The sequence below is a fragment of the uncultured Christiangramia sp. genome, from assembly GCF_913046405.1.
In the GTDB taxonomy this organism is placed as follows: domain Bacteria; phylum Bacteroidota; class Bacteroidia; order Flavobacteriales; family Flavobacteriaceae; genus Christiangramia; species Christiangramia marina.
This window is the reverse complement of the sequence record NZ_CAJWRQ010000011.1, coordinates 1-45236: the sequence shown is the minus strand read 5'-3', so window position 1 is coordinate 45236 and position 45236 is coordinate 1. Positions and strand designations below refer to the sequence as shown.

General features: G+C 38.6%; 48 protein-coding genes and 1 pseudogene. 36 read left to right on the top strand and 13 right to left on the bottom strand.

Annotation, left to right across the window (positions count from 1 at the left end):
- A pseudogene (locus tag QZ620_RS02885) lies at positions 1-1123 on the top strand (Na+:solute symporter); the annotation flags it as partial.
- Between the two features lie 45 nt (positions 1124-1168).
- Here QZ620_RS02885 and QZ620_RS02880 read toward each other — a convergent pair.
- Both QZ620_RS02880 and QZ620_RS02875 read right to left on the bottom strand, forming a co-directional pair.
- Positions 1169-1852 (bottom strand): hypothetical protein, encoded by a 684-nt coding sequence (locus QZ620_RS02880; RefSeq protein ID WP_295178912.1) that lies wholly within the window; start codon positions 1850-1852, stop codon positions 1169-1171.
- A gap of 157 nt (positions 1853-2009) precedes the next feature.
- Complete coding sequence (locus tag QZ620_RS02875; RefSeq protein WP_295178910.1) at positions 2010-2324, bottom strand: rhodanese-like domain-containing protein; 315 nt, start codon at positions 2322-2324, stop codon at positions 2010-2012.
- Between the two features lie 138 nt (positions 2325-2462).
- Here QZ620_RS02875 and QZ620_RS02870 point away from each other — a divergent pair, with 138 nt between their 5' ends.
- The 12 genes from QZ620_RS02870 to QZ620_RS02815 all read left to right on the top strand — a co-directional run bounded on the left by QZ620_RS02870 (position 2463) and on the right by QZ620_RS02815 (position 11184).
- Entirely contained in the window at positions 2463-2921 is a 459-nt protein-coding gene (locus tag QZ620_RS02870; RefSeq protein WP_295178908.1) for a MarR family transcriptional regulator, read from the top strand.
- Positions 2899-3552, top strand: a complete 654-nt coding sequence (locus tag QZ620_RS02865; RefSeq protein WP_295178906.1) for an NAD(P)H-dependent oxidoreductase — start codon at positions 2899-2901, stop codon at positions 3550-3552. The genes QZ620_RS02870 and QZ620_RS02865 overlap by 23 nt, the downstream gene beginning before the upstream one ends.
- Positions 3553-3568: 16 nt before the next feature.
- Positions 3569-4138, top strand: coding sequence for a YceI family protein (locus tag QZ620_RS02860; protein WP_295178904.1), 570 nt, complete (start codon positions 3569-3571; stop codon positions 4136-4138).
- 216 nt (positions 4139-4354) lie between these two features.
- Positions 4355-5749, top strand: coding sequence for an anthranilate synthase component I family protein (locus QZ620_RS02855; RefSeq protein WP_295178902.1), 1395 nt, complete (start codon positions 4355-4357; stop codon positions 5747-5749).
- Between the two features lie 10 nt (positions 5750-5759).
- Positions 5760-6377 (top strand): aminodeoxychorismate/anthranilate synthase component II, encoded by a 618-nt coding sequence (locus QZ620_RS02850; protein WP_295178917.1) that lies wholly within the window; start codon positions 5760-5762, stop codon positions 6375-6377.
- Positions 6374-7366: an anthranilate phosphoribosyltransferase gene (gene trpD, locus QZ620_RS02845; protein ID WP_295178900.1), complete on the top strand. Its 993-nt coding sequence runs from the start codon at positions 6374-6376 to the stop codon at positions 7364-7366. The genes QZ620_RS02850 and trpD overlap by 4 nt, the downstream gene beginning before the upstream one ends.
- 12 nt (positions 7367-7378) lie before the next feature.
- Positions 7379-8170, top strand: coding sequence for an indole-3-glycerol phosphate synthase TrpC (trpC, locus tag QZ620_RS02840; protein ID WP_295178897.1), 792 nt, complete (start codon positions 7379-7381; stop codon positions 8168-8170).
- A gap of 8 nt (positions 8171-8178) precedes the next feature.
- The gene (locus QZ620_RS02835) at positions 8179-8877 is read left to right on the top strand and encodes a phosphoribosylanthranilate isomerase (protein WP_295178895.1); all 699 of its coding nucleotides are present in this window, start codon (positions 8179-8181) and stop codon (positions 8875-8877) included.
- 1 nt (position 8878) lies between these two features.
- On the top strand, positions 8879-10060 hold the full coding sequence (gene trpB / locus QZ620_RS02830) for a tryptophan synthase subunit beta (RefSeq protein WP_295178893.1): 1182 nt from the start codon (positions 8879-8881) through the stop codon (positions 10058-10060).
- A gap of 3 nt (positions 10061-10063) precedes the next feature.
- Positions 10064-10828, top strand: a complete 765-nt coding sequence (gene trpA, locus QZ620_RS02825; RefSeq protein WP_295178891.1) for a tryptophan synthase subunit alpha — start codon at positions 10064-10066, stop codon at positions 10826-10828.
- A gap of 77 nt (positions 10829-10905) precedes the next feature.
- Positions 10906-11049 (top strand): hypothetical protein, encoded by a 144-nt coding sequence (locus tag QZ620_RS02820; protein ID WP_295178889.1) that lies wholly within the window; start codon positions 10906-10908, stop codon positions 11047-11049.
- Positions 11050-11184 carry a 30S ribosomal protein THX gene (locus QZ620_RS02815; RefSeq protein WP_141876970.1) on the top strand — a complete coding sequence of 45 codons (135 nt, stop codon included), beginning with the start codon at positions 11050-11052 and terminating at the stop codon, positions 11182-11184.
- A 1-nt stretch (position 11185) separates the two neighbouring features.
- On the opposite strand, the gene QZ620_RS02810 is transcribed toward QZ620_RS02815, so the two are convergent.
- The 4 genes from QZ620_RS02810 to QZ620_RS02795 all read right to left on the bottom strand — a co-directional run bounded on the left by QZ620_RS02810 (position 11186) and on the right by QZ620_RS02795 (position 14380).
- Positions 11186-11851, bottom strand: coding sequence for a uracil-DNA glycosylase family protein (locus QZ620_RS02810; protein WP_295178916.1), 666 nt, complete (start codon positions 11849-11851; stop codon positions 11186-11188).
- A 4-nt stretch (positions 11852-11855) separates the two neighbouring features.
- On the bottom strand, positions 11856-12617 hold the full coding sequence (gene yaaA, locus QZ620_RS02805; protein ID WP_295178886.1) for a peroxide stress protein YaaA: 762 nt from the start codon (positions 12615-12617) through the stop codon (positions 11856-11858).
- Between the two features lie 91 nt (positions 12618-12708).
- A complete protein-coding gene (locus tag QZ620_RS02800; protein ID WP_295178884.1) occupies positions 12709-13767 on the bottom strand; it encodes an RluA family pseudouridine synthase in 1059 nt (352 codons plus the stop codon).
- Entirely contained in the window at positions 13757-14380 is a 624-nt protein-coding gene (locus tag QZ620_RS02795; protein ID WP_295178882.1) for a PASTA domain-containing protein, read from the bottom strand. Before QZ620_RS02795 ends, QZ620_RS02800 begins: the two co-directional genes overlap by 11 nt.
- Positions 14381-14481: 101 nt before the next feature.
- On the opposite strand from QZ620_RS02795, the gene QZ620_RS02790 reads away from it, so the two are divergent.
- Both QZ620_RS02790 and coaD read left to right on the top strand, forming a co-directional pair.
- The gene (locus tag QZ620_RS02790) at positions 14482-15459 is read left to right on the top strand and encodes a D-alanine--D-alanine ligase (RefSeq protein WP_295178880.1); all 978 of its coding nucleotides are present in this window, start codon (positions 14482-14484) and stop codon (positions 15457-15459) included.
- A gap of 17 nt (positions 15460-15476) precedes the next feature.
- Positions 15477-15938: a pantetheine-phosphate adenylyltransferase gene (coaD, locus tag QZ620_RS02785; protein ID WP_295178878.1), complete on the top strand. Its 462-nt coding sequence runs from the start codon at positions 15477-15479 to the stop codon at positions 15936-15938.
- On the opposite strand, the gene QZ620_RS02780 is transcribed toward coaD, so the two are convergent.
- On the bottom strand, positions 15935-18226 hold the full coding sequence (locus tag QZ620_RS02780) for a TonB-dependent receptor (protein WP_295178876.1): 2292 nt from the start codon (positions 18224-18226) through the stop codon (positions 15935-15937). The two genes, coaD and QZ620_RS02780, sit on opposite strands and share 4 nt — an antisense overlap.
- Before the next feature lie 9 nt (positions 18227-18235).
- Positions 18236-19471: a sorbosone dehydrogenase family protein gene (locus QZ620_RS02775; RefSeq protein ID WP_295178914.1), complete on the bottom strand. Its 1236-nt coding sequence runs from the start codon at positions 19469-19471 to the stop codon at positions 18236-18238.
- A gap of 221 nt (positions 19472-19692) precedes the next feature.
- Here QZ620_RS02775 and QZ620_RS02770 point away from each other — a divergent pair, with 221 nt between their 5' ends.
- A complete protein-coding gene (locus QZ620_RS02770; protein ID WP_295178874.1) occupies positions 19693-21444 on the top strand; it encodes a M14 family metallopeptidase in 1752 nt (583 codons plus the stop codon).
- Here QZ620_RS02770 and QZ620_RS02765 read toward each other — a convergent pair.
- Positions 21412-22035, bottom strand: a complete 624-nt coding sequence (locus QZ620_RS02765; protein ID WP_295178872.1) for an NUDIX domain-containing protein — start codon at positions 22033-22035, stop codon at positions 21412-21414. The two genes, QZ620_RS02770 and QZ620_RS02765, sit on opposite strands and share 33 nt — an antisense overlap.
- Before the next feature lie 8 nt (positions 22036-22043).
- Here QZ620_RS02765 and pyrE point away from each other — a divergent pair, with 8 nt between their 5' ends.
- Positions 22044-22685 (top strand): orotate phosphoribosyltransferase, encoded by a 642-nt coding sequence (pyrE, locus tag QZ620_RS02760; protein ID WP_295178870.1) that lies wholly within the window; start codon positions 22044-22046, stop codon positions 22683-22685.
- Between the two features lies 1 nt (position 22686).
- Positions 22687-23079: an SRPBCC family protein gene (locus QZ620_RS02755; protein WP_295178868.1), complete on the top strand. Its 393-nt coding sequence runs from the start codon at positions 22687-22689 to the stop codon at positions 23077-23079.
- Positions 23080-23112: 33 nt separating this feature from the next.
- On the opposite strand, the gene QZ620_RS02750 is transcribed toward QZ620_RS02755, so the two are convergent.
- Complete coding sequence (locus QZ620_RS02750; RefSeq protein WP_295178866.1) at positions 23113-23841, bottom strand: biotin--[acetyl-CoA-carboxylase] ligase; 729 nt, start codon at positions 23839-23841, stop codon at positions 23113-23115.
- A 92-nt stretch (positions 23842-23933) separates the two neighbouring features.
- Here QZ620_RS02750 and rsfS point away from each other — a divergent pair, with 92 nt between their 5' ends.
- The 6 genes from rsfS (at position 23934) to QZ620_RS02720 (ending at position 28854) form a co-directional block, all read left to right on the top strand.
- Positions 23934-24305, top strand: a complete 372-nt coding sequence (rsfS, locus tag QZ620_RS02745) for a ribosome silencing factor (RefSeq protein ID WP_141876957.1) — start codon at positions 23934-23936, stop codon at positions 24303-24305.
- A gap of 22 nt (positions 24306-24327) precedes the next feature.
- Positions 24328-26385 (top strand): ATP-dependent zinc metalloprotease FtsH, encoded by a 2058-nt coding sequence (gene ftsH / locus QZ620_RS02740; protein WP_295178862.1) that lies wholly within the window; start codon positions 24328-24330, stop codon positions 26383-26385.
- A 94-nt stretch (positions 26386-26479) separates the two neighbouring features.
- Positions 26480-27091 (top strand): LUD domain-containing protein, encoded by a 612-nt coding sequence (locus QZ620_RS02735; protein WP_295178860.1) that lies wholly within the window; start codon positions 26480-26482, stop codon positions 27089-27091.
- A gap of 3 nt (positions 27092-27094) precedes the next feature.
- Positions 27095-27931, top strand: coding sequence for a phosphatidate cytidylyltransferase (locus QZ620_RS02730; protein ID WP_141876954.1), 837 nt, complete (start codon positions 27095-27097; stop codon positions 27929-27931).
- A complete protein-coding gene (locus QZ620_RS02725) occupies positions 27921-28574 on the top strand; it encodes a phosphatidylserine decarboxylase family protein (protein WP_295178857.1) in 654 nt (217 codons plus the stop codon). Before QZ620_RS02730 ends, QZ620_RS02725 begins: the two co-directional genes overlap by 11 nt.
- Positions 28575-28584: 10 nt before the next feature.
- On the top strand, positions 28585-28854 hold the full coding sequence (locus QZ620_RS02720; RefSeq protein WP_295178855.1) for an acyl-CoA-binding protein: 270 nt from the start codon (positions 28585-28587) through the stop codon (positions 28852-28854).
- Positions 28855-28913: 59 nt separating this feature from the next.
- Here QZ620_RS02720 and QZ620_RS02715 read toward each other — a convergent pair whose 3' ends face one another.
- Positions 28914-31544 carry a valine--tRNA ligase gene (locus QZ620_RS02715; protein ID WP_295178852.1) on the bottom strand — a complete coding sequence of 877 codons (2631 nt, stop codon included), beginning with the start codon at positions 31542-31544 and terminating at the stop codon, positions 28914-28916.
- 134 nt (positions 31545-31678) lie between these two features.
- On the opposite strand from QZ620_RS02715, the gene QZ620_RS02710 reads away from it, so the two are divergent.
- The 3 genes from QZ620_RS02710 (at position 31679) to murB (ending at position 34427) form a co-directional block, all read left to right on the top strand.
- Complete coding sequence (locus QZ620_RS02710) at positions 31679-32065, top strand: DUF1573 domain-containing protein (protein WP_295178850.1); 387 nt, start codon at positions 31679-31681, stop codon at positions 32063-32065.
- Positions 32066-32214: 149 nt separating this feature from the next.
- On the top strand, positions 32215-33411 hold the full coding sequence (locus QZ620_RS02705) for a pyridoxal phosphate-dependent aminotransferase (RefSeq protein WP_295178847.1): 1197 nt from the start codon (positions 32215-32217) through the stop codon (positions 33409-33411).
- A complete protein-coding gene (gene murB, locus QZ620_RS02700; protein WP_295178846.1) occupies positions 33411-34427 on the top strand; it encodes a UDP-N-acetylmuramate dehydrogenase in 1017 nt (338 codons plus the stop codon). The genes QZ620_RS02705 and murB overlap by 1 nt, the downstream gene beginning before the upstream one ends.
- Positions 34428-34476: 49 nt before the next feature.
- Here murB and QZ620_RS02695 read toward each other — a convergent pair whose 3' ends face one another.
- On the bottom strand, positions 34477-35097 hold the full coding sequence (locus tag QZ620_RS02695) for a fasciclin domain-containing protein (RefSeq protein ID WP_295178843.1): 621 nt from the start codon (positions 35095-35097) through the stop codon (positions 34477-34479).
- A gap of 165 nt (positions 35098-35262) precedes the next feature.
- Between QZ620_RS02695 and QZ620_RS02690 the strand changes: the two genes are divergently transcribed.
- The 6 genes from QZ620_RS02690 to QZ620_RS02665 all read left to right on the top strand — a co-directional run bounded on the left by QZ620_RS02690 (position 35263) and on the right by QZ620_RS02665 (position 41384).
- A complete protein-coding gene (locus QZ620_RS02690; protein WP_141876946.1) occupies positions 35263-35469 on the top strand; it encodes a membrane or secreted protein in 207 nt (68 codons plus the stop codon).
- A gap of 5 nt (positions 35470-35474) precedes the next feature.
- Entirely contained in the window at positions 35475-36575 is a 1101-nt protein-coding gene (locus QZ620_RS02685) for a glycosyltransferase (RefSeq protein WP_295178841.1), read from the top strand.
- A complete protein-coding gene (locus QZ620_RS02680; RefSeq protein WP_295178839.1) occupies positions 36566-37135 on the top strand; it encodes a sigma-70 family RNA polymerase sigma factor in 570 nt (189 codons plus the stop codon). The genes QZ620_RS02685 and QZ620_RS02680 overlap by 10 nt, the downstream gene beginning before the upstream one ends.
- 78 nt (positions 37136-37213) lie before the next feature.
- Positions 37214-38095 carry a lipoyl synthase gene (gene lipA, locus QZ620_RS02675; protein WP_141876943.1) on the top strand — a complete coding sequence of 294 codons (882 nt, stop codon included), beginning with the start codon at positions 37214-37216 and terminating at the stop codon, positions 38093-38095.
- A gap of 9 nt (positions 38096-38104) precedes the next feature.
- A complete protein-coding gene (gene gap / locus QZ620_RS02670; RefSeq protein WP_295178837.1) occupies positions 38105-39112 on the top strand; it encodes a type I glyceraldehyde-3-phosphate dehydrogenase in 1008 nt (335 codons plus the stop codon).
- A 43-nt stretch (positions 39113-39155) separates the two neighbouring features.
- The gene (locus tag QZ620_RS02665) at positions 39156-41384 is read left to right on the top strand and encodes a response regulator (RefSeq protein ID WP_295178835.1); all 2229 of its coding nucleotides are present in this window, start codon (positions 39156-39158) and stop codon (positions 41382-41384) included.
- A gap of 104 nt (positions 41385-41488) precedes the next feature.
- Here the strand turns inward: QZ620_RS02665 and lpxK are convergent, their stop codons facing one another.
- Positions 41489-42493 (bottom strand): tetraacyldisaccharide 4'-kinase, encoded by a 1005-nt coding sequence (gene lpxK / locus QZ620_RS02660; RefSeq protein WP_295178834.1) that lies wholly within the window; start codon positions 42491-42493, stop codon positions 41489-41491.
- Between the two features lie 88 nt (positions 42494-42581).
- On the opposite strand from lpxK, the gene QZ620_RS02655 reads away from it, so the two are divergent.
- The 3 genes from QZ620_RS02655 (at position 42582) to QZ620_RS02645 (ending at position 45226) form a co-directional block, all read left to right on the top strand.
- On the top strand, positions 42582-43676 hold the full coding sequence (locus tag QZ620_RS02655) for a Nif3-like dinuclear metal center hexameric protein (protein ID WP_295178832.1): 1095 nt from the start codon (positions 42582-42584) through the stop codon (positions 43674-43676).
- 1 nt (position 43677) lies between these two features.
- The gene (locus tag QZ620_RS02650; protein WP_295178830.1) at positions 43678-44457 is read left to right on the top strand and encodes a C4-type zinc ribbon domain-containing protein; all 780 of its coding nucleotides are present in this window, start codon (positions 43678-43680) and stop codon (positions 44455-44457) included.
- 181 nt (positions 44458-44638) lie between these two features.
- Complete coding sequence (locus QZ620_RS02645) at positions 44639-45226, top strand: hypothetical protein (protein WP_295178828.1); 588 nt, start codon at positions 44639-44641, stop codon at positions 45224-45226.
- Positions 45227-45236: the final 10 nt, after the last annotated feature.

Below are 45236 nucleotides of genomic sequence, written 5' to 3'. Positions count from 1 at the left end.
CACTGAAGCACTGATCACTTTATTAATTATTCCACTGGCAGTTCAATGGTGGAGCGCCTGGTATCCTGGTGCAGAACCTGGAGGTGGTGGTTACGTAGCCCAGAGAATGCTGGCTGCGAAGAATGAAAATCATGCAATTGGTGCTACCTTCTTTTTCAACGTGCTTCATTACGCTTTAAGACCATGGCCATGGATTCTCGTGGCTCTCGCTTCTCTGATCGTTTATCCTGATCTAGATAGCATTCAGTTAGCCTTTCCTAATGTAAGTGAAGATAAGCTTGGACAGGATCTGGCATATTCTGCAATGCTAACTAAATTACCAGCCGGGCTATTGGGAGTGGTTATTGCTTCTTTAGTTGCTGCATACATGTCTACTATCTCAACACATCTAAATTGGGGATCTTCCTATATTGTGAATGACTTTTACTCAAGATATATCAAAAAAACTGCTTCAGAAAACGAACTTGTAAACGTTGGAAGAATAAGTACCGTAGTACTCATGCTTATTAGTGCAGTTCTGGCTCTGGTATTGCAGAATGCACTTCAACTATTCAATATCATACTGATGTTTGGCGCAGGAACCGGTCTTATTTTCTTACTCCGCTGGTTCTGGTGGCGAATTAATGCCTGGAGTGAAATTACAGCCATGTTGGTTTCAGGAGTTATTTCGGTAGTTTTTAATTTTACCGGTGTTGGGATTTATATGTTTGGAGGTTTAGATAATGCCACAAACACTAAAATAGCAGGTTTACTTCCTGGCTGGGCAACATATCCTATTGTGGTTGGCATCACTACCTTATCCTGGTTATTGGTTACCTTCCTTACAAGACCTGAGAAAAAAGAAGTACTCATCAACTTTTACAAACGCACACAACCCGGCGGACCGGGATGGAAAGCAATCGGTATGGATGGTTTTGTAGATAGCAAGAATAATTCCTGGAATGTTCCTTCCGGAATATTAGCTACTATACTTGGTTGCTTTGCAGTATACAGCGCACTTTTCAGCACCGGGTACTGGATCTACGGTGAATATTTCAAAGCAAGTATTACTACGGGTATTGTTCTAATTCTGGCATTTGTTTTAAGAAGGCTTTGGTTCAAGATCCGGACTCAGGTACTATAAAAAAGGCTCCAATGGAGCCCTTTATAATTTTTATGTTTTATCAAATTAAAAGTAACATCCACCTTTTCTTCTTCCAGGATTAGCTGAACTATCGAAGATTTTAAAACCAATACTTAGCATGATCTGGTTTAATCTCGTATCATTAAAAGTGGCTCGATTAATTCCATAATCGGCATTTACTATATCAATTCCCTGGTTCTCTTCTGAAGATAAAGAACGATCGTAGCGCAGGTCCAGTTCAAACCTTCCAAAAGACCCCTTGATTCCTATCTGTCCACTAAGCGGAGTATTTTGCGCAACTATTTCCAGGTCTGGTGGTTCAGTTCCTTCGAGTGAAGCATCTAAAATATTCTGATAAGCTGGGCCTGCATAAATATCAATTGGTCCCCAAACATTATATCCTATTAATAATGGTACATTAATTTTATCAACTGCGTAGATTGAAGGTGCTGTTGGAAAAGGAAATTCCGTTTCCATTGTGCTGTAAATAAATTCTGGTCTAAGTAGGAATTTTCCGAATCTTACTTCGAAAAAGGCACCGGCATGAAAAGTTATCTCAGATTCCGCTTCCACTACACCGTCAAAATATAATCCATTGGAACTTATTCCGGTAATAGTACCACCTGAGGAGTAACTAGGTCCTCCCTTTATTCCGAAGCTAAAATCCTGGGCAGTTAGACTCGTAGCGAACAATAGCGCTGTAATTATAAAAAATAAAGATTTATTCATGATGCTTTAATTCGAGGTCAATCGGGGTTAAATATATCAATTAAATAGACTAATCAAATAATCCGCTTTAAGTTTTTAACGCATAAACAAGTGTTTCAGTATTACTGAAAATGAAAAAGCACCAACAAGTGGTGCTTTCAATCTAATTTTGAATATATTAATTTGTCTCTTTCTCGCCTTCCCATTCAGAGAAACCGCCAGCAAGATTATAAGTTTCTGCGAAGCCCATTTGATCTAGTAAGGTACAGGCCTGAGAACTTCTTTTTCCGGAACGACAATATATATAGTAATGTTTGTCACGATCAAGTTTGTCTACTTCATCAACAAATTCCTGACCCTTATAGATATCTATATTTTTAGAATTCGGAATATATCCCTCATCAACTTCTTCCTCTGTTCTCACATCCAGGAGTACTGCCTTATCGTCGCTTTTGGCCTTCTTTTGCCACTCATACTGTGATAATTCTTTCATGTTAATCAAGTTTTTGGTTGCCGTAAAGATAGGATTGCTGAAAAAACCGTAAAGTCTTCAATTCTACTTTTAACAATATTTTATTATCAGTCAAGACTAAACTCATTAAATTTGTATGTACAAATGTTGTAACAACAAATGAAAATAGAGGATCTTTTAAAAACTTCCGGTAAGATTTCTGAAACCAAAAGATTGGTTCTTAATCTTATTGTAACTGCAAATTTTTTAAGCGAAGAAATGCAGGAAGTTTTAAAACCATACGGCATCAGTTCTCAGCAGTTCAACGTCCTAAGAATTTTAAGAGGTCAAAAAGGTAAACCTGCGAACTTAGGCACCATTCAGGAAAGAATGGTGAGTAAGATGAGTAACACCACAAGACTGGTTGACAAACTGATCGAAAAAGGATTCTGCCAGAGAATCACCTGTCCTTCCAATAGAAGAAAAGTTGAAATTACTATTACCGAAGCTGGACAGGAACTTTTAAAAGAGATTGATCCATTGGTAGAATCAATGGAGAATAGATTTTCAGAAAAATTAACAACAAAAGAATTAACAGATTTAAATAATAAATTAAATGAGCTTAGAAACACAAACTAAAACTAGATTTAACGAAGACCTGAATTGGAGATATGCTACAAAGAAATTTGATAGCGAGAAAAAGATCAATCGCGAAGACCTTGATCAATTACTGGAAAGCGTTCAGCTTACCGCTTCCTCTTATGGGTTACAGCCTTATGAGGTGATCGTGGTTGAAAATCCTGAAATAAGGGAGAAACTTAAAGCTGAAGCCTGGAATCAAACCCAGATCACTGAAGCATCTCATCTTGTAATTTTTGCGAATCTTACTAAGGTGACTGAAAATTATGTTAATACTTATTTAAACAATATTGCGGCAACACGCGACATGTCTCGGGAAGATCTGAAAGGAATGGAGGACATGATCAAGAATACAACACTTCAATTGCCTCAGGAAAAACAGAACTTATGGGCTGCGAAACAAGCTTACATAGCATTAGGTAACTTATTAGCTGCAGCTGCTCATATGAAGATAGACGCCTGTCCAATGGAAGGTTTCAATGCTGGCAAGTTTGATGAAATTCTTCAGCTTGAAAATAAAGATCTAACTACCGCAGTAATCGCTCCTATTGGATATCGTAGCGCTGAAGATCAGTATCAGCACCTTGCAAAGGTTAGAAAATCAACTTCAGATTTAATTCATTTTATATAATATAATAACTCACATCATGAAAAGTAAATTAATTAATTCCGCAGTAATTATGCTGGTAGTTTTGACTACCGTAGCATTTACCAATTCGAAAAAAGAAGTAAATACCTCTGAAAGTACTATTAAATGGACCGGAGAAAAAGTGACCGGATCTCATGAAGGAACTATCCAGCTGGAAAGCGGATACCTATTGATGGAAGATGATAAGATCACTGGCGGAGAGTTTGTAATGGATATGAGTACTATTACAGTGACCGACCTTTCTGGTGACAGTAAAGAAAAACTTGAAGGTCATTTAAAGTCTGATGACTTCTTTGGAACGAGTGATCACCCTAAAGCAAAGCTTGTAATTACCAGTGCAGCTTCTAAAGGCAATGGGAAATACGGAATCGTTGGAGACCTTACTATAAAGGAACAAACACACCCCTTAACGTTTGATCTTACCATGAACGGTGATACGGCCACTACACAGGTAACTATTGATAGAACTAAATATGATGTTCGTTACGGGTCGGGTAGTTTCTTTGACAATCTGGGAGACAAGACGATCTACGACAATTTTGATCTTGACATCACTTTGAAATTCTAAATTGACTCCCTAGGTAAATCTTGGGATTCTTTTTAAAATTTAGTTTGATAAGAAATAATTGATTTCTATCTTTGAAGCTATGTTTATAACGAATACACATAACTGGTGGTGGAGCAACTTACGCAATAAATCGTGAGCTGATACGCCATTTCATATATAGATATATAAGGCTTGTCTCACGACAAGCCTTTTTTTATTCAAAAAAATTAAGATTCAATGTTCGAATTAAAGACAACTTCAAAAAAGATCCTTGCAGATACAATTACTCCGGTAAGTATCTATTTGAAGCTTCGCGACCGTTATCCAAATAGTCTTTTGCTGGAAAGTAGTGATTATCATGCAAGTGATAATAGCTTTTCATATATCTGCTGCAATCCTATAGCCTCATTTAAAGTAGAAAATGATGTTATTACTGAAAGTCTACCAGACGGTACGGTTCAAACAACTAAGATCGATAGAACTGCTTCAGTCCCTGCTGCGATACAGAAGTTCTCAAAGCGCTTTAAAGCTGATGCTTCAGATTTTAAGTTTATCAATAATGGCATATTTGGTTATATAGGCTACGATGCCGTTCGGTATTTTGAAAATGTAGAGATCAAACGTAAAGAAAAGGATTTAAAAATCCCGGATGTTTATTATGCAGTATATCAAAACATTATCGCGATCAACCACTTCAAGAACGAGGCTTATATCTTCGACCATAGTTATGAATCTGAATCCAAACTAGAGGAAATTGAACAACTATTGAAGGTTAAGAATTTTGCTTCCTATAATTTTTCCAGAATCAAGCAGCCATACTCGAACCTGAATGATGATCAATATCGTGATGTTGTAGAGGCGGCCAAGGAACACTGCCAGCGTGGTGATGTTTTCCAACTGGTGCTTTCAAGACGTTTCTCTCAGAAATTTAAGGGAGATGAATTTAATGTTTATCGGGCGCTAAGGAATGTAAACCCTTCCCCCTATCTCTTTTATTTTGACTACGGAAATTTTAAAATCTTCGGAAGTTCACCTGAAGCACAGTTAATAGTAAACGAGGGTCGAGCTGAAATTCATCCAATTGCCGGAACTTTCAAGCGTACCGGAAATGATGAAAAAGATGCAGAGCTCGCCAAGGAACTCGCTGCAGATCGCAAGGAAAATTCGGAACATGTGATGCTTGTTGATCTGGCCCGTAATGATCTAAGCCGAAATGGAAGTGATGTTGTGGTTGAAAATTACCGCGAAATTCAATTCTTTTCTCATGTTATTCATCTAGTTAGCAAAGTCACCGGAAAGATTGCCGCCAATGTGCCAACACCACAGATCGTTGCAGACACTTTTCCTGCTGGAACATTAAGCGGTGCTCCAAAACCAATGGCATTACGACTTATTGAAAAATTCGAAAATGTGAATCGTTCAGCTTATGGAGGCGCGATTGGTTTTATGGATTTTGAAGGCAATTTTAATCATGCGATCATCATTAGATCTTTTGTAAGTAAAAATCACGAATTGCATTACCAGGCAGGTGCTGGAGTCGTATCAGAATCCAAGCCTGAGAATGAGTTACAGGAAGTATATAATAAACTGGGAGCACTTACCAAAGCTCTGGAAATAGCTGAAGAAATTTAGAATGGAAAAGATGAAAAAGATCCTTGTAATAGACAATTACGATTCTTTCGTATATAATCTTGTTCATTATCTTGAAGAACTGAATTGTGAGGTGACCGTAAAGAGAAATGACCAGCTTGATCTGGAAGATGTGGCTGATTATGATAAAATATTGCTTTCCCCGGGTCCGGGTATTCCAAATGAGGCAGGACTTTTAAAGCAAATCATCTTAGAATATGGCGCTACCAAAAGTATTTTGGGGGTTTGTCTCGGCATGCAGGCGATAGGTGAAGTTTATGGAGGCAAATTATTGAACCTAAAAGAGGTTTATCATGGCGTCGCTACCAATATTGAGGTTTTCGTCGAAGATGAATATTTATACTCAGGACTGGAAAAAGAACTGGAAGTTGGACGATACCACAGTTGGGTAGTTGCCAAAGAACTTCCTCCACAGCTACAGGCTACCAGTTATGATATAAAAGGTGAGGTCATGTCGTTGAGACATAAAGAATATGATGTTCGGGGAGTTCAGTTTCACCCGGAATCTGTGTTGACACCAGATGGTAAAAAGATGATAAAAAACTGGGTAGAACATGAATCTTCAACAGAAACACTTCAGAATAAGGAAAACGAGAAAACAACTTCATGAAAGATCTCTTAAACAGGCTTATTAGTCACGAAACTATAACAACCAGCGAGGCAAAACAGGCTATTTTTAATATTTCTGAAGGGAGATATTCAGAAACACAGATCGCAGCATTTCTTACGGTTTATATGATGAGAAGTATTACCATCCAGGAACTGGAAGGTTTTAGAGATGCATTGCTCGAACTATGTGTAAAGGTAGATCTCAAGGATTATAACACCGTGGATCTCTGTGGAACCGGCGGTGATGGAAAAGATACTTTCAATATCTCGACAACCGCCTCATTTGTAACCGCAGGCGCCGGAATTAAGGTGTCCAAGCATGGTAATTATGGTGTATCTTCAATAAGTGGAAGTTCCAATGTCCTGGAATATCTTGGGATAAAGTTTAGCAGTGACCAGGGTTTTCTTCAGAAAACTCTGGAAGAAGCCAATATCTGCATTCTCCATGCACCACTTTTTCACCCCGCGATGAAAAACGTTGCACCGGTTAGAAAAAGTCTAGCTGTAAAAACATTCTTTAATATGCTTGGTCCTATGGTAAATCCTGCATTTCCCAAGAATCAACTCGTAGGCGTTTTCAGTTTGGAGCTGGCACGTATGTATGCGTATCTTTATCAAAATACCGATAAGAATTATACGATACTTCATGCTCTCGATGGTTACGATGAAATTTCGTTAACCTGTGAGACCAAAAGCATTCGGAACGATTCTGAAAGTATGTTGAAACCAGAGGATTTTGGAGTTTCAGAATTGCAACAATCACAAATTGCCGGAGGTGGATCGATTGAATCTTCCGCAGAAATCTTAACCGGTATTCTGAAAGGCAATGGAACACAGGCACAGGAAAATGTCGTATGCGCAAATGCCGGTATGGCCATCGCAACTGTCGAAAATCTAAGTGCCCAGGATGGTTTCGCCCGCGCTAAGGAATCTATCGCATCTGGTAATGCATTTAAATGTTTCAAGAAATTACAGGACCTAAGTAAATAATTAGCTGAGATTATGAATATTCTAGATAAAATTGTTGCTGATAAACGTCGGGAAGTAAACCTGAAAAAATCGATTTTCCCGGTAGAACAGCTCGAAAATTCGATCTTATTTCAAAGAAATCCGGTTTCACTGGCAGACAAACTAAGAAATTCAAGCAGCGGTATCATCGCGGAACATAAAAGAAGATCACCGTCTAAGCAGGTCATTAACCACGATCTTAATGTACAGGATGTGGCGAGTGGTTATCGGGATGCCGGAGTCTGCGGTATGTCTGTCCTTACCGATGGTAAATATTTTGGAGGTTCTCTGGAAGATCTTTTATACTCCAGGGCTGTAGTAGAAATGCCGGTCTTGCGTAAGGATTTTATGGTAGATGACTACCAGATTCTTGAAGCCAAAGCTTTTGGAGCAGATGTAGTTTTGCTGATTGCGGCGGTATTACCGACTGAAGAATTGAAGCGTCTGGCGACTTTTGCGAGAAATCTTGGGATGGATGTTTTACTGGAAGTACACGATCTTGAGGAACTTGAGAATTCAATTGAAGCGAATGTGGACATGATCGGGGTAAATAATAGGAATCTCAAAACATTTGAAGTTAGTATCCAAAACTCCAAAGATCTATCCAGGCATATACCAGACGAATTCGTGAAAGTATCAGAAAGTGGAATTAGCGACCCAAAAGTAATTGCAGAACTTAAAGATTATGGATATCAGGGTTTTCTGGTTGGAGAAAATTTTATGAGGACAGAAGATCCCGGGAGGGCAGCGAAGGATTTTATAAACGAAATTAACAGGAAGTCATAAGTCACATTATGCAGGAACAAAACTTAACAACACCGGCCTCAGGACAAAGTTCTGGATTGAGTCTAAAAGTTTGCGGGATGCAACAACCTGGAAACATGTTGCAGGTAGCAGATCTAAAACCTACTTATATGGGTTTTATATTTTACGAAAAATCTCCCCGCTATTTTGAAGGAAAACTTCCTGAACTCCCTGCTGATATCAAAAAAACAGGAGTTTTCGTTAATGAATCTGTTTCCAGGATTCTGGAGGTTGCAAACCAGCATAAGCTTGATGCAATTCAACTGCATGGGGAGGAGTCGGCAGAATTCTGTCAAAAGCTAAAGAATAATTTTCAGCAACATGGCAACACTCCAGAGTTGATAAAAGTTTTCAGTGTTGGCGACCACTTCGATTTTCAAAAGATACAGGCATTCGAGGGTATCGCAGACTATTTCCTATTTGATACTAAAGGAGTTCTACGAGGAGGTAATGGTAAGGAATTCGACTGGCAGATTTTAAAAGAATATCCTTCTAATACACCATTTTTCCTTAGTGGTGGCATTGGGCCCGAACATGGGGAAGCCATCGCCGAGTTGAAGAATCATTTCTATAGAGAAGGCAAGCCAGATCTCCTTTATGCTGTAGATGTAAATAGTAAATTCGAATTGAAACCCGGATTAAAAAAATTGAAAGAATTAAAAGAGTTCAAACAAAAGATAAATTCATAAGATGAGCTATCAGGTAGATGCAAAAGGATATTACGGGGATTTTGGAGGAGCTTATATTCCTGAAATGCTATATCCTAACGTAGAAGAACTGCGTTCAAGGTATATCGAGATCATGCAGGAAGATTCATTCCAGGAAGAGTTTCATGAGCTATTGAGAGAATATGTAGGAAGACCTACCCCTTTATATTATGCAAAACGCTTTAGTGAGCATTATGGAACCAAGGTATATTTAAAGCGTGAGGATCTTTGCCATACTGGTGCACATAAGGTGAACAACACAGTCGGGCAGATCCTGATGGCGCAAAAACTTGGAAAAAGGAGGATCATTGCTGAAACCGGAGCTGGACAACATGGTGTTGCGACGGCAACAGTCTGCGCTTTGATGGGAATGGAATGCATTGTTTATATGGGCGAGGTGGATATTGAAAGGCAGTCTCCAAACGTTGCCAGAATGAAAATGCTGGGAGCTAAAGTAGTTCCTGCAAAATCCGGAAGCCGTACCTTGAAGGATGCTACTAACGAAGCAATTCGTGACTGGATTAATAATCCAGTAGATACTCACTATATCATTGGTTCTGTAGTTGGACCACATCCTTATCCAGACATGGTGGCAAGATTTCAGAGTGTTATTTCTGAAGAGATCAAGTACCAGCTAATGGAAAAGGAGAATACAGAAGATCCTGACTATGTGATCGCTTGTGTTGGCGGTGGTAGCAACGCTGCCGGAGCTTATTACCATTATCTCGATAATCCAAAAGTTGGGATCATCGCCGTGGAAGCAGCTGGAAAAGGTATTGATACCGGTGAAAGTGCTGCAACCTCAGCATTGGGAAAACCCGGAATTATTCATGGTAGTAAAACACTTTTAATGCAAACCGGCGACGGACAGATCACTGAACCTTATAGTATTTCAGCTGGCCTGGATTACCCGGGAGTTGGACCAATGCATGCTAATCTTTTTACCAGTAAAAGAGGAGAATTTATTAGCATTACAGATGAAGCAGCTATGAAGGCTGGTTTAGAACTAGCTAAACTGGAAGGGATTATTCCCGCTATAGAAACTTCCCATGCCCTGGCAGTTTTTGAAAACCGGAAATTTAAGAAGGATGATATCGTTGTAGTCAATCTATCAGGTAGAGGCGACAAGGATTTGAACACATATATTGAATATTTCAATTTATAGAAAATGAATAGAATTCAGGAGAAATTAAAAGAAGACAGAAAACTTCTTTCCATATATTTTAGTGCAGGCTTTCCAAACCTTGATGATACTGAACAGATCATTGTGGATCTTGAAAAAAGCGGTGTTGACTTTATTGAGATCGGACTTCCCTTTAGCGATCCACTGGCAGATGGGCCTACTATTCAGGAAAGTTCGACCAAAGCTCTCCGAAATGGGATGACCACTCAAAAGCTTTTCGATCAACTCACAGATATCAGGCCTAAAGTGGAGATTCCGCTGATCATCATGGGTTATTTTAATCCCATGCTACAATACGGAGTGGAGGACTTTTGTAAAGAGTGTGCTGAAACTGGTATCGACGGACTCATAATCCCAGATCTACCAGTAGATGTTTACCATGAAGAATACCAGGAGCTTTTTGAAAAATACGGATTGATCAATATTTTCCTAATCACTCCTCAAACTTCAGAAGAAAGAATCAGGTTTATAGATTCCATTTCCAATGGATTTATCTACATGGTGAGTAGTGCCAGTGTTACCGGATCTACTTCAGGTTTCGGAAATGAAACTACTGATTACTTCCGAAGAATTCATAAAATGGATTTAAGAAATCCCCAGATCGTAGGTTTCGGTATTAAGGATCAGGAAACTTTCAAAGCAGCTACACAATTTGCTAAAGGTGCGATCATTGGTAGTGCTTTTATAAAACATCTTGATAGCGAAGGAACCTCAGAAATTTCAAATTTTATCGAACCTATCAAGCTTTAACCTAATTGTAACAGCCTCTTGGCAGCTTTTTAAACTACTTGTCCTTATCTTAGAGTAAATCATAAAAATTACTAGTTATGGGAGGACCAATTGAAGATAACAAACGGGAAAGAACGAAAGAGCAGAAAAATCCAACGAATCCAACCGGAAATCGCAATGAAAAGACGAACAAGGTGGATATAGATGAAAAGACCATTAAAGATCAGCAAAACAAAAAATAAATGGGTAGAGGTGATAAGAAAACTAAAAGAGGTAAGATCGCGATTGGAACCAGCGGGAAGCTAAGACCAAAACGTCGTAAATTTAAGATCAAACCTACTACACTGGCTAATCAGGACAAAAAAGAATTGCAATGATCTAGAAAAATTCTTTATACTGAAGAACCCTGAAATCAAGAGTATTGAATTCAGGGTTTTTCTTTTTCATTTCTTTATAAAGTTCAGAACTGCCAATTGAAATATTCGCAGCGCCAGAAGGTGCTGTAAGCGAAACAGTCTTGATTGATCGCCCATCCAGAATAAACTGATGAACAGTGGGTGATTTATTTGACACGATCTTTAGCTTAACCTCTGCCGACTGTTTTTTGAGATATTTTCTAAAGAAATATTCTGGTCCGTTTTTAGAATTACCTCCAGTGAAAAGTAGCGTATCAATTTTTGGATACTTCCGAAGAATTTCAAGCATATCGCGGAGTTCCACTTTTTGCATTCCCAGATCACTTGCATTGATCTTTTCACGCTGGCTACTTTCCACAATATCACAGATCCCAATGTTTCTACTTTTCAAAAAATCCTGTCGTTGTTGTATCGCTTCTGAAGTATTCTCATATCTCAGGTTCAGCTTAAATATACGATCTAAAACTGGCCACAATAAACCATCCCTGCTTCCGTAGCAAAAATCAACATCATCTGGCTTCAATTCTCTACGAGTAAATCGCGGAGGCGGCAGCGTACCAACAATGAGTCTTGTGGCGTTTTCAGGAATGAATGGCGGAAATGGATGGGTATGATGAAAAAGCTCCAGAATATTATCTTATAAAGGTTGGCTGATCTTCTTTGTCCGTATGTTCTTCACTAAATCGATAATCATCGTAATCAAATCCTTTAATATCTTCCAGAGTCTCACAATTCTTGTCAATGATATATCTTACCATAGAACCCCTGGCCTTCTTCGCATAAAAACTAATGATTTTAAGCTTCCCGTTTTTGTAATCTTTGAAAACTGGTGAAATAACCGGAACTTTTAATTGTTTCGTATCGACAGCCTTGAAATATTCATTACTGGCAAGATTCAGAAACAACTCATCTTCTTTCAACTCATCATTGAGAGACTTGGTGATCTTTTCTTTCCAGACTTCATAAAGATTATCATTTCTTTCGATTCCAATAGAAGTACCCATTTCCAGCCTGTACGGCTGCATTAGATCCAATGGTCTTAGAATCCCATACATTCCGGAAAGTATTCTTAAGGTGTCCTGTAGTTTATCAAGATTATCTGTAGGAATTGTATAAGCATCCAAACCTGTATATACATCCCCATCGAACGCATACATCGCCGGTCTTGAATTCTTCTTGGTGTGATCTTCTTCGAATTCCTGGTACCTCGTATAATTCAGGTCAGCCAGTTTATCGCTGATACTCATTAATTCTGAAAGATATGACTTGGTCTGGCGAGACAACTTTCTATTGAGTTTGGCGGTGGTTTCCAGAAATTGTGGCTGTGTACCTCGATCGCTGGGTAGTTTTGAATCGTAATCCAGACTTTTAGCTGGGGAAACAACAATTTTCATTTTCCTGTTTTTCCCAAATATAAGCCGAATCACTAAAATTCCTGAACCCTAATAAAATTAGTTATCGATAGATCAATAGACAGCTTTTATCCTAAAGATTCTCAAGCTGACTTTTTGCATAAGATCTCCACTTATCCACACAATTTTGAATATCCTCAGGTATTTCAGTATTAAAGCTCATCCATTTTCCTGTTTTTGGATGTGTAAAGCCTAAAGTTTTTGCATGCAGGGCCTGCCTAGGAAGTATTTTGAAACAATTATCTACAAATTGTTTGTACTTGGTAAATGTAGTTCCCTTAAGGATCCTGTCTCCTCCATAGCGCTCATCGTTAAAAAGCGTATGCCCGATATATTTCATATGAACTCGTATCTGGTGAGTTCTACCAGTTTCCAGTTTACATGACACCAAGGTTACATACCCAAGTCTTTCAATCACTTTAAAATGCGTCACCGCTGGTTTCCCTTCATCTGCAAGGTCTCCTTCGTAAACTAAGTTCTGTAATCTATTCTTTGGGTTTCTTCCAATATTTCCCTCTATAGTTCCCTCATCTTCCTCTACGTTTCCCCAGACGATCGCTACATATTCTCTTTCGCTGGTCTTATCAAAAAATTGCTTTGATAGATGCGCCATTGCTTCTTCGGTCTTCGCGATCACCAGTAATCCGCTTGTGTCCTTATCGATCCTGTGAACCAATCCTGGTCGATCACTACTATTATTCGGTAAATTATCAAAGTGATGTACTAGTGCGTTGATAAGAGTCCCGCTATAGTTTCCATGACCGGGATGTACGACCATTCCTGGAGGCTTATTAACTACCAGCAGGGTATCATCCTCATATTCAATATCAAGGGGTATATCTTCAGGCACCAGCAAGAATTCATAGGGAGGATGCTCGAACATCACCTGCACGGTGTCTCCAGCTTTTACCTTAAAATTTTGCTTTACAGTTTCACCATTTACATAGATGTTTCCGCTCTTAGCCGACTTCTGAATTTTATTACGGGTAGCATTCTCGATGAAATTCATCAGGAATTTATCTACTCTTAGTGGTTTTTGACCGGAATCTGCTACGAACTTATGATGTTCATAAAGACTTTCATTCTGGTCATAATCTTCAATTTCGTCGTTCTGGTCTATATTAGAATTCATCTACTTCGCTTTCAGTTTCCTGTTGAACATCCAGACTATCGTCTTCAAGTTCTCTATATCTTCCACTACCATCGCCCAGTACAAGGTCTAATACAGAAGTTTTCATTAATTTCTCACCAGCTTCCACCAGCTTACCTTTATGTCTTATCTCCAGCACAGCATCTTCAGCAATATCTGGCTTGTAACTAACATCGCCAATCTCAAAGCCTAAAGATCTCAAGGTTGGTTCTACCTGTCTGCGAGTTTTTCTAATCAAATTCTCCGGAATTTCAACTTTACGATATCCGGAAGGATTCAGTGTCAAGTAGATCTTACGGTCTTCCTTTACAAATTTACCCGGTGCAGGTGCCTGTTCTATAACTGAATACCTCGGGAAATCTGGATTGAAATTCGCAGAATCAAGGATTTCGAAATCAAGATTAAGTTCATCCAGGCGATCCTCAACAATATCAAGATTCATCTTGGCCAGGTCGGGAACTTCGATTCGCTGATCCTGATTAGTGGAGTAATCCAGCCATTGCATAGCCAGAAAAGCAAGTACAACCAATACAATACCGGCAAGCACCAATTGAATTAAAAAGGTCTTGCTGAAAATAAATCGAAAAAATCCCATAGTTTCATGATAATGGACAAAGATATAAAACCCTTTGGTTTTGGTGACTGCCCTATTAAGTGATATTTTTGTTTAACGACTTCAAACCGGAAATATTGAATATGAAGAAAAATATCGCCATCGCTATGGGCGGTTATTCCAGTGAATACCGCATTTCGATAAACAGTGGTAATATCGTTTATAAAAATCTTGATCGTGACCTTTATGAGCCATACCGCGTTCATATCCTGCAAAGCGAATGGTTCGTGGTTACAGAAGATGACACCCCTTATCCTATCAATAAAAGCAACTTTACGGTTACCATCGATGACAAGGTTATTAGCTTTGACTGCGTTTTTAATACCATTCATGGTACACCGGGAGAAAACGGACTACTTCAGGCATATTTAGAGCTAATTGGAGTACCGCAAACCAGTTGTGACTACTACCAGTCGGCACTCACCTTCAATAAACGCGATCTTATTTCGGTTTTAAGACCTTACGGAGTCAAAACGGCCACAAACTATTTTCTGAATAAAGGGGAGGATATCGACACGAAGGCTATCGTAGATCGTGTTGGCCTTCCATGTTTCGTAAAGGCGAATCGTGCGGGTAGTAGTTTTGGGGTAACTAAAGTTAAGACCGAAGAAGAAATAGTCTCTGCGGCAAAAACTGCTTTTACTGAAGATGTTGAAGCGATCATTGAATCATTTCTGGATGGAACTGAAGTTTCTGTTGGAGTGATCATGTATAAAGGCGAAATTGTCGCTTTGCCGGTTACTGAAATTGTTCCTGATGGGGAGTTTTTCGATTATGAAGCCAAATACCTCGGAAAATCCCAGGAAATCACACCGGCTAGAATTTCTGAAGAAGATACTTTGAAAGTACAGGAGATCGCTAAAATGATCTACCATAAATTAAAAATGAAAGGTTTTTCACGATCAGAATTTATCTTTCATGATGGTGAACCACATTTTATAGAAATGAATACCAATCCGGGAATTAGCCAGGCAAGTATCCTACCTCAACAAGCCGAAAAAGCAGGAATCACATTAAAAGATCTATTTGGTAGTGCCGTGGAAGCAGCATTAAATCAATAGGAATAAAATCGCGTATTATGAGAATAGCAGTTTTTCCAGGTAGTTTTGACCCGCTAACCTTAGGTCACACAGATATTATCGATAGAGCATTGCCTCTATTTGACAAGATCATTCTGGCTATAGGCACCAATTCCAGTAAAAAATATATGTTCAGCCTGGAAGAAAGATTGCATTTTCTTAAAGAAACTTATAAAGACGAAGCAAAAATTCTGGTAGAAACTTACAGCGGACTTACCGTAGACTATTGCAAATCCAAAGATTCAGAATTTATTTTGAGAGGTTTACGAAATGGCCAGGATCTTGAATTTGAGAAGGCTATTGGACAAACTAATTACAAAATGTCTGGTATCGAAACCATTTTTCTAATATCCAGTTCCGGTCTTGCTCATATTTCTTCCACCGTGGTAAGAGATGTGATGCGTCACAGTGGAAGTTATGAATTTATGGTTCCCGAAGTCGTAAAAACCCAGTCTAATTAGAGGTTTATTTTCAAATTTAGACCCGCGTAATAATTTCTTGGCATTCCCGGGTAATAATAACGCGGGGCAGAACCTCCAAAACCTACTGCGTTAGTAACGATACTTAAAGCATAAAGCTCATCTGTGATATTATTGATTCCAAAGCTCGCACCTGCCTGCAAATAACTGGTTAGTTTCGTATTGTAATTCATTCTGAAATTCAGCAATTCGTATGCTTCAGTATAACCGGAATTAGAATCATCCAAAGCCATCTCTCCAAACATCTGGTAATTAATATTTGCTGAAAAGTCCATATAATCGAACCCAATAGTTGGTGTCAACATATATTCCGGAACACCCGGCAATTCATTTCCAGAATAATTTTCTCCCAGATCCACGAATTTATCAAACGTATAATCGGTTAGATTCGCATTCAGCATTAAGTTCAACGAGAGATCATTCGAAATTGGTTGCCGGTAAATTGAAGTAAATTCTAGACCAAAATGATCAGACTTTCCTGCATTGACTCCAACATAGCGATCCTGATTAATTCTTCTGGCTACCAGAAGGTCCCAAATCTGTATGGAATAAGCGTTGACTTCAGTATATAATCTGTTTTCAAGCCAGTTTCCTTTAAAGCCTATTTCGTAGTTCCAGCCAGTTTCTGTTTGAAGATCTGTGTTAATATTTCCTTCCGGAGTTAAGGTTTGCGCGACCGTAGGAGTAGAAAATCCATGACTTGCCGATGCATAAAAATGCTTACCGGCAAAAGCTTCGTAACTTAATCCCAGTCTCGGAGAAAGTACTGCATCAAAACTATAATCCCCGGACTGATCTCCTGAATCCTGATTAAAATTTTCCTGCAAATCGTAGGAAGTAGTATTGAAGTTCACTCCAAGATCGGCAGTTAATTTCGAGGTTAATTCCATCTGAACCTGTCCGAAGAAATTGATATAATTTCGATCCTGTTCATTATTGCTTAGAGTGTTTCCCTGAACACTCCCCTGATCCTCAAAATCCTGATATAAATTCTGATAGGTTTGAACTTCGTAGAACTCCAGCATCCCCTCAGCTCCAAAACTGATTTTCGCAGGCATACTGGCGATAGAAGTTTCGTGATTAAAATTGGTTCGCAGACCAATAGAATTCCTGTTTTCATCAAGAATATCAAAAGGTCGTGGTTCATATCCATCACGGGAATTTAGAAAAACCGTGGTTTGATTCCTCCAGCTTTCAGAAAAATTATGGGTATAGGCCAGCCCGAGGATATTTTTATCATAAGATTCGTAACCTTCAGCACTTGCCCATGTAAAAGCAGCCTTTGTGGGTGAGTTCAGGAAATCATCCAGATTCAGAGAACTGGGAATATAGGCTTTTAGATTGGTATAATTATAGAAAAGATCCCAGCGATTTCCGTTTTTATTTAGCAAACCAGCTGTTACCACGAATGAATTTCGATCGTAAGCACCGTTATCACGATATCCATCACTATCCAGTTTATTATAATTAATCGCAATATCAAGACTATCTTCTACATAGCTCACATTCACACCCGTTTTCATGGTATTAAAACTTCCGTAGCTAAAACTCGTCTCTACAGAGCGTTGATCCTGCCTGCTTCGCTGAGTATAAAGATGGATGGCACCTCCTAATCCAGCTCCAAAAATTGATGAAACCGGACCTTTATAGATCTCGATCCGGTCAAGGTATGAATTGTCAAAATCATCCAGCGTTAGCTCGCCTTCCGCAGTTGTGAGCGGGATTCCATTGATATAAGCCTTGATCCGGTTGGTACTATATTGAGCACGAGCACCAATTCCTCTAATATCGATCTTATTGGTATTCAGCGCTCCCTGACTAACAAAAACACCGGGCACATAATTGAGATTTTGCACCAGATTAAAATCATCTACTCTTTTAAGATCTTCTGCTGAAAGTACACTCACCGCAGCTGATTCCTTCAATAATTTCTGCGGAATATTGGAACTACGTAAAACAACTTCAGACAGCACATCAATATCTCGCTGTAGTTTAATAATTTTTCCTTCTTCTGAAGCATCAAAAATTTCAGTAGAGGTCTTATAGCCTATAAATGAAAATTTCAGCTTCAACGGAAAACTGATTCCGTCAAAACTGAAATATCCATTAGAATCTGTTACCTGGATTTTACCTGATCTTACGGCAGTAACCGTTACATCATTCAGAAATTCTCCAGATTCGGAGTCCTTTACTTTTGCGCTAAAATTCTGAGAACTTACTATAGCAGAAGTGAATAGCAAGAAAGTAAGGACTAAATATAGTTTCTTCAAATTTTCTAATTATTCTGCGGAGACTCTCCAAATTGTATTTCCATCGTCATCATTCACAAGCAGCGATCCATCAGGAAGCGTTGTTACACCAACGGGTCTACCATAAACCTGGCTTGAATCGTCGCTGGCAATAAAACCTGTAAGGAAATCTTCTGGTTCCAATGGAATTCCATTCTCATCGAAAGGAATGAATACCACTTTATATCCTGCAAAATTCGATCTGTTCCATGATCCATGCTGCCCTACAAACGCTCCATTATGATACTTCTCTGGAAATGCTTCTTGAGTATAAAAAGTCAATCCAAGTGATGCAGTATGAGCACCCACTGGCACATCTGGAATAATAGCCTTTTCTACCAATTCATCATGTGGATCATTGGCCCATCTTGGATCATTGATATCACCATAGTAAGAATATGGCCATCCATACCAACCACCATCTTTCACACTGGTCACATAATCTGGCACCAGGTTATCACCAATTTTATCTCTTTCATTTACCGCTGCCCAAAGTTCACCAGTAATTGGATTCCAATCCACACCAACTGGATTTCTTAAACCAGAAGCATAAATTCTTTCACCACTTCCATCAGGATTGATCTCGATTATATTGGCTCTACGTTCTTCTTTCTCCATCCCGTGTTCACCAACATTACTGGAACTACCTACAGTGATGTATATCTTCTTATTATCAGGACCGGCGATCATATTTCTAGTCCAGTGGTGATTATAACCTCCTGCAGGAAGCGCGTAAACATCTTCCCCTTTTTGGTCAATAGCATTCTGTCCTTCCTTATATGGAAAACGAACCACGCCGTCTACATTGGCTACGTAAAACCAATCTCCCATCACCAGCATTCCATATGGTTGATTCAGATTTTTAAGAAAACTATATTTTTCATCAGGAACTCCATCCTGATCTTTATCACGAAACATCGTAATCTTATTCGCGCTTTTCTTGGCATCATCAGACTCTACCACGAAAATATCATGATTTGGCGCGACATAAGTTCGTCTTGGATGTTCAAGGCCTTCGGCAAATTTTGTTACCTTAAAACCAGCCGGTGCCTTAGGCATTTCTCCTTCCGGCCATTCAACTAGCTTGCTTTCCTTACTTACAGATTCAGTTGAAAACGGTGCTGGTAGTTTTAGTTCCCCAACGGTCGTTTTAACGATATCTGGTCCAGATTGAGCTAATTCATTCTTCTTCTGCTCACTTAGATTCTCGATAGCCTGACCGGTCATATTTACCGAAAACAGGACGGTTCCAGCCAAACACAGATTTCTTATATTCTTTCTCATCTTTCAGTTTTCAACAAAAATAACCTGTTTTAAATGGCTGCAGGAAACTGGCGAAGGGATTAGTTTTAATTTAACATTGACCAGCAAGCTTCTAGAAATGCTCTCATTTTTAGCAAGAGTGTCAGTTTTTGAGTAAGTTTACGCTTCCATTTTTAGAAATATTTATGAAAAAATTGTGGTTGATATTGGGGCTGGCAATCAGCTTTAGTTCTTGCGACTTTTCGAAATACAAACTGGTTAAGGATTACGATTTCGAAACGCGTTTCGAAAAATCTGGTGGTAAGGAAACTGGCACCTACGAGGACGTTATTAGCTATTATGAGAAACTTGCCGAAGCATATCCTTCCGTAGACCTTATTGAATTTGGAAGCACAGATAGCGGCTATCCTCTGCACCTGGCAATTTACAATGCTGATGGAGAATTTGACCTGGACAAAATACGTAAGTCGCACAGTTTCATCCTCATCAACAATGGGATTCATCCTGGAGAAAGTGACGGAATCGATGCGACCATGATGCTTTTTCGAGATATGGCTGGAGATTCCATTAACTCACCAAAGAATACGATCGTTGCCACCATTCCTATTTACAATGTTGGCGGAGCACTAAATCGTAACTCCGGCACAAGAACCAATCAAAATGGCCCAAAGGAATACGGTTTCCGCGGAAATGCGCGTAATTATGATCTTAACCGGGATTTTATAAAAGCCGATACCAAAAATGCTCAAACCTTCTACGAGATTTTTCATTACATAGACCCGGAAGTATTTATCGATAATCACGTAAGTAATGGCGCAGATTACCAGTATACACTTACACACCTTTTCACTCAGCATGACAAACTTGGAGGGAATCTTGGTAAATATTTAAATGAAACCATGATGCCCGCTCTGGAAGATTCCTTAAAGAACAAGAATTGGGATATCACGCCTTATGTAAATGTCTTCAATGATGTTCCTGAAGCAGGTTTTTCCCAGTTTATGGATTCACCAAGATACAGCACAGGTTACACCACTTTGTGGAATACCCTTGGAATGATGGTTGAAACACATATGCTTAAAAGATATGACAGGCGGGTATATGGAACCTACGAATTGATGCAGTCCATGATCAGGATCACAGACAAAGAATCATCCAGAATCAAGGATTTACGCAACCAGGCTAAAAGAAAGTATTTAACAGACAGGCATTATAACCTGAAATTTGAAGTTGACGAGGAAAACCCGAGCAAGAAAGATTTTAAAGGCTATGAAGCTGAAAATATAGCCAGCGAAGTGACAGGTGGCGAACGCCTGAAGTACGACGATAATAAAAAATTTACTAAAGAAATAGAGTATTACGATAATTTCAAGGTCACTGAAGAGGTAGAGATCCCACGAGCTTATGTAATTCCCCAGGGTTGGTGGCAAGTTGTGGATCGATTGAGAATGAATAATATTAAGATGGAATCGTTCGATCGTGATACACTAATTCAGGTTGAAGTCTATAAGATTGAGGATTACGATACTTCAAAAAACCCATATGAAGGTCATTACCCACATCAGAATACAAAAGTGAGTAAATCCACGGAGGAAGTTCATTTTAGAAAAGGTGACTTCCTGGTAACTACTTTTCAGGATGGAGCGCGGTATCTTCTGGAAACTCTGGAACCTACTGCGACAGATTCTTTCTTCAACTGGAATTTCTTTGATACCGTACTTCAGCAGAAAGAAGGCTTTTCTCCTTATGTTTTCGAAGATAAAGCGAAAGAATTGCTTGAAAACGATGCTGATCTTCAGAGGGAATTCGATCAAAAGAAAAGGGAAGACGCAGATTTCAGAAATAACTGGTATGCGCAACTGGATTGGTTGCATAAGCAATCTTCAAACTACGAAGAAGCACATTTACGCTATCCTATCTTTAGATTGCCCCGCTAAATAACGTTCAGGAAAAAGCATCAAGATATTTGCGTAGGATTTGGTGAGTGCCTTCTGGGTCTTCTCATAATTCTTCCATTTAGCTTTTTTAATCCCTTCTTTAGCTTCCGGAACTAATTCACCTTCATATTCAGTATACATTTCGTACCAGTAAGTTTCCTTCAGGCGAAGTTTGCCATTCCTTTTGAAAATATGAAAAGTTCTGGTGATAAAACGTTTGATCTCGAGTCCCTGAACACCGGTCTCCTCCTCTACCTCACGAATAGCGGAATCCTCAATACTTTCATCCTTTTCTGTTTTCCCCTTCGGAAGGTCCCAACGATGATTGCGATAGATAAATAGGATTTCTTCCTTTGAGTTGATCACCATACCACCGGCAGCAGTAACTACCTTCATTTTCTTCAGAAGAAGATCCAGCAATTTGGTTTCATCCTTATTATAAAGATTTACGTGGGTGAGTCTACCATCCAGGATCTTCCGGACTATTTTTTTAAGACGAACTGTTTTTAATCGATAGTTCTTATAGTTTCCTCCAAAATCCTTTCTCGTAGAAATTATTATGGGGATATCATTCACAAAAACTTTATACATTTGTATCTATGATTTTGAATAAGGAAACAGCAAAAAAGACCGCTGAGCTTTTAATGCAAATTAAAGCAATAAAATTAGAACCGCAAGAGCCTTTTACATGGGCTAGCGGCTGGAAGTCGCCAATCTACTGCGATAACAGAATTATTCTTTCCTACCCTAGCATAAGAAACTATGTTAGAGAGCATTTCGCCAAGCAAATTGAATTGAAATACGGCAAAGCAGATGTTATTGCTGGAGTTGCGACCGGTGCTATAGGAATTGGAATGCTGGTAGCAGAATATTTGAGTCTTCCATTTGTCTATGTGCGGCCTGAACCAAAAAGCCATGGTAGAAAAAACCAGATCGAAGGAAACCTGGAGCAGGGACAAAGCGTTGTCGTTATCGAAGACCTTATAAGTACCGGTAAAAGCAGTCTGAATGCGGTGAACGCACTAAAAGAAGCTGGTGCCAATGTTAAAGGGATGTTCGCTATTTTCACCTATGGTTTTGATGCTTCCGAAGAAAATTTTAAAGCAGCAAAAATAGATCTACACACTTTGAGCGATTACGATCATTTGATAGACACTGCTCAGAACACTAATTATATAAACACTGAAGAAGCCGATATTCTTAGAACCTGGAGAAAAGATCCGGCAAACTGGAAACCATAATATGAAATTAGAAAGTCAAAAAGTACAAGCGAATAAAAGTCAGCAGGAAATGTTTAATTTCCTGACCAATGTTGAAAACTACGAGGAGATCATGCCTAAGAGCAAGGAAAAGTTCGTAGTTACTGCTGAAGATACCTTTATTTTTCAACTGAAAGGTATGCCAGAAATTAAACTGAGGATCACAGAAACAAAGGAACCGGAATTAGTGGTTCTTGGATCTACTTCAGATAAGTTTCCATTTAGCTTAAATACCCATATTGCTTCTGCTGGTGAAAACGGCAGTGAAGTGCATATGGATTTTGTAGGAAAATTTAATGCGATGATGGGAATGATGATCAAAGGCCCGCTGCAGAAGTTCATCAATTCTCTTACGGAGAATATTGGTAAGCTCTAAACTTTACAAAAGCCGGATTCAAATCCGGCTTTTTTAATACAGCAATTTGATCTCCTTAAGATCATAAGTTTGCAATAAATCTTCTTCCTGCTCTACTTTCAATTTTCCTTCGGAAGTAATCCCTCTTATAATGCCGTTAAATCTGGATCCATTAGTTTCAAACGTGGAAATGATATCCTTTCGGAATAAGTTCTGCTGATACTCATACATTAGCTCTTCTGTACTCATTTTACTTAATGCCTTCAATTGAAGATCAAGAGTTTCGCAAAGCTCGTGAAGCAGTTCATCAACATTCCAGTGCATACCGGTGACATTCTTTAGAGAAGTGGCCTGGGGCAGATTATTAAAGTTGGTTTGATTCACATTAATACCAATCCCAATGATACTTGCGACAATGCCTTCGGTCTTGACAATATTTTCGATAAGGATTCCTCCGAGCTTTTTTCTTTGTGACATAATGTCGTTAGGCCATTTAACCTTGAGATGAGGTATATTTTTAGCTCCAAGAACCTCTAAAATAGCCAGGGATATACAGATATTGAGATTGAAATATCGCGATATATTGAGTTCCCGTTGTGGGTAAAGTATACTAAAAGTGAGATTATGACCGGGTTGCACATCCCAGTTAGCACCTCTCTGCCCCCTGCCGTTTGTTTGATGAGCTGCACTCACACACACAGGTTCAAAATGACCTTTATTGTCATAGAACTTACGCACGAAAGTGTTGGTAGAGTCAATGGCATCAACTTTGATTATACGCATGATAGTTATAAGAGATATAGGCGTTAAATCTTCTGTAAGAATCTCTTCGAAAAGAGCAAAAAATGATAAATTTGCATAAATAAATCAAATTAATGTCAGAAAAGGAAAAAAACAGCGATCAACTTATTGCACATATTATTAAAGGGATTGAGGAAGTAAAGGGTAATGACATTGATATCCTTGATCTTAGAGAAATTGAAAACACAGTTTGTGACTACTTTATAATCTGTAACGGTACTTCAAACACACAGGTTAACGCCATAGTCAATTCCATACAAAAAACGGTTAGTAAAGAATTAAAGGATAAACCCTGGCACATCGAAGGTAGCGAGAATGCCGAATGGGTGCTAATGGACTACGTCAACGTTGTTGTACATGTTTTTCAGAAGCATATCCGGGAATTTTACGATATTGAAAGCCTTTGGGGAGACGCGAAGATCACTTCTATCCAAACAAGTTATTAAATTTAATTTTTAGCAAGACATAATGGCGAATCAAAAAGCGAAGAAAAAACTCGATCCCAGAAAACCTAAATTCAGTGCTTACTGGATTTATGCTGCGATCATTATAATATTTCTTGGTCTCAATTTGTTCGGGAACGGCGGCTTCTCTGAACCTGCAAAAACAAACCCAGCAGAATTTAAAGAATATCTTAAAAACGGTGATGTAGAGAGAGTTGAGATCATCAACCGTAATCAAGCGCATGTGTTTCTTACTCAGGAAGCAAAAGAGAAAGAAATACATAAGAAAAACATCGATCCAGACCTGTTTTCGAGCGGAGATTCTCCGGTTTACTCATTTCAATTTGGTGATCTTCAGAATTTTGAAGACGACATCGACGAGATCAAAAACGAGAACAATTTAACGACGGTAGTTACTTACGATACGAGCAGCGACATTCTGGGCGATCTTTTCCTTACCCTGCTTCCATTCATCTTGATTATTGGTGTATGGATATTTATCATGAGAAAGATGAGCGCCGGAGGTGGTGGCGGAGCTGGCGGACAGATCTTCAACATAGGAAAGTCCAAAGCAAAATTATTCGATCAGAACACAGACGTTAAAACTTCTTTTAAAGATGTTGCAGGTCTTGAAGGTGCCAAGGAAGAAGTACAGGAAATTGTAGATTTTCTTAAGCAACCAGAGAAATATACAGCATTAGGAGGTAAAATTCCAAAGGGAGCTTTACTAGTAGGACCTCCTGGAACAGGAAAGACTTTATTAGCAAAAGCCGTTGCTGGTGAAGCGAAAGTTCCTTTCTTCTCTTTATCTGGTTCAGATTTCGTAGAAATGTTCGTTGGTGTTGGTGCTTCCAGAGTACGTGACCTATTCAAACAGGCGAAAGAAAAGTCTCCATCTATCATATTTATAGATGAGATCGATGCTATAGGTAGAGCAAGAGGAAAAAGTAATTTCTCCGGTTCTAATGACGAAAGAGAGAACACCTTGAACCAGCTGTTAACTGAAATGGATGGTTTTGGAACGAATACAAATGTTATCGTCATCGCTGCAACCAACCGTGCAGATGTTCTTGATAAAGCTTTGATGCGTGCAGGTAGATTTGACAGACAGATCTATGTGGATCTTCCAGATCTTAATGAAAGAAAAGAAATATTCGAAGTTCATTTAGCTCCTTTAAAAAGAGTTGCTGATGAACTTGATACTGAATTCTTAGCTAAGCAAACCCCGGGATTCTCTGGTGCAGATATTGCGAATGTTTGTAACGAAGCGGCCTTGATCGCTGCTCGTAAAGGAAACAAAGCAGTAGGTAAACAGGATTTTCTGGATGCTGTTGATAGAATCGTAGGTGGTTTAGAGAAAAAGAATAAAATCATCACTCCTAGTGAGAAGAAAGCTATTGCATTCCACGAAGCTGGTCATGCAACAGTAAGCTGGATGTTAGAACATGCTGCCCCGCTGGTTAAAGTTACTATCGTCCCCCGTGGACAATCTCTTGGAGCTGCATGGTACTTACCGGAAGAACGCCTAATAGTTCGTCCAGAGCAAATGCTTGATGAAATGTGTGCTGCTCTTGGTGGTCGTGCCGCAGAGAAAGTTATTTTTAACAAGATATCTACTGGAGCACTCAGTGATCTTGAAAAAGTTACAAAACAAGCGAGAGCAATGGTAACCATTTACGGTTTAAATGATGCTGTTGGAAATCTTACCTATTACGATAGTTCAGGACAGGGTGAATACAACTTTACAAAGCCCTATAGTGAGAAAACTTCCGAATTAATTGATAAGGAAATTTCAAATCTTATTGAAGAACAATATAAACGTGCAATTGATCTTTTGGAACTGCACAAGGATAAGCTTTCTCAACTGGCCGATATTCTTCTTGACAAGGAAGTGATCTTTAAGGATGACCTTGAAAAGATCTTCGGAAAAAGACCTTACGAAAGAGAAGAGCCAATTGGAAAACCGGTTAAAGAAACCAACACACTTCCAGAGGGGAACGATGTTTCAAACGAAACTATTAGCTCCAATGATTCAGCTTCAAAACCGAATGATCAACTCGATCCCGATTCGGTTAATAAGTAGTGTAGAACTATAGCTAAAAAATCTGAAATTAAACAAGGGTTAATTTCAGATTTTTTAACTTTGATAAAATGTCTAAGAATCAGAACCCAACCCCATGAATCTATTCAAAAGGTTTCTTAATCCCAAGGCGAGAGCAGAGCAGGATCAGGACACGCCTGAGAAAGCAGACCGCGGGAAATATATGCCAGAGGTAAAATTACCTACTGATGAGCGTTTTATGCTTAATTTTAAAAATAACGGGGGGAAATTCTTATACTGCATTGATGAAACTGAAGTACAGGAAGCTTTCGATAATATTCTCCTTGAAAACGATTGGTACGAAACAGAATGCTGTTGCTTTGATGATAACCTTAAGGAAAAGTTCAAAGGTTTCAACCTCGAATTCAATCATTCGGCAAAAGCAGAATTCTATCTTTCAACTTGTGAATTTCTTGTTGCCAACGATGGTTCGATTCTAATATCATCCAACCAGATCAAGGAAAGAAAACTTCACGACCTTCCTGCTAATTTCATCATCCTTTCGAGTACAAGTCAGCTAATTGACACTATAGGAGAAGGACTAAGAGGTATCAAATTTAAAAACAAGCAGCAAATCCCTTCAAACATTACTACTATAAAGAATTTTGAAACTCAAAAAGAAGGTGATTTCATGAGTTACGGAAGTAGTACGAAGAACTTATACCTGCTACTGCTGGAAGATCTGTAATTTATGAAGGAAACCATTATACGTACTGTATCAGGACTATTGTATACAGCCATTTTGGTTGCTTCGATACTCTCTTCAGAATTAATATTTATAATTCTTTTTTACCTATTGAGCCTGGTTTGCCTGGTTGAGATGCAAAAACTACTCCGACTCAAAAGCTACGCTTTGTTCATTTTACAGGCGGTACTGTTCTATCTATTTAGTTTTCTTAAGTTTAACCAGGATGCCACTGTAATGTTACTCTTCATTACGATTTTTGTGAACTTGTTTCTGGTCAAGGATCTTATCATCGTTAAAAAAATTCCTGTTTTCGAAAAGAAGAAATACATCATCATTATCTTTTATCTTATTTCCTCTACGATCTTCCTCACCCTCATTCCTACGATAGAAGGTGTATTTATTCCGAAGCTGGTGATAGGAATATTCTTTTTGATATGGACCAACGATACATTTGCTTATCTCGTAGGTAAAAACTTCGGAAAACATAAACTTTATGAAAAAATCAGTCCGAATAAAACGGTTGAAGGTTTCCTAGGTGGACTCGTATTTAGCTGCCTTATGAGTTACGCGATATGGTATTATAGCCCGTTGTTTCCCACAACTCTTTCTGATTTCAGCAAGTTTAACACACCGCTCATATGGTTAGGAATGGCTATCATACTGAGCATTTTCGGTACATTGGGAGATTTGATCCAGTCAAAATTTAAGAGACAGGCTGGCGTAAAAGATAGCGGAAAATTGATGCCTGGTCACGGTGGATTGTTTGACAGGCTGGATAGTATTATATTTGCAAGCCCATTCGTCTATGCATATTTATATATATTGAATTATGTTTCATAAAGAAGGATACAAATTAATGATATTGACTGCGCTGATCCTAATTGCGATCAACGTAGTAACTTATAGCTTAATTGACCTTTACTGGTTGAAATTTGCCATCCTGGTAGCCTCAGTACTTTTCTTTTTATTGATCGTTCAGTTCTTCAGAAATCCCAAGAGACCTACAATTCATAACAACGAACATGTAGTTTCTCCTGTTGATGGTAAAGTTGTAGTAATCGAAGAAGTTTTTGAAAAAGAATACTTTAAAGATAAAAGATTACAGGTTTCAATTTTCATGTCGCCATTGAACGTGCATGTTACCCGCCACCCGGTTGGAGGAAAAGTGAAATTCAGCAAATATCATCCTGGTAAATTTCTTGTCGCGTGGCATCCTAAATCCAGCGAAGAAAATGAAAGGACTACTGTCGTTGTAGAAAATGAGGTTGCTGGAGAAGTTCTATATAGACAAATTGCGGGAGCACTTGCTAAACGTATTGTGAATTATGCTGAAGAGGGAACTGAGGTAGTTCAGGGAAGTGATAGTGGCTTTATCAAATTTGGTAGCCGCGTAGATGTATTCTTACCTATTGGGACCAAGGTCAGGGTTGGAATTAATGACAAAGTAAAAGGCGGCGTAAGCGTAATTGCTGATGTTGTATAATAACCACACCATGGCAGAAGAAAATATGAAATTTCTTAAAGCCTATGAAATGGCCAGTAAGACTGAGGAACAGTTTCCTCCAGATGTTATGCTACATTTCTACGCACTTTACAAGCGTGCTACGGAAAGAAATGGTTTCTATATTCCACCAGGCAATCAGGGCGATCTAAGAAGCGCTTTTAAGATCAATGCTTTGGTGCAGGTAAGAAAACTTAGTAAGAAGGAAGCAGAAGATAGATATATAGAACTGGTTGAAGAATATATAGGTAAGATCAACTAGTATAAAACAAAAAAAGAGGATCACATGATCCTCTTTTTTGTTGCTTAATTTGTTTATATCTAGCTCAGGTTTTTGAGACTGGCTTTCAAAGCTTCGATTTTAGCTTCTGCATCTGCTTTTTTAGCCTTTTCTATAGCTACCACTTTTTCTGGCGCATTGTCTACAAATCTTTTGTTGGATAATTTCTTATCTACAGATTTCAGAAAACCTTCAGTATAAGATAATTCCTCCTGGATCTTGGCCTTTTCAGCATCTACATCAATCGCTCCAACAATAGGTATATAGTATTCGTTGCTTCGTACTCTAAAAGACAAAGCACCTACAGCAGCTTCAGTTACGTAATTATAACTGGAGATATTACCCATTTTTGCAATAACAGAATCAAAGCTATTGCTGGTATTCTCATTATTCATTGCCATTAATTCTATCTGATTTTTAAAGGCAATATTCTTGTCCTTTCTAATCTTTCTTACTCCTGCAATTACTTCCGAGGCATGTGCGAACTCCTTGATGATAGTTTCATCAAATGAAGTTTGTTCCGGCCACTTTGCAATGATCAATGCTTCTTCTGAAGATCTTTCAGTAATAGTTTGCCAGATCTCTTCAGAAACGAATGGCATAAATGGATGTAGTATTTTTAAGTTGTCCTCAAGTACTTCGATGATCTGGTTGTAAGTAACCGCATCTATTGGATCCCCGTAACCAGGTTTCACCATTTCAAGGAACCAGCTACAGTAATCATCCCATATTAACTTGTAGGTAGACATAAGCGCATCACTTATCCTGTATTTAGAATAATGGTCTTCAATCTCTCTAAGACTAAGCTGAAATTTTGCTTTATACCACTCGATCGCTTTCTTCGCAGTTTCCGGTTGCTCTATTTCTTCTGAAATCTCCCAGCCTTTTACGAGTCTGAAAGCATTCCATATTTTATTTGTAAAAGCACTACCCTGCTTACACAGATCTTCATCGAACATGAGGTCATTCCCGGCGGGAGAACTCAATAGCATTCCCACACGAACACCATCTGCCCCGTATTGCTCGATCAAACCAAGAGGATCTGGTGAATTCCCCAGAGATTTTGACATCTTACGACGCTGCTTATCCCTAACTATTCCGGTAAGATATACATTTTTAAAAGGTTTCTCTCCACGGTATTCATAACCTGCCATGATCATACGCGCTACCCAGAAGAATAAAATCTCAGGCGCTGTTACCAGGTCATTGGTAGGATAGTAATATTGTATCTCTTTGTTTTCCGGCTCCAGGATTCCGTTAAAGACGCTCATTGGCCACAACCATGATGAGAACCATGTGTCCAAGGCATCTTTGTCCTGAGTAAGATCTTCAGCTTGTAGTGATTCATTTTGAGTAACTTTCCTGGCTTTCTCCAGTGCCAGTTCAGCAGTTTCAGCTACCACAAAATCCTCTTTTCCATTTCCGTAGAAAAAAGCAGGAATTTGCTGTCCCCACCACAACTGTCGGGAGATATTCCAGTCTCGAACGTTTTCCATCCAGTGCTTATAAGTGTTCAAAAACTTTTCTGGCACCAGGTTTATATCATCTCCTACTACAGCCTTGATAGCAGGTTCCGCCATCTCTTTCATTTTCAGAAACCATTGATCGCTAAGTTTCGGTTCGATCACGGCACCTGTCCTTTCACTGGTTCCCACTTTATTAACGTGATCTTCCACTTTTGAAAGGTTTCCAGAAAGCTCCAGTTCCTCTACAATCTCTGCACGAACAACGAAACGATCCTTTCCCTCATAATGTAAACCATAATTGTTCAGGGTGGCATCATCGTTCAGGATATCGATAACATCCAGATTATGCTTTTCTCCCAGGTTCTTATCGTTCTCATCATGCGCAGGAGTAACTTTCAAACATCCTGTTCCAAACTCCATGTCCACATATTCATCCTCGATAATAGGAATAGTTCGATTACAAATTGGCACAATCGCTTTTTTGCCTCGAAGATGTGCAAAACGCTCGTCGTTAGGATTAATACAAATTGCGGTATCTCCAAGGATGGTTTCCGGCCTTGTCGTAGCAATGGTAAGATAATCATCGCTACCTTCTACTTTATATTTTAGATAGAAAAGCTTTCCATTACGCTCTTCATAATTCACTTCTTCGTCTGAAAGTGTGGTTTTTGCCTGAGGATCCCAGTTCACCATACGGTAACCACGGTAAATAAGACCTTTCTCGTAAAGATCTACAAAAACTTTGATCACTGAAGCAGACATGTTATCGTCCATTGTAAACTTAGTCCGCTCCCAGTCACAGGAGGCTCCAAGATGTTTCAATTGCTGTAGAATAATTCCACCATGCTTATGAGTCCAGTCCCAGGCATGTTGTAGAAATTCATCACGGCTTAGGTCATTCTTATCAATACCTTCCTCCTTCAATTTGGCTACAACTTTAGCCTCTGTAGCGATGGAAGCATGATCTGTACCCGGCACCCAGCAAGCATTATAGCCCTTCAATCTCGCTCTACGAACCAGCACGTCCTGAATGGTATTGTTCAGCATGTGTCCCATATGAAGAACTCCCGTAACATTAGGTGGCGGGATCACTATCGTATAAGGTTCGCGCTCGTCTACTTCAGAGTGAAAGTAGTTATTCTTCATCCAGTAGTCATACCACTTATCCTCTACTTTTTTCGCATTGTATTGTGAAGCAATTGCCATTTCTTGGTCTGGTTTTTGAAATAATGGCAAAAGTAATTATTAATGAAGGATTATGAAAGCTGCTGAAATGATTAAAATTTTGAGAGTTAAGGCATTTCAGCTTATATTTACTAATCCGATTAAATAACTGAATTATGAGAAAATTGATTGCAATCGTAGTTTTCGTACTGGCAGGATTTGCTACTACCCAGGCGCAAAACTCGGCCAAATTCGAGTTCGAGTCTGAGACGATCGACTATGGTATTATAAAAAAAGGTAGCGATGGAGTACGTGTCTTCAAATTTAAGAACGTAGGAGACGAACCTTTGATCGTGGAAGATGTGAAATCCAGCTGTGGTTGTACGATCCCCAAGAAACCCGAAAAGGCGATCATGCCTGGCGAAATGGGTGAAATAGAAGTAAAGTATGACACTAAAAGAGTTGGACATATCAGAAAAACTGTTACGGTTTATTCGAATGCTGAAGAACCTATCAAAGCATTGAAAATAAAGGGTCAGATAACAGATGACACAGAAAGTTAAGGATAACTTCTAAAAGTAAATACCTAAGCCTCCTCTACAGGAGGCTTTTTTATGCTGAAATTTAACGGCTTAAGCAGAATAATTCAGGATTGTTTATTCTTGATTCAGGCTTTATTTTTGCAATTTTGCAAACCTATAAAAGAACTATCATGCCGAAGATTTCAAATAAAGGGCAGCAAATGCCCGAATCACCTATAAGAAAATTAGTCCCTTATGCTGAAGCAGCTGCTGCAAAGGGTAAAGTTATATACCAGTTAAATATTGGCCAGCCTGATATTAAGACTCCTGAGGTAGCGCTTGATGCCGTAAAAAATCATGACATTGAAGTACTGTCTTACAGTCATTCTGCTGGTTTTGAGAGTTATCGTGAAAAGCTCGCTTCCTATTATAAAAACACCTCTCTTCCCGTTGAAAAACAGGATATCATAATCACCACCGGAGGGTCTGAAGCGCTTCTATTCACAATGGGAAGCATCACAGATCAGGGTGATGAAGTGATCATTCCAGAACCATTTTACGCGAACTATAATGGTTTCGCAACGGCTTCTGGAGTAACTATAAAACCAATTCAGTCCAAAATTGAAGATGGTTTCGCATTACCTCCTATTTCAGAATTTGAGAAACTGATCACTGAGAAAACTAAGGCTATACTTATATGTAATCCTGGCAATCCAACAGGATACCTGTATACAAAAGAAGAAATTCAACAACTTGCCGATCTTGCCCTAAAACACGACCTTTTTATTGTTTCAGACGAGGTTTATCGTGAATTCGCCTATGATGGTGTAAAACATCATTCAATTATGAGCATTCCTGAGCTGGCGAACCATGCGATCATGGTAGATTCAGTTTCAAAGAGATATAGCATGTGTGGAGCAAGAATTGGTTGCATGGTGTCTAAGAACACTGAAGTGATCACTACCGCCATGAAATTTGCTCAGGCAAGACTAAGCCCACCTACTTTCGCCCAAATTGCAAGTGAAGCTGCACTGGATACACCACAGAGCTATTTTGACGAGGTGATCAAGCAATATACTTTTAGAAGAGATCTTCTTGTAAAAGGATTGGAAAAAATTGACGGTGTTAAGGTTGCAAACCCAAAAGGCGCTTTCTATTGTATCGCCGAGCTTCCTATCGATAATGCAGATGATTTTGCAAAATGGTTACTGGAAGATTTTGAAGATGAGAATGAAACCATCATGGTTGCACCAGCTGCAGGATTCTACTCTACTCCTAATACCGGACTTAACCAGGTTAGAATCGCGTATGTATTGAAAAAAGAAAATCTTGAGCGTGCGCTGGTAATTCTTGAGAAAGCGTTAAAGCAGTATAACAACAAGGCTTAATGCGGGTTATTCGTAACTTTTCACTGAAGAATTACAATAGTTTCGGCATCGATGTTCGGGCAGATAAATTTGTATCGGTTTCAAGCATTGACGATCTGAGACGTCTTCTAAAAAAAAGTTATTCTTCCGAATTATTTATTCTTGGGGGAGGAAGCAACATGCTCCTTACTGAGGATGTTCATAAAACGGTAGTTCATATTGCGCTAAAGGGTATAGAGGTCGTATCAGAAAATGAAAATGAAGTAATTCTGGAAGTTGCTGCCGGAGAAAACTGGCATGAATTAGTACTTCATACTATAGAAAAAGGGTTCGGAGGATTAGAGAATCTATCTCTTATTCCTGGCAATGTAGGCACCTCTCCGATCCAGAATATTGGCGCATATGGAGTTGAACTTAAAGACAGCTTTGTAAGTTGTCATGCGATAAATATTCAAACACTTGAAGAGAAAGAGTTTACTCATAAAGAGTGCAATTTTGGATATCGAAATTCAGTTTTCAAGAATGAGTTGAAAGGTCTTTATATTATTACCTCTGTTCGTTTCAGGCTAACTAAAAAAGATCATCAGTTAAATCTGGATTATGGAGCAATTCGTAATGAACTGGAGAAATCGGGAATAAAAAACCCTGGAATCAAGGATATTTCGAATGCAGTTATCACTATTAGACGATCAAAATTACCCGATCCCAAGGAAATCGGAAATAGTGGTAGTTTCTTTAAGAATCCTGTGATCACCAGGAATCAATTTGAAGAATTACAGCGGGATCATCCTGAAATACCTTCTTACCATGTATCTGAAGATGAAATAAAGGTTCCTGCTGGCTGGCTCATTGATCAATCGGGCCTGAAAGGTTACCGTAATGGAGATGCCGGTGTTCATAAAAACCAGGCATTGGTTCTGGTTAATTATGGTGAAGCTACTGGAGAAGAGATTTTAATGCTCGCTAAAATGATTCAGGATAAGGTGTCTCAGAAGTTTGGAATTTCCCTTGAAGCTGAAGTCAATATAATTGAATAAAAAAAGGAGCGCAAATGCGCTCCTTTTTTCTTTATAATTCGTTGTCGAATTAAGCTTTCTTCATCACTACTGCATCAATGATGTGAACAACTCCGTTAGAAGCATCAACATCAGCTTGAACTACAGTCGCTTTGTTTCCATTCTCGTCAGTAAGAATTACATTTTCACCTTCTAAAGATGCTGTAAGCTCTCCTCCACCAACGGTAGAAACTGCATAAGTTCCGTCATTATCCTGGATCATTTTTACAAGATCTGCAGCCATAACTTCTCCTTCAACTACATGGTATTTCAAAACACCAGCTAGTTTATCTTTATTCTCTTCCATCATCAGGCTTTCTAGTGTTGCCTGATCTACTTTAGAGAATGCAGCGTTGTTAGGTGCGAATACAGTAAAAGGACCTTCTTCTGTCTTCATCATTTCTGCTAGATCAGCAGCTTGTAGAGCAGATACTAGTGTACTTAAAGTATCGGTAGCCATAGCTTTTGCTGCGATGCTGTTGGATTGCATTTCCTGCATTTCCTTCTCAGCTTGCATTTCAGCCTCTCTTTCTTCGGCTTCCATTTGCTCCATTTTCTCTTTTTCTTCCTGCTCTTTTTTATTACCATCTTCACAAGAAGTGAAAACGACTGCTGAAAGTGCAAGAGTTGTAAATAACATTTTAAATTTCATATTGTAGTTTTTTCGTGGTTAACGCTGCAAGATATCTCTGAATTAACTGATAGCGCTACTTATTCGATTAAAGTTTAGTTAAATATTGTAAACGATACACTAATGATACGACCAATTTTCAGTTGCCTGTTTTTATTATTATTTTTGCAACAGAATCCAAAGTCTATGAAACTATTTATAATCAGTTTAGTCCTGCTAGGTCTTGCATTTGCAGGAATTGCAATTAAAATCTGGGGTAAAAAAGATGGAAAGTTCGCTGGTACCTGTGCGAGCCAGAATCCATACCTTAATAAATCTGGTGAACCATGTAGTTTCTGTGGTAAGTTGCCGGATGAAATGGAAAATTGTTCAGATACCGCCAAGACTACCTAGATTAAATGGAGATAATTTTATTTGGCCTGTTTATACTCACCGGTATAATCAATATCCTCTATAACTTAAGTTTTTTTTCATTTACATCTGCTTCTTCGGAAAAGTCACAAGCATTAAATCTTCCCGTTTCAGTAATTGTGTGTGCAAAGAATGAAGAAGAGAACCTTCAGAACTTCATACCAAAAATTCTTGAACAGAATCATCCAGATTTTGAACTTATCCTTATTAATGATGCTTCCGCAGATAATAGTCTGGAAGTAATGGAGCATTTTCAGAATATAGATCCAAGAGTAAAAATTGTAAATGTGCAGAATATTGAAGCATTCTGGGCAAATAAAAAATATGCCCTTACACTGGGTATTAAAAAAGCTTCGAACAAATACTTATTATTTACAGATGCCGATTGTGTTCCTCAATCTAAGGAATGGATCACAGAAATGACAAATCATTTTACAACCAAGGAGATCGTTCTTGGATATGGTGGCTACTTCAAACAAAAGAAATCACTGCTGAATAAGTTAATTCGGTTCGAAACACTATTAACAGCCATTCAGTATTTCAGTTATGCAAAATTAGGGATACCATATATGGGCGTTGGCCGTAATCTCGCTTATACCTCTGAGAGGTTTTATGAGTTGAAAGGTTTTGCGAGTCATTTACACATAAAATCTGGCGACGATGATCTATTCGTTAATGAAGCTGCGAATCATGAAAATACCGCCATCTGTTTTTCTGAAAATTCAATCACACGAAGTGTTCCCAAAAAAAGTTTTTCAGAATGGACAAAACAGAAACGCAGACACGTTTCTACTGTTAAACAATACCAACAGAAACACCGGGTTCTGCTTGGCGTATATTACTCGGCAAGATTACTTTTTTGGCTACTTTTTATTCTACTTTCAATTCTTCAGATCTTCCCTATCGCCGTACTATCAATTCTTTTTATAAAGTTGATCTTTGACGGAATTGTCTATTATAATGCTGCGGAAAAGCTAGATGAAAAGGACGTCATCTGGTTCTATCCATTTTTAGATATATTTTTAATATTTTTCCAATTAGCTATATTTAGCTCCAATCTCATTTCAAAACCAGGACAGTGGAAGTAAACCCCAATCAGCTCTCTGAGAAAATCAGTGAAGCCAAGAAAGGAAGTCAGTCGGCATTCAATTACCTGGTAGACAGGTTTTGGGGAGATGTTTATGGTTTTCAGCTTAAAAAGACCCAGAATGAGTATGAAGCTGAAGATATTACGATTCAAACATTTTCTAAAGCTTTTAATCGTATAGAAACTTTTGATGTTAATTATTCCTTCGCCACCTGGCTTATTGCGATCTCCAAGAATATCCATATAGATCAAATAAGAAAGAAAAAAGCTTCTATTAGATCTAAAACTTCCATGCAGGATGAAGACCAGGTCTACCAGATCGCAGATGATACTCCGGGAATTGAGGATAAGCTTATCAAGGAGCAAAATCTAGAGCAATTACTCTTTGACATTAAGCAATTGAAACCTCATTACCAGGAAGTCATCAATCTTAGATTCTTTCAGGAGAAATCATATAAAGAAATCGCAGAATTCCTGGACGAACCCATGAATAATATTAAGGTAAAACTGTTGCGTGCCAAGAAGTTACTCGCCGCTATTATTGAAAGCCGAAAGAGCTAAGTAAGGATTAGAATCGGCGGGAGTCTAATTTATGCAGTTCAGCTTATTATTGTATCTTTGAAACAGAGATTTATTGCTATGAATACAGACGTTGCTCCAGTAAAAACCAAAACACAAAGAACTCCAAAACCAAAGTGGTTGCGAGTGAAACTTCCTACCGGTAAGAAATATACCGAGTTGAGAAGCCTGGTTGATAAATACGATCTACACACCATTTGCACTTCTGGTAGTTGCCCGAATATGGGTGAATGCTGGAGTGAAGGGACCGCTACTTTTATGATTCTTGGGAATGTATGTACAAGGTCCTGTGGATTCTGCGGTGTTAAAACCGGCCGACCAGAAACTGTAGACTGGGATGAACCTGAAAAGGTTGCCAGATCCATCAAGATCATGGGAATCAAGCATGCGGTAGTGACCAGCGTGGACCGTGATGATCTTAAGGATATGGGTTCAATTATCTGGGCAGAGACTGTCAAAGCGATTCGAAGAATGAATCCTGAAACTACACTGGAAACTTTAATTCCCGATTTTCAGGGAAATGAACGTAACATAGATCGTATTATCGAAGTAAGCCCTGAAGTAGTTTCCCACAATATGGAAACCGTTAAGCGTCTTACCAGAGAAGTTCGTATACAAGCGAAATACGACCGAAGCCTTGCAGTTCTAAAGTATCTTAAGGATAATGGAATTCGAAGAACCAAGTCGGGAATTATGCTAGGACTTGGCGAAAAGGAAGAAGAAGTATTTCAGACGCTTAGAGATCTACGCGGTGCAGGTGTTGATGTCGTGACTATTGGACAGTATCTTCAACCAAGTAAAAAACATTTGCCTGTCAAGCAATTTATCACCCCAGATCAATTCAAGCGTTACGAAGAATACGGTCTTGAACTAGGTTTTAGACACGTTGAAAGTAGTGCCCTGGTAAGATCCTCTTATAAGGCTCAAAAGCATATAAATTAAGGAGTTTACATGGCGGGTCCTGTAAAAATTGCCATTAACGGCTTTGGCCGGATTGGTAGAAACCTTTTCAGACTTTTACTAAGTCATCCCGAGATAGAGGTTGTTGCTATCAATGATATTCATGATGCCGGCAGTCTCGCACATTTGCTCAGGTATGATAGCATCCACGGAAGAATATTCAATGATATTTCTGCTTGCGACAATGAGATAATTGTTGATGGTCGATCTATTCCTTTGCTGAATTTCGAAAAACCTGCAGATATTCCCTGGAATAGTTTTGGAGTGGAAATGGTGGTAGAATGCAGCGGAAAATTCAAAACTACTGAAACGCTGTCACCTCATCTGAAGGATGGGGTAAAGAAGGTGATACTTTCGGTTCCACCAGTAGACGATGAAATTAAGATGATCGTACTTGGGGTAAACGAACATATACTTACGGGCGACGAGAAAATCATCTCGAACGCTTCCTGTACGACTAATAATGCAGCCCCTATGCTCAAGGTGGTCCATAATCACTTAAAAGTTACTCAGGCTTATATAACAACCGTTCACTCCTATACATCAGACCAGAGCTTACATGATAAACCTCATAAGGATCTAAGGAGAAGTCGGGCAGCAGCACAATCTATCATACCAACTACCACCGGAGCGGCGAAGGCCTTAACAGGAATTTTCCCTGACCTTAGTGAGGTCATTGGTGGATGCGGAATCAGGGTTCCTGTTCCTAATGGATCTCTTACAGACATGACACTTAATGTTGAAAAATCAACGAGCATTGAAGAAGTAAACCAACTTTTCAAGAATGCTGCAAAAAATGAGATGTTTGGAATTCTGGAGTATACTGAAGACCCCATAGTTTCTGTAGATATCCTTGATAATAAATATAGCTGCATTTTTGACGCCGGAATGACTTCAGTCATCGATGGTACGCTCATCAAGTTAATAGGATGGTATGACAACGAAATTGGTTACTCTAATCGTCTTATCGATTTAATTTCACTTGTTAACGATAAATAGCTATATTTAACAACTTATTAAAGCTGCTAGCTATTTTTCCATAATGAAAAACTTCAAGCGTTTCATCCTTTTAGTATGTTGCTTCGCCATCTTTGGATTCCAAGAGTCCACGATCGATGAAGAAAACCCAAAACCTGAACAGATCAAAAAACTGTTGAATGAAGCCGAGGGTTCTATCAATACCATGAATTTTGATAAAGCCCAGGAACAACTAGATCTGTCACTTAAATTATCTAAACGTATAAACGCTAAGAGTTACATCGCGCTAACCAGTACGATTCTAAGTCGTATGTATCATGTAAGGCACGAATATGATAAAGGTATAACGCAGTTGGATAGAGCTATGTCCATTCAAAGAGAGATCAATGATGACGCAGGCCTTAATTATTCTTATGTTCTTTATTCCAAAATACTTACATCCAAAAGAGAATTTGATCGAGCATTAAACTACCTGGTGCTTGCAGAAAAATACTATACCCAGCAAGACAACCGGGAACAACTAGGAATTATTGCCCTGAATAGAGCCGTAATTTATTTTGCTGATAATAACACCAAGCCCAGAGCACTGACCGAATTAAGAAACGCAGAAGTCTATCTCAGTGATTCGGACAATCAATATGAAAAAACCCGGTTAAATTATTTCCTGGCTCGCGCATTTCAATACGATGGAAACTACGAACGAGCAGAGCAGTCAGCTAAAAAATCGCTTGAAATATCAAAAGCAGCAGGTTATACGGGTATGATCATGTATAGTTATAATTTGCTAAGTGAAATTGCTCAGGAAAGAGGTAACTATGCCAGCGCACTCGAATTACTTCGACAAGGTAATAAGATAAGAGAAACTATTTTCGATGTGAATAAGGAAGCTCTTGCAACTGAAGCAAATGCCAGACTTGGTAATTCTGCTTTGAAATCTACGGTAGATCAACTAACGGCACAGCAGGCGGAAAATGAAAGGACGCTAAAAGTTAACAAGCTAACTACAATACTTAGTGTAGCTCTTATTACAATTCTCTCGCTGCTAACATTGAGTTTATATAAAAACAACAATCTTCGTGCTAGAGCGAATGAGTTACTTCAAAAGAAGAATTCAGAATTGATACTGGCTAAGGAAAATGCTGAGAAAGCTTCTCTGGCAAAAGCTCAATTCTTAACTACCATAACACATGAGCTGAGAACACCTTTATATGCGGTGACAGGACTAACCCATTTACTGTTAGAAGAAAGCCCTACAGAAAGTCAGAAAGAGCATCTAAATTCCTTGAAATTTTCAGGTGAATATCTCCTTTCCCTCATCAATAATATTCTCGACCTCAATAAGCTTGAAGCAAACAAAGTGGAGATCGTTAAGACTAACTTCGATCTCGAAAAGCGTATTTCAGATGTATTGATTGCGTTAAAGAATTCCGCAGACGACAGGAATACGAAATTACATTTCTCCTATGATAAGGACATTCCAGCTAAACTAATTGGAGACCCTCTAAAAGTCTCTCAAATTCTCATCAATCTTATTGGTAACTCTATTAAGTTTACGGAAGATGGAGATATCTGGATCGCGGTAAATAAAGCCCGACAGGATGGGAAGTTTGTTTCACTTCTGTTTGAGATAAAGGATAATGGTGAAGGAATTGGTAAAGAGAAGCAAAAGGCAATTTTCGAAAACTTTACACAAGGTTCTACCCAGATTAACAGAAAATTTGGGGGAACGGGACTTGGTTTATCCATTGTCAAAAACCTTCTAAGTCTTCTTAATTCTGAAATTGAACTGGAAAGCGATCTTGGGAAGGGGTCCACATTCACTTTTGAATTGCAATTTGAAGCTGAAACTCTGGAAACTAAACCAGCTGAACCAGTAGCACCATCTAAAGATATCGTTCTTACTAACGATATTATGAAAGATAAAAATATCCTTATCGTTGAGGATAATAAGATCAATCAAATGATCACACGCAAGATCCTTGAGAAAAACAAAGTGATCTGTGATGTCGCAGACAATGGAACTATTGCGATCGAGAAAGTTCAAAATAATGAATTTGATCTTATCCTTATGGATATTCATATGCCTGGAATCTCGGGAATAGAAGCTACTATAGAAATTAGAAAGTTCAATCCCGACATACCGATCATTGCGTTAACCGCAGTAACTCTAGATGATAATCTAGACGAATTTTACATGAACGGTTTCAATGATATTATACCCAAACCTTATAAAACAGAAGAGTTCTTCCACAAGATCAACAAGTATCTAGCTGCCAGAGAAACAACAGTTTAGGAAAATGGCACAGCCTTTGTAAAGTAAATGCTAGTAGAATTATATTGAAGACAAAAAACACATATAATTTGAATTAGCCGAGATTAAATGAGGTGCTTCGCACCTCATTTTTTTTGTGCGTAACTCAAAATTAATTCATCAAACTTTTCAGCATCAGAAATTATTTTGGTTTGAATAGGTAGGTAATAAAGCTTCCTAGCAAGTTTAGTACTTTTCAAACGCATGTAATCTTTTTCCGTCGTAAGTATACTCTCGAAGGTGTTCAGGTTTTCGATTTCGTCTGTGGAAAAATTATGATGATCTGAAAACTTAAAATGCTTTAGTTCAATATTCATTTCAGCCAGGTATGAAATCATTGGATCGGGATTGGCAATTCCCGTAACAAGTACAAAATCTTTCTGTTCGATATCCTTCAGTAGCTTACGTTCTTTCTCTGCGAAGATCATTTCAGAATATATGATACTACTGAAGAAAACCGGTCCTTTAAAATATGCTTTGATCTTTAACCGAATTTCTGCCTGTTTAGTTTCATCAAGATTCTGCGGACATTTGGTTACCACCACTATATTGGCTCTACTGGCGCCCTTACGTGACTCTCGGAGATTTCCAGCAGGGAGTACAAAGTCTTCTGTAAAAAGGTCGGTATAAGAGGTAAGTAGAATATACAACCCAGCCTTAACTTTTCGATGTTGAAACGCATCATCCAGCAAAATAAGATTGGAACCAGACTTCTTTAACCTGTTGATTCCTTCTACCCTATTGACATCTACAGCTACCGTGATCTCTGGGAATTTATTCTTAAACTGAAGAGGCTCATCCCCAATCTTACTCGCAGTGTCATTGATTTCCACGATCTGGAACCCTGAACTCTCACGTTTATAACCTCTACTTAATGTCGCAAGCTTAGCATCCTTCGAAAGCAGATGAATAAGATATTCGATCATGGGAGATTTCCCTGTGCCTCCCATATTTAAATTTCCAACGGCGATTACAGGAATATCAAATTTCAAGGAATTAAAGAATCCCTGATCATATAATTGATTTCGAACTCCAGTCACAGTTTTGTAGACTACGGAAAAAGGTAAAAGCAATTTTCTGGGATTCGGCATAAACGCTTAATATAAGTATCTTTGAGTCTGAAGTCTGAGAATTACGCAGACAATTTAATTTCCAGGCTTCTGGCAAAATTATCAAAATATGCTTATTAAAGAAGTAATTACTATAATAGAAGAATTTGCACCGCTTGATTATGCTGAAGATTTCGACAACGTAGGTTTGCTGGTAGGAAACGATTCCGAAGAAGTGAAAGGAGCACTTATAACTTTGGATACTTTGGAGGCTACCGTAGATGAAGCCATTGCGAAAAACTGCAACCTGATCATAAGCTTTCATCCAATCATATTTTCAGGTTTAAAAAAGCTAACCGGGAAAAATTATGTGGAGCGTACCGTTCTTAAAGCAATTAAGAATGATATTGCGATCTATGCGACTCACACTGCTCTAGACAATCAGCACAAAGGTGTCAACGATATGATCGCTGAAAAGCTGGGACTGGTGAACAGGCAGATCCTGATCCCTCGAAGCGATAGCATCAAAAAACTGCAAACCTATGTTCCGGTTTCAAATGCTGCTAAAGTGAGAGAAGCTTTATTCCAGGCGGGTGCAGGTAATATTGGAAATTACGATAATTGCAGTTTTAATGTTCAAGGCTTCGGAAGCTTCAAAGGAAACGAAGATTCAAATCCAGTAGTTGGTGAAAAAGGCACAATTCATTTTGAGGATGAGATGCAAATTGGTATTACCTATAAGAAACACCTCGAATCCAAAATATTGAAAGCTTTGTTTCAAAGTCATCCTTATGAGGAAGTTGCCTATGAGATTCATAGTCTTGAAAACAGGAATCAGCAGCTAGGAATGGGCATGATTGGGGAACTCGAAACTCCTGTAGATGGGAAAAGCTTCTTAAGTCAAGTTCAGGAAACATTTAATAGCAATGGAATTCGGCATTCTGAAATACTTAAATCACCTATTAAAAAAGTTGCTGTTCTGGGAGGTAGCGGAGCCTTTGCCATCGAAAATGCAAAAAGTGCTGGTGCAGATATATTCATCACGGCAGATCTAAAATATCATGATTACTACAAAGCCGAGCAAAAGCTGGTCGTTGCAGATATTGGACACTATGAAAGTGAACAGTTTACAAAAAATTTACTATATTCTTTTCTTAGCAAAAAAATTAGTAGTTTTGCACTTATTTTAGCAGATACAAATACCAATCCAATACATTACTTATAATATGGCGAAAAAAAACGATGTTACTGTAGAAGAGAAGTTAAGATCCCTGTACGATCTTCAGTTGGTGGATTCACGAATTGATGAGATTAGAAATGTACGTGGAGAACTTCCTCTTGAAGTTGAAGATCTTGAAGATGAAGTAGCAGGTTTGAACAGACGCCTGGAAAAACTGGATGCGGATATCGAAGTGATTGATAATGATATCAAGAACAAGAAGAACCAGATAGAGGAGTCTAAGACGACGATCAAAAAATATTCTGAGCAACAAAAGAATGTTCGAAATAATCGTGAATTTAATGCTTTAAGTAAAGAAGTTGAATTCCAGGAACTGGAAATAGAGCTTTCAGAGAAGCATATTAATGAGTACAAGGCGAAGATCGAGCAGAAGAAAGAAGTTATTGCTCAAACAAAAGAGAAATTAGCTGAAAGAGAAGCTCACCTTAAGCATAAGAAAAGTGAACTTGACGAAATTTTGAAGGAAACTGAGAAAGAAGAGCAAGCACTAATAGACAAGTCTAAGGAATACGAAAAGAACATTGAAGACAGGCTTGTTACTGCTTACAAAAGAATTCGTACAAACGTAAAGAATGGTTTAGCAGTGGTTCCTGTAGAAAGAGGAGCATCTGGAGGATCTTTCTTCACTATTCCTCCACAGGTGATCATGGAAATTGCTGGTCGTAAAAAGATCATCACAGATGAGCACAGTGGTAGAATTCTGGTAGACGAAGAACTAGCTAAAGAAGAGCAGGAAAAAATGGAGTCTATGTTCAAGAAGTTCTAATACTTCTTAAGCAACACTTTAAACTGCCTGGAGAATAACAGTAAGATCTTAGGATCTGAAGCAAAAGTTTTTCAGGCAGTTTTTTTATGCCTAATTTTAAGCCACTCTCCTATTCACACGGGCTCTGGATTAACATTCATTTTACAATTTTCAGTGAATTATAGTCTAACTTTAACCCGTTATGAAATTACTCACTGCAATTAAAACCTGTACCATCTGTCTGGCTATATTAACTATGACAGGTTGTAAGGATTCTGCTAAGTCTGAAAATGAGAATAAGGTGGAAGATACCATTACTACTCAGGAAAATGGTTTTAAAGATTTGAACGAACAAAGTTCAGATCAATCTGAAGAACTTAAGACCAAAGACACAACAACTACACCAAAAGAAAAGAACACAGATTACTCTGGAACTTATACCAATCTCGCGTTTGCTGAAGATACTAACTGCGAATGCTACTGCCTGGAAATTGAAGCTGGAAAGAGTTCAGAACTTTGCCTGAAGCCTGGTGAATTATATATGGAAGCCGAATTTAAAAAAGTAGGTAATGAAATTCATGTTTTCTACAAAGGCGCTTCAGTAAAAAGTAAGCAGAATGAAATTCCGTGGAATGATCTCGATACTGGCACAGCGGTTGCTACATTTAGCAAAGTAAGTGCAAACGAATATAAACTTGACTGGAAGGGTTTTCAAATCGATGGTAAGACTGCCGTGGAATATGCATTGTTAGGCAAGAAAACTCTTGAAGGAACTTATAAACTTAAATAACATGAAGCTA

Excerpts from the sequence above, each read along its gene's own strand:
- QZ620_RS02880 (WP_295178912.1), bottom strand. The coding sequence starts at position 1,852 with ATGAATAAATCTTTATTTTTTATAATTACAGCGCTATTGTTCGCTACG.
- QZ620_RS02875 (WP_295178910.1), bottom strand. The coding sequence starts at position 2,324 with ATGAAAGAATTATCACAGTATGAGTGGCAAAAGAAGGCCAAAAGCGAC.
- QZ620_RS02870 (WP_295178908.1), top strand. The coding sequence starts at position 2,463 with ATGAAAATAGAGGATCTTTTAAAAACTTCCGGTAAGATTTCTGAAACC.
- QZ620_RS02865 (WP_295178906.1), top strand. The coding sequence starts at position 2,899 with ATGAGCTTAGAAACACAAACTAAAACTAGATTTAACGAAGACCTGAAT.
- QZ620_RS02860 (WP_295178904.1), top strand. The coding sequence starts at position 3,569 with ATGAAAAGTAAATTAATTAATTCCGCAGTAATTATGCTGGTAGTTTTG.
- QZ620_RS02855 (WP_295178902.1), top strand. The coding sequence starts at position 4,355 with ATGTTCGAATTAAAGACAACTTCAAAAAAGATCCTTGCAGATACAATT.
- QZ620_RS02850 (WP_295178917.1), top strand. The coding sequence starts at position 5,760 with ATGAAAAAGATCCTTGTAATAGACAATTACGATTCTTTCGTATATAAT.
- trpD (WP_295178900.1), top strand. The coding sequence starts at position 6,374 with ATGAAAGATCTCTTAAACAGGCTTATTAGTCACGAAACTATAACAACC.
- trpC (WP_295178897.1), top strand. The coding sequence starts at position 7,379 with ATGAATATTCTAGATAAAATTGTTGCTGATAAACGTCGGGAAGTAAAC.
- QZ620_RS02835 (WP_295178895.1), top strand. The coding sequence starts at position 8,179 with ATGCAGGAACAAAACTTAACAACACCGGCCTCAGGACAAAGTTCTGGA.
- trpB (WP_295178893.1), top strand. The coding sequence starts at position 8,879 with ATGAGCTATCAGGTAGATGCAAAAGGATATTACGGGGATTTTGGAGGA.
- trpA (WP_295178891.1), top strand. The coding sequence starts at position 10,064 with ATGAATAGAATTCAGGAGAAATTAAAAGAAGACAGAAAACTTCTTTCC.
- QZ620_RS02820 (WP_295178889.1), top strand. The coding sequence starts at position 10,906 with ATGGGAGGACCAATTGAAGATAACAAACGGGAAAGAACGAAAGAGCAG.
- QZ620_RS02815 (WP_141876970.1), top strand. The coding sequence starts at position 11,050 with ATGGGTAGAGGTGATAAGAAAACTAAAAGAGGTAAGATCGCGATTGGA.
- yaaA (WP_295178886.1), bottom strand. The coding sequence starts at position 12,617 with ATGAAAATTGTTGTTTCCCCAGCTAAAAGTCTGGATTACGATTCAAAA.
- QZ620_RS02800 (WP_295178884.1), bottom strand. The coding sequence starts at position 13,767 with ATGAATTCTAATATAGACCAGAACGACGAAATTGAAGATTATGACCAG.
- QZ620_RS02795 (WP_295178882.1), bottom strand. The coding sequence starts at position 14,380 with ATGGGATTTTTTCGATTTATTTTCAGCAAGACCTTTTTAATTCAATTG.
- QZ620_RS02790 (WP_295178880.1), top strand. The coding sequence starts at position 14,482 with ATGAAGAAAAATATCGCCATCGCTATGGGCGGTTATTCCAGTGAATAC.
- coaD (WP_295178878.1), top strand. The coding sequence starts at position 15,477 with ATGAGAATAGCAGTTTTTCCAGGTAGTTTTGACCCGCTAACCTTAGGT.
- QZ620_RS02775 (WP_295178914.1), bottom strand. The coding sequence starts at position 19,471 with ATGACCGGTCAGGCTATCGAGAATCTAAGTGAGCAGAAGAAGAATGAA.
- QZ620_RS02770 (WP_295178874.1), top strand. The coding sequence starts at position 19,693 with ATGAAAAAATTGTGGTTGATATTGGGGCTGGCAATCAGCTTTAGTTCT.
- QZ620_RS02765 (WP_295178872.1), bottom strand. The coding sequence starts at position 22,035 with ATGTATAAAGTTTTTGTGAATGATATCCCCATAATAATTTCTACGAGA.
- pyrE (WP_295178870.1), top strand. The coding sequence starts at position 22,044 with ATGATTTTGAATAAGGAAACAGCAAAAAAGACCGCTGAGCTTTTAATG.
- QZ620_RS02755 (WP_295178868.1), top strand. The coding sequence starts at position 22,687 with ATGAAATTAGAAAGTCAAAAAGTACAAGCGAATAAAAGTCAGCAGGAA.
- QZ620_RS02750 (WP_295178866.1), bottom strand. The coding sequence starts at position 23,841 with ATGCGTATAATCAAAGTTGATGCCATTGACTCTACCAACACTTTCGTG.
- rsfS (WP_141876957.1), top strand. The coding sequence starts at position 23,934 with ATGTCAGAAAAGGAAAAAAACAGCGATCAACTTATTGCACATATTATT.
- ftsH (WP_295178862.1), top strand. The coding sequence starts at position 24,328 with ATGGCGAATCAAAAAGCGAAGAAAAAACTCGATCCCAGAAAACCTAAA.
- QZ620_RS02735 (WP_295178860.1), top strand. The coding sequence starts at position 26,480 with ATGAATCTATTCAAAAGGTTTCTTAATCCCAAGGCGAGAGCAGAGCAG.
- QZ620_RS02730 (WP_141876954.1), top strand. The coding sequence starts at position 27,095 with ATGAAGGAAACCATTATACGTACTGTATCAGGACTATTGTATACAGCC.
- QZ620_RS02725 (WP_295178857.1), top strand. The coding sequence starts at position 27,921 with ATGTTTCATAAAGAAGGATACAAATTAATGATATTGACTGCGCTGATC.
- QZ620_RS02720 (WP_295178855.1), top strand. The coding sequence starts at position 28,585 with ATGGCAGAAGAAAATATGAAATTTCTTAAAGCCTATGAAATGGCCAGT.
- QZ620_RS02715 (WP_295178852.1), bottom strand. The coding sequence starts at position 31,544 with ATGGCAATTGCTTCACAATACAATGCGAAAAAAGTAGAGGATAAGTGG.
- QZ620_RS02710 (WP_295178850.1), top strand. The coding sequence starts at position 31,679 with ATGAGAAAATTGATTGCAATCGTAGTTTTCGTACTGGCAGGATTTGCT.
- QZ620_RS02705 (WP_295178847.1), top strand. The coding sequence starts at position 32,215 with ATGCCGAAGATTTCAAATAAAGGGCAGCAAATGCCCGAATCACCTATA.
- murB (WP_295178846.1), top strand. The coding sequence starts at position 33,411 with ATGCGGGTTATTCGTAACTTTTCACTGAAGAATTACAATAGTTTCGGC.
- QZ620_RS02695 (WP_295178843.1), bottom strand. The coding sequence starts at position 35,097 with ATGAAATTTAAAATGTTATTTACAACTCTTGCACTTTCAGCAGTCGTT.
- QZ620_RS02690 (WP_141876946.1), top strand. The coding sequence starts at position 35,263 with ATGAAACTATTTATAATCAGTTTAGTCCTGCTAGGTCTTGCATTTGCA.
- QZ620_RS02685 (WP_295178841.1), top strand. The coding sequence starts at position 35,475 with ATGGAGATAATTTTATTTGGCCTGTTTATACTCACCGGTATAATCAAT.
- lipA (WP_141876943.1), top strand. The coding sequence starts at position 37,214 with ATGAATACAGACGTTGCTCCAGTAAAAACCAAAACACAAAGAACTCCA.
- gap (WP_295178837.1), top strand. The coding sequence starts at position 38,105 with ATGGCGGGTCCTGTAAAAATTGCCATTAACGGCTTTGGCCGGATTGGT.
- QZ620_RS02665 (WP_295178835.1), top strand. The coding sequence starts at position 39,156 with ATGAAAAACTTCAAGCGTTTCATCCTTTTAGTATGTTGCTTCGCCATC.
- lpxK (WP_295178834.1), bottom strand. The coding sequence starts at position 42,493 with ATGCCGAATCCCAGAAAATTGCTTTTACCTTTTTCCGTAGTCTACAAA.
- QZ620_RS02655 (WP_295178832.1), top strand. The coding sequence starts at position 42,582 with ATGCTTATTAAAGAAGTAATTACTATAATAGAAGAATTTGCACCGCTT.
- QZ620_RS02650 (WP_295178830.1), top strand. The coding sequence starts at position 43,678 with ATGGCGAAAAAAAACGATGTTACTGTAGAAGAGAAGTTAAGATCCCTG.
- QZ620_RS02645 (WP_295178828.1), top strand. The coding sequence starts at position 44,639 with ATGAAATTACTCACTGCAATTAAAACCTGTACCATCTGTCTGGCTATA.